The organism is Parabacteroides sp. KHUB-03, assembly GCF_056640975.1.
This window is the reverse complement of sequence record NZ_CM153257.1, coordinates 1,996,885-2,054,555: the sequence shown is the minus strand read 5'-3', so window position 1 is coordinate 2,054,555 and position 57,671 is coordinate 1,996,885. Positions and strand designations below refer to the sequence as shown.

Genomic DNA, 57,671 nt, shown 5'->3' with positions numbered 1-57,671 from the left:
AAAAATATTACTGATGTAGGCGAAGTAACGTTTGATGGCACTTCAATCGTGTTTAAAGGCTATGTAAAATCGCCGGATCAGGATTATGTGGCAAAGGCTGAAATGTATATAGACGGCAAGCTGGTAGAGACAGCTAACCTGCCAGCGTCATACATAATCCGTCGTAATGAATTGTTCTGGAAGTATCAGCTGCCAAAAGGAAAACATACTGTTTCTTTCAAATGGTTGAATCCGATAGCGGGTACCTCTGTTATGTTTGGTGAGGCATTGGTCTATTCGGATGCACCTTTGCAGGTAGCCCACCGGTAACAGATTGCCATATGGGTAAACGGAAAAGACCTTTGCTTAAAAGAAAAAGTTCCTCATGCAGAAATGGCTGCTATTCTTGAAAATTATATGATGCATCAACCCGTAATAAAATAAGAAAGATATGTTTATAGTACAAAATTATTCGTTGGCAATTGTGTTTTGCGTGATTACCATGCTTTGTTGGGGATCATGGGGAAACACTCAGAAACTGGCTTCTAAAACGTGGCGGTATGAGTTTTTTTATTGGGATTACGTGATAGGGGTACTGCTCTTTTCAATAATCTCTGCTTTTACTTTAGGAAGTTTCGGGACTGAAGGAAGTAGTTTCCTTACAAATCTGGCGCAGGCTGATATGTCGAGTTTGGGTAGTGCTTTTTTAGGAGGTATTATTTTTAATGCGGCTAATATTTTACTTTCTGCGGCAATTGCAATTTGCGGTATGTCGGTTGCTTTTCCGGTAGGTATCGGACTGGCTTTGATATTGGGTGTTTTGGTAAATTATTTTGGAGCAGCAAAAGGCGAACCGTTATATATATTTGTTGGCGTGGCTTTTATTACGGTTGCAATACTGTTGAACGGACTGGCTTACAAAAAAGCGTTGGTGGGTACTCGTAACGTTTCGGCAAAGGGAATTTTTATTTCTATTGCAGCCGGTGTGATTATGGCATTCTTTTACCGTTTTGTAGCAGCGTCTATGGATTTGGAAAATTTTGCTTCTCCCGCAGCTGGTAAACTGACCCCATATACGGCCGTATTCATATTTTCATTAGGAGTTTTTATTAGTAATTTTTTATTTAATACGTTGGCAATGAAACATCCTGTAGAAGGAGAGCCTATTTCTATATCCGGCTACTTTAAAGGAAATATGAGCACTCACTTAGTGGGTGTATTGGGCGGTGTGATCTGGTGCATAGGACAGTCTTTTAGTATGATTGCTTCTGAAAAAGCCGGCGCCGCAATTTCGTATGGACTAGGCCAGGGAGCAACATTGGTCTCAGCCTTATGGGGAATCTTGATATGGAAAGAGTTTAAGGGAGCTCCGCAAATCTCAAACCAGTTGAATATAGGTATGTTTATCTTGTTTATTATAGGACTGGGTTTCTTGATATACGCAGGAGCATAGCAAAAATAGATTTGGGTATATTTTTATAAGACAAGAACCGGATTAATGGTTCTTGTCTTTTTTTTATATTTATGTCATGAAAAAGCCGTACATTTGCCTTTGTTTCTTGTTTATTGGATATGTACATATACTAAAAAAAGAAATCAATGAAAGAAGAAGGTGATGTTTTTAAAAAGTTTCGGGATTCTTTTGAAAAGATGGACGGACATTTCCATATACTTGAGCAGCGTGTGCCTGTAGAACTTCAAATGGAGTACTTTAAGCATTCGGAAGAAAAAAGAAAGGAGAACCAACCTCCTCGTCCATTGTCAGATCAGGAATGCCTGGATGTTTTCGGCCTTTTGGCTAGTGGCAAAGAGACTGAGAAAGATGAAAAAAGAGAACTCCTTACTTTGCTTGCAACATCTAAGAATGTAAAAGCATACAGTTTGCTGAAAGAATACGTACAAACTCCTGACCCGGAAGTTACCGATTGGGCTTTTATGGCACTGATGGAATGTCGTATTTCTTTGGAATCGGAGCTCTCGGATGAAAAACAGATTTATATATCTACCGGATTAGGAGGAAAAGGTGAGAAACTGCGTTTTTATGTTCTGATTTTGTCGACGGATAAGAAACCTTTTGCAGATTATCAGAAACAAATTATTGAACGCGAATTTGCTTATTTCCTACCTAAAGTCGATTGTGAAATAGAACGTCTTACAATTGGAGAAAAATTTGTGGAACTGGTCTTTTTAATACCTGTTCGTGCTGATATTAAAGGAACACTCGATATAGTGATAAATGAGTGCAACCAATATGGTAACTTTCTTTCCGATATTTTTACGATAACGAATGTAAAGGAACTTACTCATGCTGAAATAGAAGAGATTATAAATAAGAATGGAAACAGTAAAACAAGCGATTAAATATGGTATCGTAGGTATAAGCAATACTCTCATAACAATGGTAGTTATTTGGGTTATGATGAAACTTTTCGGGTGTCGTGAAGGCCTGTCCAATATTACAGGATATATTGCCGGTATTTTGAATAGTTTTGTCTGGAATAAACAATGGACATTTAAGTCCAGTTCTTCAGGATGGGGGAAGAGTGCATATCGTTTTGCTGTAGCATTTGTTATTTGTTATTTGTTGCAATACGGATTGGTTATGTTGCTGAATAAACATTTAACCATCGATCATTATTATAACCACTTGATAGGAATGGCATTTTATACAGTGATTAATTTTATAATGAATAAGTTTTACACCTTTAAATCGTAGAAAGAAGGATGAAAAGACTGGCAGTTATTGTTCCTTGCTACAATGAAGAGGCCGTTATTGCGGAATCTTATCGGCGTACAAAAGAGGTATTGGCTTCTTTGCCAAACCCTACCGAGATTATTTACATCAATGATGGAAGTCGTGATAAGACACGTGAAATGCTGGATAATATTGCGGCCAACGATCCTGAAGTAAAAGTAATCCATTTCTCGCGCAACTTTGGACACCAACCGGCTGTTACTGCCGGCATCAATAACTGTGAGGCGGATTTGGCTATAATTATTGACGCTGATATGCAAGATCCTCCGGAATTGATTCCTGATATTTTAGCACTACAGGAGAAGGAAAATGCGAATGTGGTATATTGTGTTCGTAAATCACGGGAAGGAGAAAGTGTTTTCAAACTGTTTACAGCTAAAGCGTTCTATCGGATCATGAACTATATGAGTGAAGTCCATTTTCCTTTGGACACGGGAGACTTCCGTTTGGTAGACCGTAAGGTTATGAATGAATTTGACCGGTTTAAAGAACGGGGGAAATATATACGCGGTCTAATTAGTTGGGTTGGATTTCACCAGGTACCTTTTTATTATGAACGTGAAGCTCGTATTGCCGGAGAAACGAAGTACCCGTTAAGTAAAATGGTGAAGTTTGCTTCTACAGCTATGTTATATTTTTCTAAGAAACCGCTACGGTTGGCTACCAGTTTGGGGTTTATTTCAGTACTGGTGGGTATTGTATTGGCAAGTTGGTTTACTTTGGGGAAAATATATGGATTTAGTAATGCCGAGACAGGATGGACTTCTATCATGACTTCTGTAATCTTTTTTGGAGGAGTTCAACTGTTGACTGTTGGTGTTCTGGGGCAATATGTCGGTATTCTATTTGATGAGATCAAAGCACGCCCGGAGTATATTATAGATGAGACAAAGAATTTTAAATAAAAAATAGAGTAATAAGAAAGGTCATGATTATACATGACCTTTCTTATTACTCTATTTTTTATGAGTTGTTGATTTATTTGAGGTGTTCGTACGTTTACTGCTGCTACGGTTTCCGCCGTCTTTACGTGAACGTCCACGTTGGGGAGTTGCATGTTTCTTAGGTTCGTACAAAGGTGTTTCCCCAAATTTAGGGTCTATAGGAATTTTATAAACTGTTTTTTGAAGAAAATCTTCAATTCGTTTAAATGAAGCTTGTTCGTCGGTTGAAACAAATGTGATGGCAAGCCCTTCTCCGCTTGTTCCTCTGGCTGTACGTCCGATGCGGTGTACATAGTCTTCCGGGTCATGAGGAATATCAAAATTTATAACGAGACGAATATCATTGATGTCTATTCCTCTTGAAACTACATCTGTTGCTACTAAAATGTCAATACGGCCATTCTTAAATTCTTTCATTACTTCTTCCCGCTGCGATTGCTCTAAATCGGAGTGCATCGGAGCTACATTGAAGTTCATCCGTTTTAAAGTATTGGCAAGTTCTTTCACTTTCATTTTTGAAGAAGAAAAGATAATAACCCGCTGTGGGCGACCTTGGGAAAACAGGTCTTCTAAGATGCTTATTTTTTGTGTCTCATAGCATATATAAGCCGTTTGCATGATTGACTCTGGCGGACGGGAAATCGCAATTTCTACTTCTACCGGATTTTTTAATATGTTTTGGGCTAAAGTGCGTATTTTGGGAGGCATAGTAGCCGAAAACATAATAGACTGACATGTAGGAGGGAGTAGCTTATATACTTGCATAATATCTTCGTAAAATCCCATATCCAACATACGGTCGGCTTCATCAAGAACGAAAAATGAAACTTGGGATAAATCTACTGAACCTAATTTAATATGTGATAATAGGCGTCCCGGGGTTGCAATTACAATATCAGCACCCATTTCCAATCCTCTTTTTTGTTGTTCCCAGGCAATACCATCAGTTCCACCATATACTGCTACTGCAGACACAGGGATGAAATATGAAAAACCTTCTATTTGTTGGTCTATTTGTTGGGCTAACTCACGGGTTGGAGCCATTATTATAGCATTTATTGCATTTGCAGGATGTTCTCCTTTGCTCAGTTCATTAATTACAGGTAATACATAGGCCGCTGTTTTTCCTGTTCCGGTTTGGGCACAAGCGATAATATCTTTTCCTTCTAATATAACTGGGATAGTAAGCTCTTGTACAGGGGTTGTTTCTATGAAATTCATTGCATCAAGCCCATCTAAGATCTCTTCTTCTAGTTGTAATTCATCAAATCTCATCTTACATCATTAAATTCTCGGTAAAGATATATAATATTTGGCAATATATGATCTTTACCTAATTACTTCTTTTTTTGCATCTTTGATTTGAATGATATTGGTTGATTTTCTTTGTCTTTTAGTTGCTTATATTGAAAAATGAAATACCTTTATAGCCACAATTGTGGCTTTATTTAAAATGGCAAGTATGAATAGTGGTGAAGATATTAATAATCTTCAGTTAAAATTAGAAGAAAAAGCAAAAGATAGCCTTGAACTTCATGAACTGATTAATACTATTTTAGATCATCTTCCGCTGGGTGTTTTTGTTAAAGATGCAGAGGATCAGTTCCGGTATCTTTACTGGAATCGTTTTATGGAAGAAATTACTGGTATTAAAACATCAGCCATAGAGGGACATAATGATTTTGAAGTGCATTATGGTGCGGTATTGTCAAAAGAAGAACGTTTGAAAACGGATCTTGAGATTCTGAAAACCGGTAAAACACTCGAATTTCAGGGACGGATACAAACAACATCCGGTACATATAAAGATATTGAAATTACAAAATTTCCAATATTCCTGAAAAATGGAAAACCTTTGCTACTTGCCTTATGGCGTGATGTTACTTCCAAGCGAGAAGTAGAAAATGCACTAAAAAGGACTCGTACGTTAACCAAGATGGCATTACGTACAAGTGATATCCGCACTTGTTCTATTTTTGTAAATCCTAATAGTAAATTAAATTATGAAGATTCCATAGTAAGCCTGAATAACTGGGATACGAATGATGAAGAAATGGTAAACGTGCCATGGAAAGTGTTTGCGTCCAGAATACACCCGGATGATTATAATTTATATATTGAGAATTTCCTAAGGCTTTGCCGTGGTGAGGTTAAAGAAACGAAACAAGAAGTCCGGGTAAAATATCCCGGATCGGAAGATTATACATGGCGTGATACTTCTGCTTATATTTATGAATGTGATGAAAATGGAGATCCTACTGTTTTATTAGGCTGTTCCACAAATATTCAGAGCCGTAAAGATCAGGAATTAGGTATGGAAAAAGCTCTTCAAAAGGCGGAAGATGCAGATAAAATGAAGTCTAAATATCTGGCAGATATGAGCCATGAGATTCGTACTCCGTTAAATGCAATTACAGGTTTTGCCGAATTGATGGCGTTTGCCGATTCCGATGAAGAGCGCTTATCTTATTATGAAATTATAAAGACCAACAATCAGCTTTTGATGCAGCTTATCAATGATATTCTTGATTTGTCGAAGATCGAAGCCGATGCTATTAAAATAAACTACACTCCGGTAGATATAAATGAACTGATGGACACTATTTATGCATCGGCAAAATTGCGTGTAGTCGGAAATGTGACAATGAAATTAGAAAAAGACAAGCCTGCCTGTAAATTTGTAGCCGATCAGATCCGTTTATTGCAGTTGGTAAATAATCTGGTAAACAATGCTATAAAGAATACGAAAGAAGGCTGTATTACTATCGGATATAAAAGCTTGCCGGATGAACTGTATGAGTTTTATGTACAAGACACCGGTGTTGGTATTGCAAAAGAGAAAATGGAATCCCTTTTTAATCGTTTTGTTAAATTGAACGATTATGTGGAAGGTATAGGTTTGGGGTTAGCTATTTGCAAAAGTCTGGTTACAAAAATGGGAGGTTCTATTTCTGTGGAATCCAAGTTGGGAGAAGGTTCCCGTTTTTCATTTATATTGCCTTGCCATAGCAAAGATCTCAAATATCATCGTTTCCCGTAATAACGTTTGTATATCTTGTCATATAAACCATTTGCGCGTATTTGGTTGAACCAGCTGTTTAAACTATCCAGTAATACCGGTGAGTCCTTACGTACTGCCCATGATTGGAGTTGTGTAAAACTAATATCCGTATCAATATCTATTTCAGGAAGTTGTTCCTTGGACAGACGAGCCATTTGTTGATCACATACTGCATAATCTATGTCTCCTTTAGCTACCATAATAGCTAATTGTTCGGACGAATAGAGCTCATCTTCTTCTACATAAATAGTATCGCCGATTTCTATTTCCAGATTACGGAGACGTAAAAGGGCAGGAGAGTCTTTGGGTATATATAAAGTCTTTTTAGCTAAATCCAATTGATTGCGAATGGGCTGTTTACCTTCGTTAGCTTCGGCTGTACGCTGAACTAATACTTGTTTGTTTAATACGATTGGCTCTGTAAAGAGATACTCTTCTTTGATTTTACTTGTAATCGGGATGTTGCGGGCAATGATGTCGCATTTATTATCAGATAATTTTTTAAAACTTTCGGCGAGGCTCATTTCCAAATGAGTTTGTACTTCTAACCCGGATAACTCGGCAATCGCTTTACCCAATTCATATTGAAACCCTTCTATCGTATCTCCTGATATGAAATAGCCGGACTGGTTGTATTCGGTTACCATTCTTAATACTCCTTCTTTTTTGATCTGCTCATAGTCACGAGGAGGTATTTCATGTGTTTTATGTTGCCATAACATGATCATGGTTGAAACAGCAATAACCAATAAGATAAAATAAAGAATCAGCAATTTCTTATTTCTCATACCATCTAATTATTGATAATTATACGTATGTATTAATTATTGAACATAACAGCTACACCCATCTTGAGTACCATCGGATCAAGAGGATAGTGCGATAGAGAGAAGTAGTTCGGGTCTACAAACTTGGAGCTTAAGTTATATGCCATCACAAAGAAACGGGCTTGTTTCAGGTGGAAATTGGCATAGGCGTTTATTAATGGATAATTACCCACTTTAACTTGTTCATTAGGTCTTTGCAATTGGAATTGTTGCGTAGCCGGTTCATAGTATGGTGCATAATAAGCTGTATTGTAATACATATTTGCACCTAATTGTATGGTTAAAACTTTTGCCAGTTTAAATGCAACATACATGTTTGTATATAAACTAAGCTGAGGTAAAGGTAATACTTCTTTATCACTGCTTAACTGGTAAGCAACTTCATTTTCCCATCCAAAGGCACGATATTTCAGGTCTTGTTTTAAACGGGCAGAGATAACTTGAATGTTCCCGTTCTTTTGTTCTGGGTATCCTTTATGATTGAAGAATATATAATTCTGTATACTTTCCACTCCGGCGGATAGTTTTGTTTTTGTTGATTCCAGATTGATCTCTCCACCGGCGTATACTTGTTGTATTTTTTTGAAGTCGTTATCCCACCAAAAAAACGAAGAATGGAAATGACGCACATAAAAAGCCGGGTTCACATTCTTTATGTACGCATCAGCTTTGATAACAGCATCTTTTTTGAATAAAGTAAAACGGGTTTGCAGATTTCCTGTTACACGTAATTCTCCTACATCACTACCGAATAACCCTAATTCTCCACGTGCATTGAACGTTAGCAACCGACCCTGGCTTTTTGATAATTCAGCACCGATGAAGGATGAAAATTCATCATAAATTTGTTGCGTTTTTGGAGTCACGAGAATTTGAGTACCGGATATCCCGTCTTCTGTGTCATAAGCTGCAGGTAATTTAAAACGACGTTTCTCAAAGTTTATGTAAGCTGTTAATCCGAATTTTACCCAATCCTGGAATCCTTCCCGCAATGATAGCCCCAATGTGTTGCTTAAACTCCAATAGGATGTACGGTCTTCTACCACTTGCTTGTTTTCTGAATTTTCCGTATCTATAAAATGATCAACATAACAGGTGTCGATACCTTGATCTCCGGAGCCAAAATGTCTGCGGTTGTCTTTATATTCAAAAGTGTGAATGATGCTGGATACAGGTACAAATACTTTTTTTGCGTTGCCTTCTTCATCCGTTTCATCCAATTCGCGTTCAAACCCTAAATTGTATCTTTGGGTAAAGAAATATTGCTTACCACGTACGCGATTCCAAGTATCGGAAAAACGTACGGGAAAAGCTTTCGTGTCGGTTGCACGTTTACTGTCGAAACCTTCTACCGGATTGTCCGGGTTTGTGATGTACCGATCGTTTGTGAGCCCTCCGTTTTCTTTATTAATAAAGTTGAAGTTGCTCAGATAGGCATATAAGTCGTATTTGTCGGAGAGATAGCTCCCGAATAGCCGGTAACTCAAAAGTTTGTTCCCATTTGATTCGTAATGGCCACGGCTGTAAATATAGTCCAAGTCGCCTCCTATATTTATCTTTTTCCCAAAATTCAGGGTAAGAGTTCCTTTTAACCGTTCATCCTTATTCTGGCTGGAACCGGCCGTAGTGTACATAATATCCGTATATGGGATTTTTGTGTCGTAAAAATAGGCGTTTTCGGGTGTCGTGATATAGTAATCATACGGATCGGCAAAAATGAAATCACGGGCTTCTTTCCGTTCAAAAAACATTCTTGTTTGGGCGGCCGAACCAATGTTTGCCTGATAGCCTACAGCTAATGACTTACTTTCAACCAGGGTAGAATTTGCATAATTAAGTCGTCCCGTATCTAAAGGGGCAATGTAAGGCTCTCCTAATAAAGGTGTAAGATGATAAGCAATGATACGTTTGGATTTTAATGCGGCACTGTCTACTGCCAGCAGACTGTCGGGTATATCTTTTTTTGCCGATGAAAGATTTGCTAGCGAGAAACTGCCTCGTCCACCTCCTTCCCGGCGATCCTGTGCTGACATAGTTACGGTTTCACACAGGAAGAGTAATATGAATAAATAATACTTCATGGGCTGCAAAGATAATAATATACCTCTTTTGAATTCAAAAGACGGGACTTTTTAAATGTTAAGACAAGACTTTTACACTTAAAAGACGGGACTTTCGATGCCAAAAGAGGTATCCTTGTTTTTGCAGAGTTTGCAAATTATATTTTCTTGATAATTTCCATTCCTTTTTTTATGGCTGTTTCGTTCATCGGTATTAGCTTATGATGCCGTTCGGGCAAAGATTTCTTTAACCCAAGCAGTACATTTTCTAATTTTACCATTGGAACGATTTTAAGCAGACCTCCAAGGATAAGCATATTAAATGCTTTTTCATTCTTCATTTCCGTGGCAACATCCATAGCATCTACGCGATAGACAGAGATGTCCGTACGTTTTACGGAAGTATGGATCCCGTAACCGTCATAAATAAGAATACCGCCCGGCTTTACTTTACTTTCAAATTTATCCATTGATGGTTGATTCAATATGATAGCAATATCATATTCGTTCAGAACAGGAGAACTTATACGGTCATCACTTAAAATTACTGTCACGTTGGCCGTACCGCCACGTTGTTCGGGACCGTAAGAGGGCATCCAACTTACCTCTTTTCCTTCCATCAACCCGGAGTAAGCCAATATTTTACCCATTGATAAAACTCCTTGGCCTCCGAAACCTGCTATAATTATTTCTTGTTTCATCTTACTATTATTCAACATTTTTTAAGTCACCTAACGGATAGAAGGGGAACATGTTCTCTTCCATCCATTTGTTTGCTTTTTCCGGTGTCATTTTCCATCCGGACGAACAGGTAGAAACAAATTCAACAACCGAGGTTCCTTTGCCGGACATTGAATTTTCAAATGCTTTACGCAACATTTTCTTTGCTTTCTTTACAGCTGCCGGAGTTTGTACGCTCTGACGGGTTACCAGGCAAGTTCCTTCCAATTCTGCAAGTAAATTACTTATTTTAAGAGGATAGCCGTTTAAGGCAATATTACGTCCGTACGGACAGGTCGATGTAGGCATGCCTTCCAACGTGGTGGGAGCCATTTGTCCTCCGGTCATACCGTAAATAGCATTGTTTACGAAAACGATCACGATATTTTCTCCGCGATTGGCTGCATGGATAGTTTCTGCTGTACCAATAGCAGCCAGGTCACCGTCTCCCTGATAAGTAAATACCATTTTTTCGGGATTTAGCCTTTTTACGGCAGTGGCAATTGCCGGTGCACGTCCATGAGCAGCTTCAAGCCAATCTATATCGAGATAATTATAAGCAAATACGGCACATCCTACGGGGGAGACACCTATTGTTTTTTCTTCCATATCCATGTCGGCAATTACTTCGGCAATAAGCTTATGTATAACACCGTGGCTGCAACCGGGGCAGTAGTGCATGGAATTTTCATTCATTAATCTGGGTTTTTCATATACCAGATTTTCCGGTTTAATTATTTCGTTGAGTTCCATATGAATAATTTTTCAATTTGTTAATATGCCAATGGATTTGCTCTAAAGACCAGCATATTATTAATTAATAAACCTTACTACGTATTGTGCTAATCTCAGTACAATAGCAGCTCCGCCACAATACAAGAATACACTGCGGTCGTTAACTGCAAAATAACATATTACGGCAGCAATAGCCAATAGCATAAAAAGCAATGTCAGTATTTCGTCTATTTTACTTCCACGTTTCATAAATTGATAATTTTTAATTCTCAATTATCAACGTCTTTAATGCATCCAATACTTCATCCGGAGTAAATACGATACCTCCTAAACGTCCGAAATGCTCGACTTTTACTTTACCGTTTACAGCCAGGCGAACATCTTCTACCATTTGTCCGGCATTTAACTCAACAGAAAGCATGCCTTTTACCTGACCGGCATATTTTGCAATTATTTTTGCAGGGAACGGCCACAAAGTGATAGGACGTAATAAACCCAGTTTAATGCCTTCTGCACGGGCATTCTCTACTACTTTCTGGCAAATACGTGCTGAAGAACCGAAAGCGATCAGCAAATACTCTGCATCGTCACAAAAGAACTCTTCATAACGAACTTCGTTTTCTTCGATTTTTTTATATTTAGCCTGAAAGCGGATATTATTCTCTTCCATTTTTGCCGGATCCAGCTCAAGGGAAGTGATAACATTAGACTTGCGATTGGCCGTTTTTCCCTGTACAGCCCAAGGACATTCTGCAATAATTTCTTCTTCGGTTCTGCGTTTATGGAATGGAGGCATAACCACTTTTTCCATCATCTGGCCAATGATACCGTCTGCTAAGATGATAGCAGGATTAGAATATTTGAACGCAAGATCAAAGCCTAAACCAACAAAGTCTGCCATTTCCTGTACGGAAGAAGGAGCTAGAGTTATTAACCGGTAGTCGCCGTGTCCGCCGCCTTTTACAGTTTGGAAATAGTCGGCCTGACTGGGCTGGATTGTTCCCAGTCCCGGACCTCCACGCATTACGTTTACAATCAGACAGGGAAGTTCTGCTCCTGCTATATAAGATATACCTTCTTGCTTCAGACTTATCCCCGGACTGGAAGACGAGGTCATTACCTTTTTTCCTGTTCCGGCTCCACCATACACCATATTGATAGCAGCCACTTCACTTTCTGCTTGCAAAACTACCATTCCTGTAGTTTCCCACGGCATTTCAGCCATAAGGGTTTCCAAAATCTCGGACTGAGGAGTGATCGGGTAACCGAAATATCCATCTACACCATAGCGGATTGCAGCGTGCGCGATAGCTTCATTACCCTTCATTAATTTTATATCTTCTGCCATATCTTTATTTTCAACTTTCAATTATCGATTTTCTTTTTGTAGATGGTTAAACAACCGTCCGGACAAACCCAACCACAACTAGCACATCCTATGCATGCATCCGGATTTTTCATGTACACATAATGGTACCCCTTGTTGTTAACTTCCCTGGGATGTAGTTCCAGTACATCTGATGGGCAGGCTACAACGCAAAGGTTGCAGCCTTTGCAGCGTTCCGTGTTTACAACAACAGCTCCTTTTATCTTCGCCATAATTATTCTGTTTAAAATCTATTGTTTCATTCAAGTCGCCAAAGTTAGCAAAAACTTTGAAAAGTGTTTCCTTTTCGCTGTAATTAGTAACCAAATCCTGTCAGAAGAGTGGAAAAATGTACTATATTTGCAACGACTTATCATAGGGGTGCCTTAATATACAGGCTGAGATTATACCCATTGAACCTGATCCGGGTAATGCCGCCGAAGGGAAGAAGGTAGAATGATTGAATAAAAGAAAGCGTTTACCTCTATGTGCTTTCTGATGTTTTTAACTCTAAATTATAATTGGTAATGGAACAGATTGTTTCAACAGGAATTATTGATTCCTATTTTGCAAAGTTAAAGAGTAATTTATCAGTAGACGTAGCTATCGTAGGTGGAGGCCCATCCGGTATTGTTGCTGCTTATTATTTGGCAAAAGCCGGAAAGAAGGTAGCGCTTTTTGACCGTAAATTAGCTCCCGGAGGAGGTATGTGGGGTGGTGCTATGATGTTTAACGATATTGTAGTACAGGAAGAAGCTATGCCTATTGTTAAAGAATTGGGCGTGTCTTATCATGCTGCGGGTAATGGTACTTATATTATGGATTCTGTTCATACCACTTCTGCACTGATTTATCAGGCGACTAAAGCAGGGGCCACAATTTTTAATTGTTATTCGGTAGAAGACGTCGTATTCCATAACGATGCCGTAGCAGGCGTGGTGGTAAACTGGGCTCCGGTAATCCGTGAAGGAATGCATGTCGATCCATTGACTATTATGGCAAAAGCTGTTTTGGAAGGTACGGGACACGATTGTGAAGTTGCCCGCACAGTTGCCCGTAAGAATGATATTAAATTGAATACACCTACCGGAGGCGTGATAGGAGAACGTTCTTTGAATGTGGAATTAGGCGAGTCTACTACTGTAGAAAACACGAAAGAGATTTATCCCGGATTGTTTGTCTCAGGTATGGCTGCTAATGGTGTAAGTGGCAGTTTCCGTATGGGGCCTATTTTCGGGGGTATGTTGATGAGTGGTAAAAAAGCCGCCGAACTGATTTGCGACAAGCTGGGTAAATAACCGGAGGTAATTTTATTTAATGATATATTGGCTTTAGCTGCATTTATATAATGTTTGGCTAAAGCCAATTTTATATTTATATTTGTCTCGTCCGGTTAAAAAACCGGCGTCCAGATTAGGAATATGTTTAAAACCACTATTATGAAGAGTCGACTAATGAATCTTTTTCCGGCTATTTTATGCCTTCTTTTTTATTCGGTTACCACAAATGCGATAACCGGTAAGTCTTCGGATATTGTTATTGAAAACAGTCAGATGCGTCTGGTCATCAGTTCGGATGGCAAGGCACGTAGTTTGATACATAAATCCAGCGGCCAGGAATGTCTGGATACTCAGTCGGAACTCCCGGTTTGTGCTATAACTCAATATAGGCCTTATGATAATGAGAACTTTCTTATGTTTCCGGCCAAGCCCCGCACTTTTCCTTCAAACAAAGTAGAACGGATTGGGGATACCTTGCGGGTTGAATTTGAAGATACATATGATATTGCTTATATACCGATGCATATTACGGATGACTATATCCATTTTACTCTCGACAAGATTGATTACCGTATTGAAGATTTTGGAGTAAAACGCAAAACAGAGATCGATGAATTTACTCTTATGCAATTGCCTGTCCGTAAACGTGAAAATTTCGGTGAATGGCTAAATGTTGTATGGGATGGAGATGTGGCAGTGAACCTTCTTGCAACTTCTCCGTGTACCCGTATTGATGCTTTTCAGCAAAAAAATGCAATTAACTTATATGCAGGCCTTGACTATCAGGTGAAATTGTTTGGAGCCGGTGCTGCATTGATAACCACGTCAAAAGACCGGTTGTTGCCATGTATTGACCGGTTGGAGCGCGATTACAATATGCCGTTGGGTGTTGAAAGCCGGCTTCGCCAGGAATATCCTTATTCTTATTATGAATTGCGAAATGTGACGACTGAAAATATAGATGAACATATCTCTTTCGCGAAAAAAGGCGGTTTTAAAACCATTGTTATTTATTATGTAGACTTTGCGAAATCTTGCGGCCACTATCCCTGGCGCAAGGAATATCCGAACGGAATGAAAGACCTGAAAGAAATAACAGACAAGATATATAAAGCCGGAATGATCCCGGGTTTGCATTTGCATTACTCAAAGGTTGGACGGGATGATCCTTATTTAATGGGGGATAATCCGGATACGCGCTTTAACCATGTGCGTAATTTTACTTTGGCGCGTCCGGTCGATTCTACTTCTACAGTTCTTTATATAGAGGAAAATCCGGAAGGAATACAAATGGAAAAGAACCGTACATTGCTTCAGATAGGAAAGGAGTTGATATTGTATACAGGCTTTACTACCACTCCTCCATATCAGTTAACCGGTTGTACGCGCGGTGTAGGCGGCTCTGTTCCCCGTGTTTATGATAAAGGCGAAAGATTCGGGCTGTTGGATGTAGACGACTGGCCTTTATTTGTCCGTGTAGATCAGAACACCGGCTTACAAAAAGAAATAGCTGAAAGGTTAGGGCAGATATATGAAGGTGCCGGTTTCCGCTTTGTCTATTTTGATGGCGCCGAAGATGTTCCTATGCCTTATTGGTATAATGTATCCCGCTCCCAATTGGCTGTTTATAATGAATTAAGTCCAAAACCATTATATGCCGAAGGCGCTTTGAAGTCGCATTACGGATGGCATATTTTGAGCCGTGGAAATGCTTTCGATATTTTTCCGCCGGAACGTATTCGTCCTGCAATGAAGAAATATACAACGCGTGCGGCACGTCAGATAGCAAAAGATTTTACATCGGTCAATTTTGGTTGGGTAAATTATCTTGCTCCTTCGGAGAAAACAATCGGCATGCAGCCTGATATGTATGAATATATATGTAGCCATGCGGTTGCATGGAATAGTCCTATTTCGTTGGTAGGTAACCTGAATGATCTGCGGAAACATCCTCGTACGGATGATAACCTCCAAGTTATTCGCTGGTGGGAGGAGGCCAAGTTGAAGGGAGTTTTTACCGAAGCGCAGAAAGAAATGCTGAAAAATCTTGATCAGGAATATATCTTATTAAAAGATAAGGGCGGGCGGTATGACTTATATCCTTATAAACAAATAACTACAGATGCGGAGCTTCCTATCCGGGCATTTGTTTTTGAGAAACATGGTAAAACATGTATTGTGTATTGGCATATGTCGGGAAGTGGAGAAGTGGTGTTGGATATAGACAAACGTAAAATCCGCTTGTCGGATGTTGTAGGTAAACGAATCCCGATACGTGAAAAAGATGGTAAGGTTGTTATACCTGCTGCCGGACGTTTATTCCTGGATATTGACTTGCCTGTAGAAGAAGCTATTTCTTTATTCAGAAAGTCACTGGGATTGCTTTGATTAAAGCTTCACTTTTGTTTATTATAAATCGCCCCGATCATTTTATAAAATCATCCCGATCATTCGCAAAAAAGATCGGGATGATTTAAATAGCTGTTCGTTTTTATAAAGAATTGACGATTTTTCTCTGTTCTTTGAAAAAAAGGATACGTTGCATTTCTCCGCTTTCCGAAATCAAAGTGGAAAACTTTTTTAAAGATTGCAGCCACTCTTTCTGTAAATCGCAGAAATCTTTGTCCATTGAGGTAATAGAGTTGATTGCATATACACGAATGAGGCTCAATTGGATGTTATTAGCTTCGAAATAGCTGTAAGTTGCTTCAAAACTTATGTTGGATATATATATATGTACATCTTTTCCCGTATTGAATTTACCTTTAGTTGCAACTTCTTCCAGTTTATCCAGTAAATCCAATAATTCTTGTTTCAGGCATGAAAGCTCTTCTTCTGAAATGAGGTGTATGCTTACAAAATATTTTATATTGTTCACAAGCGAAAAAAACATCATGTTATCCCATATATAATTTGTAGTATGAATCCGTTGTGTTTCATAGATAAAATCATTCTGGGCATTAATCAACTCGTCGGACAATTTCAGTTCCGAAATTTTTTTGATACAATTTACTTTTTCGTGCTGATACATCCACATGAAAAGCCGGAAGCGTGATAAATTGTCATATTTCAGATAAAAAGTCTGAGGTATGATATTGGATGCCGTACTTAGTTCTGCTGCGGGATTATCTCTGAAAGCCTTGAATATTTTTACATAATGGTTGATAATTGTGTAATAGCTTTTTATCGGGTTTGCATGGTGTATCATATTCAGATTGAACATAGCGTTGTTTTGTGCGCTACTACTGGCTATGTGGTCTAAAGATACACCCAGTTTTCGTGAAATAATGATTGCTTCATTGAATGTGAAAGGTACTTCTCCACGCATACGCCGGTAGACAGCTTCTTTCCCGATGTACAGAATATCCATTAAAGTGTTGGCTAAATTTATTCCATCGGGTATTTTTTCTTTCATTGCTTCAATTAACCCGTTGTTTAATACATCGATTGTCATTTGTAAGACTCCTATGTTAATTTGTTGACTATTATATTTGTAATAAACAAAACTACAATCCGTTTGTTTCGAAAAACGCAAACTTTATCTTTTTTACCGGATAAAGTTTCGTTTTACAAGCCAACCTGTTTGGATACTTGTCAAACTAGAAACTTATTTCTTCTGTGATACATTTTATTAGCTACAAATACCTGAATGAACGGACATAACTTTGTAATGTTGAATAAGAATGTATAATTTAATATGAAAGAGAAGGTGGGCGATTTATAATGAGGAATTTACGAATATAGTTGTATCTCTTTCAAATAAAAAAAATACTTTATATCTTTGTTGCGATGTTGAAAAAGACAAAGAAATATATTATTCGATATGTGATGCTTCTGGCAGGTATCGTGCTGTTGATGTCAGTAATAGTTCCGCATCATCATCATGAAGACGGATTTCCTTGCTATAAATCGTTAGCAGAATCGCATCATGCCAATACGACACACGGATGTTGTTGTGACGGACACAACCTTGCCTTTTTCTCATCATTACAATTGCACGTAACAGATATGGATGCCAATATGCATCTTTTCCCCCTGTTAGTGTTGTTTGATTATGTAAATCCTCCCGAACCGCTTTTATGCGATTGCCCTTTTCATAAAGAAGGTGCCGTCTATATAGAATCGCTGCACGATACGTGGATCGTATCGGCGTCCGGACTGCGTGCCCCTCCTGTGTGCTAAAATAAACTTTTTCGGATGAAATTTAAATTTCTTTCGAAAGAAATTTTGTTTTCTCCCGGAAGGATTGTTTTTTCCTTCCATAATAATAAGCACAAAAAATAAATCACATTTATGAAAAAGATATCAATCTTATGGGTGCTTTGCGCCTACATTTTTGCCGGATGTGCAGGAAATGCTTCACAATCCGGACATGAGGGACATGATCATTCACATGAACAAGAAGCCCATGACCATGAACACGAAGAAGCAACCAGTGAACATATTCCCGGTGAGGTGATCTTTAATCAGGCATTGGCGGAAGCTGTTGGTTTGGAAACAATAGATTTGCAGCTTGCCCCGTTTACCAATGTTGTTAAGACAAGCGGACGCGTAATGGCGGCTCAGGGAGACGAATCGGTTGTGGTTGCTACTGTGCCCGGTGTCGTTACGTTGGGCAGTCTTCCTTTTGTGGACGGAACATCTGTACGTAAAGGCCAGGCTATCCTGAGCCTTGCTTCCAGTGGCATTTCTGATGGTAATATAGCTGCCAAAGCTAAGTATGCTTACGAGACGGCGAAGAAAGAATATGAGCGTATGGAGCAATTGGTTGGCGATAAGATTGTTTCGGCCAAAGATTTTGAACAGGCCCGTTTGAATTATGAGAACGCAAAGGTGGCCTATGAAGCTGTGGCCGGCAAACAAACGGCAAACGGAGTATCTGTGGTTTCTCCTATCAATGGTTATCTAAAAAATATACAGGTGAAGGAGGGCGATTATGTTTCCGTAGGTCAGCCTATTGCTACGATTTCACAAAACAACCGTTTGGTGTTGCGTGCCGAAGTTTCGGAAAAGTATTACAACGAGCTGCCGGCTATTACGTCGGCCAATTTCCGTACTCCGTATGATAATGCCACATACAAATTATCCGAACTCCACGGACGTTTGCTTTCCTATGGTAAATCGTCTGATTCAAATTCTTTTTATGTTCCTGTAACATTTGAATTTGATAATAAAGGAGCCGTTATTCCCGGTTCTTTTGTGGAAATTTATCTGCTATCGTCTCCTATGGAAAATGTATTGAGTGTACCAGTGTCTGCATTAATAGAAGAACAGGGAGTTTATTCTGTATATGTTCGTTTGGATGAAGAAGGTTATCTGAAGAAAGCGGTTACCCTTGGGGCAGACAATGGCTCGGAAGTGCAAATCCTTTCCGGTTTGCAACCAGGAGATAAGGTGGTAACCAAAGGTGCATATCAAATTAAGCTGGCTTCGGCTTCCAATGCTATTCCGGCACATTCTCATAGTCATTAAATCCGATAGTCATGCTGAATAAAATTATATATTACTCGCTGCATAATCGGCTGGTTGTTTTGGTTTGTGCCGTGTTACTGATGGTTGCCGGAACCTACACTGCGTTTAATACGGATGTGGATGTGTTCCCGGATTTGAACGCTCCGACTGTTGTTATTATGACGGAAGCAAACGGAATGGCGCCCGAAGAGGTAGAACGTTTGGTTACATTTCCAGTAGAAACTGCAGTAAACGGGGCAATGGACGTACGTCGCGTACGTTCGTCTTCTACGACAGGATTTTCTATTGTATGGGTGGAATTTGATTGGGGGACAGACATATACCGTGCCCGTCAGATTGTATCTGAAAAGCTTGCTGTTGTAGGTGAAAGTCTTCCTGAGAATGTGGGTAAACCTACACTAGGTCCGCAATCTTCAATTTTGGGAGAGATGATGATTATAGGACTCACTGTAGACAGTACGAAGAAAGAAGTTGTGCCTACTACCGAGATGGGTTTGCGTACAATTGCCGACTGGACGATCCGTCCTCGTTTGCTATCTACAGGAGGTGTTGCTCAGGTTGCTGTTATAGGCGGTGATATTAAAGAATACCAAATCTTATTGAATCCCGATAAAATGAGGTTTTACGGCGTTGGTCTGGATGAAGTACTGACTGTTTGCCGCAATATGAACCGGAATGCTAATGGCGGCGTGTTGTATGAGTTTGATAATGAATATATCATCCGTGGTGTTCTTTCTACTGCTAAAGCAGATGAAATTGCCAAAGGTGTGGTTAAGACAGTGGATAGTTATCCGGTTACTTTACAGGATATTGCTACTGTTAAAGTAGGTGGTAAGAGCCCGAAGTTAGGTTTGGCTTCGGAACGTACAAAGCCAGCTGTGCTGGTCACTGTTACCAAGCAACCTAATACAAGTACAATAGACCTGACAAATAAATTGGATGGCATTATTGCAGACTTACAAAAAAGCTTGCCTGCTGACGTGCATATCTCAACGGATATTTTCCGCCAGAGCCATTTCATCGACAATTCTATCAATAATGTGAAGAATAGCTTGTTTGAGGGAAGTTTCTTTGTTATCATCGTGTTGTTTATCTTTTTGATGAATGTACGTACAACAGTTATTTCACTGGTAGCACTTCCGCTTTCATTATTGGTTACTATTATGGTACTCCATTACTTAGGGCTGACGATTAATACCATGAGTTTGGGTGGTATGGCAATCGCTATCGGTTCTTTGGTGGATGACGCGATTGTGGATGTAGAGAACGTATATAAACGGATACGTGAGAATCGTTTATTACCTGAAGGAGAGAGACGTTCTATCCTGGAGGTTGTTTTTGACGCATCTCGTGAGGTACGTATGCCGATATTGAACTCCACGCTGATTATTGTAGTCAGCTTTGTGCCTTTGTTCTTTTTGCATGGAATGGAAGGCCGCATGTTGATTCCTCTGGGCATTGCTTTTATTGTATCGCTGTTTGCCAGTACAGTAGTTGCACTGACGTTAACTCCGGTTTTGTGTAGTTATCTGCTGAATAGTTCTAAAGGAAATAGTGCTGCAGCTTTGAAAGAATCCTGGGTGGCGCTAAAACTGAAAGTTGTTTACGGCCGTGCATTGAAAGGTGCATTAACTCATTGGAAAATAGTAGTAGGATCTACGTTGGCGCTTTTTGTGGTGGCACTGATTGTGTTCTTTGGTTTGGGGCGTAGCTTCTTGCCTCCGTTTAATGAAGGTTCGTTTACCATTAATGTGAGCACGTTGCCAGGTGTTTCTTTGGATGAATCGGACCGTATGGGACGGCGTGCGGAGGAATTATTGATGCAGGTTCCTGAGATACAGACTGTAGCACGCAAAACCGGTCGTGCCGAGCTGGATGAACATGCTTTAGGTGTGAACGTTTCCGAAATAGAGGCGCCTTTTGTATTGAAAGACCGTAGCCGTGATGAGGTAATGAACGATGTTCGTAAGAAACTTTCCACTATTAGCGGAGCTAATGTAGAGATAGGGCAACCTATTTCACACCGTATTGATGCGATGCTTTCGGGGACGGAAGCTAATATTGCAATCAAGCTGTTTGGTACGGATCTGAACCAGATGTTTGCAATCGGTACTCAGATTAAAAATGCCGTTCAAGGTATAAACGGGCTTGTGGACTTGAAAGTGGAACAACAAATAGAACGTCCGCAGTTAACTATCACTCCAAAACGTGAGTTGTTAGCCAAGTTTGGTATTCCTCTTCCCGAGTTTGAAGAGTATGTTAATGTGATGCTGGGTGGAGAAGTTGTCAGCCAGGTTTATGATGACGGTAAGACATTTGATTTGACCGTGAAGACTTCAGATGCCAGTCGCGCAACAATGGAAGACATCAGGAACTTGATGATTGATGCGGATGGTAAAAAAGTGCCGTTGAGTTATGTCGCTGATATTCGTTCGGTAACCGGGCCTAATACAATTAACCGCGAGAATGTGCAGCGTAAGATTGTAATTAGTGCTAACGTTTCCGGTCGCGATTTGCGCGGTGTGGTAAATGATATACAGCAAAAAGTTGAGCAGAGCATCAAGTTACCGGAAGGTTACCATATTGAATATGGCGGACAGTTTGAAAGTGAAGAAGCGGCTAGCCGTACATTGTTATTTACATCGTTTATATCACTCTTGGTTATCTTTCTGCTATTGTATAATGAATTTAAGGATGCAAAAGAAAGTGGTGTTATTTTGTTGAATTTGCCTTTGGCTTTGATAGGTGGGGTTTTCATCCTGTGGTTTACTTCAGGTGAAATCAGTATTCCGGCTATTATCGGTTTCATTTCGCTGTTTGGTATTGCAACACGGAACGGAATGTTATTGATAAGTCATTATACGCAGTTACGTTCCGAAGGCTATGCCTTGAAAGATGCTGTTATACAAGGATCGTTGGACCGTTTGAACCCGATCCTGATGACTGCGTTAAGTTCGGCGCTGGCTTTGATCCCATTGGCGTTGAATGGCGATTTACCGGGTAATGAAATCCAAAGTCCGATGGCCAGGGTGATTCTGGGAGGTTTGTTGACTTCTACTTTCCTGAACGGATTTATTATACCGATTGTTTATTTATTGATGAATAAGAATAAGGAGTAAATTATGAAACGATATATTATTATAGCTTCATTGGCTTTTGTGGCTTTTTCAGGTTCGGCGCAGACTTCTATAGATCATGTTCTCCGCAGTATTGAAGAGAATAATAAAGATTTGAAAGCAAACAGCCAACTTACGACAGCAATGAAGCTGGAAGCGAAATTGGATAATAACCTGCCTGACCCTTCGGTATCATATGTACATCAATACGGTAATAGGGAAGGTATGGGAATCCAAGGAGAGTTGGTTGCATCACAGTCTTTCGATTTTCCTTTGGTTTATGCCCAGAGGAATAAGCTGGCGAAAACGAAATCGGTTGGAATGGATAGACAACATGCCGGGTTTCGCCAACAAATCTTATTGCAGGCAAAAACGGTTTGCCTGGATTTGATTTTGCTTAACCAACAAAAAAAATTATTGGAAACGCGTTTGCAGAATGCCAAACAGTTATCCGAGTTGTATCAGACGCGTCTTACAACAGGTGATGCCAATATTCTGGAGACGAATAAGATTGATCTGGAACTCTTGAATGCGCAAAATGAAGCTCGTCTGAATGAATCTGCGCGTATAGCAAAGCTGCAGGAATTGACAACATTAAATGGTGGCGTTCCCATTTCTTTTACTGATACGGAATATGCTTCGGTTTCAGACATTCTTTCTTTTGAAGATTTGAAGCTGGAAGCGATGGAGGCTGATCCGCAACTGCTTTCTTTGCAGAGTGCACAGGCAACGGCCTTACGGCAGATTAGCGTAAATAAAGCAAAAGGCTTGCCGGGTTTTGAGTTGGGTTATCGTTTGAATATGGCTACCGGCGGAGAACGCTTTAATGGCTTTTTGGTAGGAGTATCCATTCCGTTGTTTTCTAATCGGAACAATGTGAAGCAGGCAAAAGCGCAGAGCTTGTATGCCGACTTGCAATTGGAGAGTACTACTTCTTCGGTGGAGAGCGAATTGTATCAATTATATAACCAATCGGTTGCGTTGAAGACTTCAATGGATGAATACGATCAGGTGCTCAAAAGTCAGAATAACTTGGCATTGCTGAATAAGGCCATTCAATCCGGACAGATTTCCATGATTGAGTATTTTGTGGATGTAACCACTTATTACCAGAGTATGCAAAACTATATGCAGTTGCAGAACGAATACCAAAAAGTAATGGCTCAGTTGTATAAATATAAATTATAAAATATTTTTCCACCCTGCATGCAGTATTTCAGGAATCATTACATTTACTATATAAAAGCACTATATAAAGAGAGATGAGTGAGTCTGAAGTGACGGACAGATGCAGGGTGGGAGATAATCAGGCCCGCAAAGAGCTATATGAGCTTTATGCGGAAAAGATGTTGTGCCTTTGTTACCGATATGCCGGCGACATTGATGTGGCGCACGATCTCCTCCATGATGGCTTTCTTAAAGTCTTTTCTTCCATTTCTTCTTTTACATATAAAGGCGAGGGCAGTTTACGTGCCTGGCTAAGTAGGGTGTTTGCAAATACGGCTTTGGAATATTTGCGCAGAAAGGATTTATTGCGCCAGGGTATATCTTTGGATGAAGTGTATGACTTGCCAAATGAACCGGAACCTGATGCATGCAATCTTTCAATGGATATTCTTATGCGCTTTGTTACGGATTTGCCTTATGGTTACCGTACAGTATTTAACCTGTTTGTTTTTGAGCATTGGTCGCATAAAGAGATTGCGGCACAATTGCATATAAATGAGAAGTCGTCTGCTTCACAATTAAACAGGGCACGTAAAATATTGGCTACCCGGATTCGGGAAGAACTAAAGAGAATAGAGTAACGATGGATAAGGAACACGACATATTGCATATATACCGTGAACGGCAAGATGAATTTCATCTTCCGTTACGGGATGGCGGATGGAATAGGCTGGAGAAAGAGCCAGTTCCTCAACCTGTTGTAGTTCGTCGTCTGAACTATCGCCGGTGGGCGGTAGCTGCAGCGATATTAGTTTGTGTTCTTCTTTCTATACCTATGTTTTTACCAAAAGAAGCTGCGGTACTTGTCTCAGATAGTCAACCAGTGAAGGTTGTAGAGCAGAAGAACGGTCCGGTTATGGAAAAACCTTCAGCTTTACCGCAGCATTCTAATGATCCTGTTCGAAAACATTTGATACGTCAGATAACGTCTGTATCTGTAGTTTCCGAGTCTCCTGCAATTGCAGAAGCAGAGCATGTTCTCTCTAAACCTGAATTGGAAAAAGAAAGTGAGGCTGTTTCTAAAGAAGTACCTGTAAAGACTCAGAAGTCAAAGAGTTCTGATGTTGGACCTGAACCGGAACACAAAAAAGCATTATCAAAAGAAGTTGTAGACCAAAATAAAAAGAACCGGAAAAAGAAATCCGAAGGATGGTCATTTGGTGTGGGTGGTGGTAGCGGCAAGACGGTCAGCGGAATGAATATGTTTAGTAATGATGATATGTGTAATTCTCCGGGCGATATGCAACCTCCTTTTGAGAATCCTGATGATCCTGACGAAAAACCTGATAATCCTGAAGTTGAGTCGTCAGCAACTCTATTGTCAACCAGAGCTGAACAAAGACTGCCTCAAATGAGAAACGCATCTTATGAATATGTGCACCGTATGCCTTTGTCTGTAGGTTTTTCTGTGAAAAAAAACATTACAGGTCGTTTCGGATTAGAGAGCGGATTGACCTATACTTTCCTTTATTCCGATATTAAGCAGTCCGGTACGAAAGGATATATAGGAGACCAACGTATCCATTATCTTGGTATTCCGCTGAAGGCGAACGGGACGGTTTACCGGAAAGGTATTTTCTCTATGTATCTCTCAGGTGGCTTCCTGGCCGAATATTGTGTGTCGGCTAAACGCCGCATTATCCATGAAATAACAAAACCGGAGATGAATAGATGGCAATTCTCTGTCAATGCAGCGATTGGAGCAGAAGTTAAACTGATTCATCCTTTATCCTTATACCTGGAACCTGGAGTTGGCTACTATTTTGATACAGGCGATGATATGCCGACTATCCGGAACGAACGTCCCTGGATGTTCGGCTTGCAATTGGGGTTACGACTTTCTTATTAAACAGTATTAATCTTAAATAATAGAAATATGAAAAAAGTGATGCTTTTAGCAGCAACAGCCATTTTTATGTCCGCTTGTAACAATGAAGATACCTGGTCGCCTCTTCCACCGCCAATACCTCCCAAACCGGCACCGGAGATGGTAAGTGTTGATCTGAATGTCTGGTTGGCAGAGAATACAGAGGCCGACCCGGCTGTACAGTTTGTCTCCAAATGGAATGAAGGACACCGTATTCTGGGATATTCCATGAAAACGAAGGAGGCTTTTGATGCTTCTTCCAAATCGGCTGCAGCAGAGACAAGAACTTCGGTTATAGACCCACGAAGGTTATTCTATCTGACAGATGGAATAGGAACGGACCTTGGTGTTGTTAAAGGCCTGGTGGCAAAAGGAGATGATTCTCTGGTTATTTTCCGAACGTCAATGGACATGTTACGGTTCAACTATGTGAAGCGGCAGTATAGGACAGACTCTGTTCCCGAAGTATTCCGTTATGACGATCTGATGGTAGGAACAGCTAAAATAGATACTGTAAACGGGACGGTGATAACGATGAAACATGCCACTTCCATTCTGGATATCAAACTGGTTAATAAGACAGGTTTGGATTTGCAGATTCGCAAAGTAACGGTTCGTCCTGCCGATGTGAATTGTTGGCCGTTCCATACATCTATGGATGAATGTATTTATATTTATTATGGCAGTATTGACGCAGGAAGTGCCAATACGCTGGTGGCCGAATATTCGAAAGGATATGTGGCAAAAGAGGCGACTTTTACAGTACGCCATTCATTGTTCCTTATTAACGATTCTATTTTGGATGGTAAGGCTTTAATCTATTCTGTCATGACGGATTCTGGAATGTATAGTTATACGAAAGTCGGAAAGAAATATGAAGGAGGAATGCGCCATGTGGAAGAAATAGTAATGGAAGGGCAATAGCCTGTAAATAGATGTGCTATTCAATAAATGTCCGGAATTGTAAAATATTTTTACGCCAGTGTCCAATAATAAGACAATAAAAAAAGTGAATATATATTTATTTTGTTGTATGATAGTGTGTTATATGTTTTGGCATACTATTTGCTATAAACAATGAAGTTTAAAACATAATTGATGGTTTCTCTAAAGAGAAACAGTCCTCTCTCTGGTACGTGAGTATAAGAGAGAGGTTTTTATATTATGCTTTTGTTCCTTTCATTGATAATTTTTCGAGAAAATAAACCAATGCAAATCCAAGTATCATCAAACCTATAGCTTCCCATACTAATTGATTGGGCATAATATTAGCTTCTATCAATGGTTTGATTTCACCGTGGCTGTCGGTATAAGTTTCTATTATTTCTTTCCATGGCCATACTTTATTAAGCGAACCTAGCATAAATCCTGCTAATACGGAAATTGTAATATCGTGGAATTTACGTAGAGCAAAAGACAATACTCTTGAAAAAGAAGTGATACCTATGATTGCTCCACAGATGAATGTAAGCATTATCGGAATATTGAATGTCTTTACAGCTTCCATTATATAGAAATATTTTCCCATCAATACAAGAATAAAACTTCCGGAAATACCTGGTAATATCATGGCACAGATGGCTATTGCTCCACTAAGGAAGATGAAAGGCAGGCTGTTGGATGTTTCAGCAGGTGTCGCAACAGTTATATAATAAGCAATAATAGCTCCGATGATGAAACTCAGGATGGTTTTCCAATTCCACTGTTTGATATCTTTAGCAACAAACCAGGTTGAGGCTAACACCAAGCCAAAGAAGAATGCCCAAACTAAAATAGGATGGTAAATCAATAAATAGGTGATAAGCTTGGCTAATGAGAATATACTGATGCCGATACCTGCAACAATAGACAACAGGAAGTTTGCATTGATCGCTTTCCAGAAAGCGGCAATTTTTCCTGTAAATAATAATTTTAAAGAAGTTCCATTGATACTTTTGATAGAATTGATCAGTTCCTCGTAAATACCAACAATAAAGGCTATTGTACCTCCTGAGACACCGGGTACTACATCTGCTGCGCCCATTCCCATGCCTTTAAGAACCAAGAGACCGTAGTCTTTTAGATTTCTGTCCATTTTTAATTAATTTGTTAGTTACTGTTGTCTTTGTTTTTTAAAAATTCTTTTGCAAGGTCTTCCGGCGGAATGTGGCGGCTGATAAACGGATTGTTCAAATCTATTTTATCAAGGTTTATACCTGATTTTTTCAGGAAATTCATCATTTCCACAGGAGATGTTTGTTCATAATATTCCTGAAATCTCTTGATATCTCCCAATGATAAATAAGCCATAGCCATGTGGATATTCATATGAGGTATATCCGGGTTCCGTTGTAAGATCTTTTTGTAATAGAGTAATGCTTTTTCTATATCACCTTTCAGGTATAAATATTGACCTGCCCGTAAAAGGCTGTCACATCCTTCTTTAGTACCTTCTTCTTCTGCAGAGTCAATAGCTTTGAACAAATAGTCGGTTATTTGTAGTGCTTGTTCTTCATGATCATTTTCCAGATAGGTAAGAGCCAAAAGGGACAGTATCCGTACATTATCAGGAAAAAGTTTGATTGTTTTATTCAACATGGATGTAGCTTCTTTCTCCCTTTCGGTTTCCAGACAGCAACGGATAAAGTTTACGTAGACAGAAGGATCCTTTTCTGTATCGGTTTGCTTTAGAATTTCTTTTAATAATTTATAGCCTTCATCAAACCTTTCCAATTTAACATAGCACTCAGCCATAAGAGGTTTTACCCTGTAAAAAGATTCGCTGTCTATTACTTCCTTGTATGCTTCCAGTGCTTTTTCGTAATTCTCGTTCATATAGAGGCAGTATCCTCTTAATACTTTTAATTCAGGATCCGAATCATCACAGGTAAGAGCAAAGTCAAATGCTTCGATAGCCTTGTCATAATCAGGAATCATGGAATATAAACGTCCCAATGTGAACCAGTAATCATTGGAATATGGATTCTTATCTATTAATTCGTTGCATATATCAATTGCTTCCTGTATTTTTCCTTCGGCTTCCAATAAAAAACATAATTCATTTTTAAGAAGTTGGTTATCTGGAAAGATTGTTAAACCAAGCTCCAGAAGTTCACGGGCTTCTTTCTGGAAATCCAGATCGTTCAATATTGGTATAATGCATTCGAAGATGGCTTCAGAATATTCGCAGTCATTTGAAATAAGATCTTTAGCGAATTTAATAGCTTTCTCCGATTGATCTGTATAGCAATAACATTCGATTCGTAGAATATCCAGGTCTTCATTATTCGTTTCACCAATGTTTTCGATGAGTGCTAAGGCTTCTTCGTAATTATCGTTATATGCATATCGCCTACATTCTCTGATTTTCAGGGTTGTATTGTTTGGATGAAGTTTTAGGCCAAGCTCTAGTATTTCATCATAGTAGGCGTAATCGTCAGACTCTTCAAAGCTTTCAAGCAAATCATCAATCTCGTCGGCATCAAAATAAGGTTCTTTGCCTGAATCACGAGTATCCAGATAACGTTGCAATAAGCGTGAGATATCGTCTTTTTTCATGTCTTAATATTTAGTTAAATGCCAATATGCCAATAAAGTTATTATTGGTACATTGGCATATTGAAGAATTGACTCATCATTTTTATTTAGTTTTGATTTTCGACCATGTATCTTTCAGAGATACAGTGCGGTTGAAGATCAGATTTTGAGGTGTAGAATCTTTATCTACATTAAAATAACCGATACGTTGGAATTGTAGATAATCCAAAGGCTTAGCATTTGCCAGGTATTTCTCTACATAACAATTTGTCAATATTTTTAAAGAGTCCGGATTGATCATTTCCTTCATTGCGTCTAAGACAGAGCAATCCTTTGCTTCTCGTATAGCAATTAGTTCGTCACGCGGATTTTCTACTTTCCACAGACGGTCGTATAAGCGCACTTCGGCAGGTAGGCAATGTGCACAGCTTACCCAGTGTAATGTACCCTTTACCTTACGGTTGCTGTCAGGCATGCCGCTTTTGGTGTTCGGATCATATTCGCAATATACCTCTACGATTTCGCCGTTATCATTCTTCTTACAACCTGTGCATTTTACGATGTATGCATTTTTTAAACGAACTTCCTGCCCAGGTGTCATTCGGAAGTAGTTTTTCGGTGCATCTTCCATAAAGTCATCACGTTCCATCCATAGTTCGCGGCTGAATTCAATGTGATGGCTTCCTGCCGACTGATCTTCCGGATTATTGATTGCTTCCATCTCTTCCACTTGTCCTTCCGGATAATTGGTGATGATTAGTTTTACCGGATTGATAACAGCGGATACACGGGTTGAACGTGCATTCAGATCATCGCGAACGGCACTTTCAAGCAGGGCGAAGTCATTCAGGGCATCATATGTAGTGTAACCTATTTTGTCTACAAATTTACGTATCGATTCCGGAGAATAACCACGTCGACGGAATGCGCAGATAGTAGGCATACGCGGGTCATCCCAACCGTTCACTAATCCTTCTTTTACCAGAATCAGCAGATTACGTTTGCTCATTAACGTGTAATTCAGGTTCAGTTTGTTAAACTCTGTCTGATGCGGGCGATTGTCGTCCAAATCTTTACCTTCTTTCAACCAATCAATGAATAAGTCGTATAACGGACGGTGAGGTACAAACTCCAATGTACATAATGAGTGTGTAACCCCTTCAAAATAATCGCTTTGTCCGTGTGCAAAGTCATACATCGGATAAGCTTTCCATTTATCACCCGTACGATGGTGCGGAGTCTTGATGATACGGTAAATAATCGGATCACGAAAATGCATATTGGGGTTTGCCATGTCTATTTTGGCACGCAATACCATTGAACCTTCCTCCAGCTCGCCGCTGTTCATTTTCAAAAATAGTTGCATATTTTCTTCTATCGGGCGGTCACGATACGGACTATTGGTTCCCGGTTGTGTGGGAGTTCCTTTTTGTTGGGCGATCAGTTCGGCACTTTGTTCATCAACATAGGCCTTTCCTTCTTTGATCAATTGTATGGCGAAATCCCACAATTGTTGGAAGTAATCGGAGGCATAATATATTTCGTTCCAATGGAACCCCAGCCATTTGATGTCTTCCATAATGCAGTCAACATATTCCATATCTTCCTTCACAGGATTGGTATCGTCGAAGCGGAGGTTGCACACGCCGTTATGGCGTTCTGCAATACCAAAGTCCAGACAAATAGCTTTGGCATGTCCGATATGAAGATAGCCGTTCGGCTCCGGCGGGAAACGAGTCTGTACGCGTCCTCCGTTTTTACCTTCAGCCAAATCTTTTTCAACCATTGCTTCAATGAAGTTCAAGCTTTTTTTACCTTCTTCTTCGTTTGTACTGATGTCGCTCATATTATTATGTATTTTTCCAATAAGGGAACAAAGGTAATGAATTCTTTGCTGCTTACATAATGATGCCTCCTTTTTCCTATATTTGCTGCTTAATTAATAATAGATATTGGTTACATTATTTTCCTATGCCGGTTATTTCTTTGGCGGATTGGAGATTGTGCAAGAAAATCTCGAATTGCTTATTGTTATTATTATTTTTGTTTCTGTTTCTGTTTTACCTGGTATAATTGAAATACTCCGGAATAAACTGAAAGCTAAAAGAGACTGATAAGCAATGCAATATTCAGTATTGTTACCATTGCGCCCAGCAGTAGTAAAATAACCATAGTGGAACGGCTGTTTGCATAAACTCCCATAACTTTTTTGTTGGAAGTCAGATAGACTTGTGTAAAAACAGTTATCGGTAACTGAACACTCAGGAACATTTGTGATATAATCAATCCTTTAAACGGGTCTCCGATCACAAATATGATAAGTAGAGCAGGAAGGAAGGATAGCAATACACCCAACTTGGAGTGCAGATCGCTATGATTGTATGGTTCTCCATAGAATCCTGCAAAAATAGAGGCTCCGGCAATACCTGAAGTAATGGTCGAAGAGACACCTGCTAATAACAGAGCTGCTGCAAAAATAACGCCAGCATTGCTACCAACTAGCGGTACTAGTAATTGTTGTGCCTGATCCAGTTCGTTTACAGCAACTTTTTGCTTGAAGAAAGTTGCTGCGGCCAGTATAATCATAGCAGAGTTGATAGCCCAGCCAATTACCATAGATAATAAAGTGTCGTAAAATTCATACTTCAACTGTTTTTTGATGACAGTTTCGTCTTCCAAGTTCCATTCACGGCTTTGTATCACTTCCGAGTGCAGAAAAAGATTATGGGGCATTACAACAGCACCTAATACGCTCATGATAATAAGTAACGAATTGTCGGGGAAAGATGGTTTTATCCAGCCTTGAATTGCTTCGCCCCATTGTACATCCACCAAGGCAAGTTCGTAAAGGAATGATAGCCCGATGATGGAAACAAACATGATAATCCATCTTTCAATTTTGCTGTATGTATTGCTTAATAACATGGCTATACATGCAACCGTTACGATTATAGAGCCGATTTTTATTGGAATACTGAACAACATGCGCAAAGCGATTGCGCCCCCCAGTATTTCTGCTAATGATGTAGAAATACTGGCCAGCATAGCTGAACCTAGAATCGGGCGGCTCAGAATACGTGGCAGGTATTTGTTGGTTGCTTCCGAAAGGCAAAGCCCGGTGACAATTCCTAAATGGGCTACGTTATGTTGTATAATGATCAGCATAATGGAAGAAAAGGTTACGACCCAAAGCAATGCGTAACCAAATTCGGAACCTGCTGCCAGATTGGTTGCCCAGTTTCCCGGGTCAATGAAACCAACGGTAACCAGAAGTCCGGGACCAATATATTTTAATAGATCTAATGCGCCTGAGCTGGGATGATGATTTTTCTTTAGTTTGTCAAGTATATTCATGTTTTTCAAATGTAGTTGTTTTTGATTTCTAACACTGCAAAGGTAAAATTTGTTGTTAAATTTTATATAACATAAGGCTATTGAATATCTTTAAGTGTTTATTGATTCTTTTTATCGGCAACAGTTTGCTATTTTTCTTAGAGTAAAATTAGAGAGACAAAAAACACATCCGGGAGAAAATTAAATTTCATCAGCGGAAATATGTTAAGGAAACATCAATATAAATGTCGTCTTTTTTGTGGAAGGAGAACTTTTCAGGGTTATGCTTCCTCCCGATAAACGCATAATCTGACGGGAAATGGAAAGTCCTATACCGCTTCCGCCTTCTTTGGTAGTAAAGAACGGTATGAAAATATGTTCGGCCTCTTCCGGAGGAATAGCAGGGCCATTGTTGCTTACTTCAATAAATACTGCTTCATCTTTATTACAGTAAGCTGTTAATTCGATTAAACCGTTTTCTTGTTCATGGCCAATTGCTTGCATGGCGTTTTTAAGTAGGTTCAAAACAACTTGCGAAATGAGGTTTTCATCGGCATAAACAATTAAATCGGTTGGTTGGACATCTATCCGAATGCTTATATTCGGATAATTGTTGTGGTACCGGGCAAGCTGCACCATCCGGTCTGCAAACTTCGATATATAGAATAATGAGGGTTGCGGAGTTGGGATATGAGTAAATTTACGGTATGACTCAACAAATGAAATTAAACTTTTTCCTGTTGTACTGATAACTTCCAGACCATTCCGGATTTCTTTATTGGCATCTCCATGGATGGAAAGTAAAGTGTCGCTTAATGAAGTCATAGGGGTTACCGAGTTCATAATTTCGTGTGTCAATACGCGTGTCAGTCGTATCCACGAGTCAATTTCTTTTTCGTCCAGTTCGCTGTTAATGTCATTAAGCGCAATAATACGGACATGTTTTTCCTGCAATGTCATTTCAGATACGCGCAAGGAAAGATGTACGGTTCCTCTTTCGTTATTAAAAGATATTTGGTGTTTCTCTCCGGGGAGCACGGACGATATGGTTTGCTCTAATTCTTCATCAATACGTCCTAACTGTCTGACATGAGTAAAAACAGTTAGCCCGAGCAAACGCAGAGCTTCGTTGTTTGTTTGAAATATAACACCTTTGTCGTCTATAACTAAAATCCCCGTATTGACGGAGTTCATGATAAGTTCGTAATACTTTTCTTTTTGGAGCGCTTCGGCTTTGGCATGAAACAGAATTTGAGTGATGCGGTTTAATGATTCGCTAACCATTTTATCATTTGATGAACGGCCGCTGGTTGCATATTTGAAAGCATAGTCGCTATTGTCTATAGCATCAAACATAAATGCTATTTTTTGCGCATTACGTTTATACAACGTGCGCATCATCTGTATACTATATAGCCATGCTATGCAGATAAGTATGCAAAATTCCCAGTATTGTTGCAGACAACAATACGTGAATGCTCCTGTAGTGATAAGCAGTAACAGAAGCCGGAATGTAAGACTATAGTATATACCTTTTAGCATCGCTGGTAATCGGGTGTTGAAAATTATGACAAGCTATATTTCAATTTCCAATCAAATTTCGTATCTCTTTATTTTATTATATAATGTTTGTCTTGAGATTCCCAATTGGTTGGCTACTAAAGACAGGTTCCCTCCAAATTTGTCCATAGCATTTTTTATCATGTTATATTCCATTTCCTCTAATGTGGTGATCTCTTTTGTCTGCGTCTCTTTTTTGCGGGGAAAATCAAAGTCGTTGCTATCTAAAGTGTCACCTTCACAGATAATAACCGCTTTTTCAATGGTGTGCTCCAATTCGCGGATATTTCCGAACCAAGGTTGTTGTTTTAGTTTTTCTTGTGCATCGTTGCTCAGATGCAAAGTAGGTTTACTATAGAGATTTCCATATTTGGAAAGAAATATTTCAGTTAATGGTATAATATCTTCCAAACGTTCCCGCAGGGGAGGAATTTCAACATGAATCGTGTTGATACGATAAAGCAAGTCTTCACGGAATTCTTCTTTTTGTACCATTTCCTGTAAATCCTTGTTGGTAGCGCAGATCAGACGTATATTAACAGGTATGGGTGTATTGCTTCCTACGCGGATAATACTTCTTCTTTGCAGGGCTGTCAGAAGTTTAGCTTGTAGGTGAAAGGATAGGTTGCCTATTTCGTCAAGGAACAAAGTGCTGTTATTGGCAACTTCAAACTTGCCCGAACGATCGGTACGGGCATCCGTAAAAGCACCTTTTACATGGCCAAACAGTTCACTTTCAAATAATGTTTCTGTAATGGCTCCCATATCTACAGGTACCATAGCTTCGTTCTTTCTATTGGAAAGCAGATGTATTTCCCTCGCCAGCATCTCTTTGCCTGTACCGTTTTCTCCGGTAATTAGAATATTGGCATCTGTTTTTGCAACTTTATCTATCAGTATGCGCAGTTGCTGCATGGCGTTGCTTTCGCCCCAAAACATACCGCTTTCCTTTGATATGAGCTGCTTGTCATTTGTTTTTTTCTGATTAGACGAACGTAAGTTGTATGCAGTTTGTAATGTTTCTATTAATTTGGCGTTATCCCACGGTTTTACGATAAAATCGGTTGCACCGTCTTTAATGCCTCGTACAGCCAGATCTATATCTGCGTAAGCCGTAAAAAGTACAACTTGTACGGATGGATATTCTTTTTTTATTTCCGAGAGCCAAAAAAGCCCTTCGTTACCGTTATTAATACCGGAACTAAAATTCATATCCAGTAATACAACGTCTATGGGTTCATCGTGTAATGTCGATTTAATCTTATTGGGCGTAGAGATTGTGATTACTTTTTCAAAGCAAGTACCCAGCAGCATTTGTACGGCTGTAAGAATTCCTTTGTTATCATCTACAACGAGTATGGTTCCTTGTTTTGCCATTTATTATATTAAGTGTAATGAGTACGGCAAAGATAATGTATACTATCAGAATTACTCCAATTCTGCTAAACAAAAAACAAACTCATAATTATGACTTTTCAAAATCATAACTGTGAATCAAAAAAATCATCGGGATCTTTTTATAAAATCATCCAGATGTTTTGAATGGATGACCGGGAATATTTATTGTCTTGTCCAATAATTTTACAATACTGTCCAATTTTTTGACACTGTACTGATTTTGTTGTTTATGTAATGGTTTGATAAATAGTTTGTTATTTGTTTTGGCATGCTCTTTGCTTCTTTACTGGTAGAAAATAATAAAGAAATGAAACAGATATTACTTACAACAATTCTTTCGTTTGGTTTGGTTACTACAACAGTGGCACAGGAGAAATTCTGGTCGCTAAATGATTGTATGCGGTATGCCGTTGAAAATAGTCCGGCCGTAAAAAAACAAACATTCACTTATGATACGTATAAGGCAGAACGTAACGCATCGGTAGCTTCTTTCTTTCCAACGGCTTCAGCCAACGTAGGCGCCCAGTATAATTTTGGCCGTTCTATTGACCCGGAAACAAATACATATAATAATACGTCTACCTTTAATAACTCGTACGGCTTGAGTACCCAAATTCCGATTTTTACCGGCGGCCAGTTAATAAATCAATGGTTGTTAGGAAAGTCGAATGTGAAAATGGGTAAGAATGATATTCAGAAGAAAAAAGATGATCTGGCATTGGAAACGATGCAGGCGTATGCAGATGTTGTATATTATAAAGGTACAATCAAGATAGCTGCCGAGAAATTGGAGGAGAGCCGGCGTACACTTTATAAAACAAAACGTCAGGAAGAGCTTGGACTGAAAGGTAAAGCCGATGTTGCCCAATTTGAAGCTCAGGTAGCTACGGACGATTATACGTTAACACATCAGCAGAATCTTTATAATACGGCATTGTTGACATTAAAGGAAAAGATGAATTATCCTTCCGATCTGGAACTGGAAGTAGATACGCTTTTGCCGGATGTTTCATTTGTTACCGTCAATGAGAATGTAAATGAAATATATGGTTATGCGGAGGAGAATAATCCTACATCCCAACAAGCTGATTTTCAGTTGCAGGCTGCTAAATATCAATATCGTATGTCTAAAGGTGCTATGTTGCCTCAAATCTATTTTAATGCGGGTATTTCTACAAACTATTTTGAAAATCTGAAATCGGAGGCATCTCCGGCCAGCTTTAACAGTCAGTTTAAGAATAACCGTGGCGAATATTTAGGATTTACTATTAGTTTTCCGTTGTTCAACGGTTTGAGTAAAGTAACGAACCTCCGTCGTTATCGTAATAATTTGCGTATCGCAGAAGAAACGAAAACGGAAGTACTTCGTCAGTTGCAGAATGCTGTTGAACAGTCGGTTTTAGATCGTGAAGGCTATGCAAAAGAGGCTATTCAGATGGATAAACAAGTTAGTTCGAATGATTTGGCATATCGCATAACACTTCGCAAGTATGAAGAAGGTTTGATGAGTTCCCTGGATGTACAAACAAGTTCGAACAACCTGCTTACTTCAAAGGCTAATCTGCTACAGAAAAAGCTGATGTATTTGATGAAGAGTAAATTGGTTGATTACTATAAAGGAAAACCGCTTGTGGAAGCTGAAAATTGAGAATAGAAAATAATAAATTAAGAAAAGAAAAATCAAAATACAATGGATATACAATTAGAAAAGAAAAAAGGCGTTCAAAAGAAGCACATTCCGTACATTGCAGGTGGAGCTTTATTTGTAGTATTGCTGGGATGGATTATTTTTGGTGATCATGCTTCTACATTAAAAGTGGACGCACGAGGCGTTAGTATTGGTGATGTGACCCGTGATCAGTTTAACGATTTCTTTCGTGTTGATGGCCAGGTACAACCGATAACTGTTGTGCAACTTAGCCCCGAAGAAGGAGGTATTGTACAGGAAAAGGTGGTTGAAGAAGGTGCTCATGTGAAGAAAGGAGACATTATTGTACGTCTTAGCAATTCTAATCTGGATTTACAGATATTGAATGCCGAAGCCGAATTGGCGGAAAAGCAGAACTTTTTGCGTAATACACAGGTGACAATGGAACAAGATAAGCTGACCAATCAGACTGAAAAATTGCAGTATGATATGGATATGACGCGTTCTTTGCGTGCTTATCGCCAGCAAGAACAATTATATAAGGAAAACCTGATTGCAAAGGAAGATTATCTGAAAGCAAAGGAAGACTATGAATTATCATCCAAGAAACATGCTTTGATAACGGAACGTTTACGCCAGGATTCCCTTTCCCGTACTATTCAGATGGAAGAAATGGAAGCTAGTTTGGCAAATATGCGTAAAAATATCTTGTTGATACGCGAACGTAAAGAAAACCTGAATGTTCGTTCGCAAATTGCCGGCGAGTTAGGATTGCTGGATGTTGTCTTGGGACAGAATATTACTCCGGGTCAGAAGATCGGACAGATTAATGATTTGTCTGACTATAAAATTGAAGCTATGATTGACGAACACTATATAGACCGTGTAAAACCGGGGTTGAATGCAACCTTTGAACGTCAAGGTTCTAACTTTGCTCTTTCCGTACGTAAAGTCTATCCCGAGGTACGTGATGGTAAATTCCGCACTGATTTGGTTTTTACGGGAGAACGTCCGGATAATATCCGTAGCGGACAGACCTACTATATCAATCTTGAATTGGGCCAACCTACCGAAAGTATTATCATACCAAAAGGCACGTTCTTCCAGAGTACAGGAGGAAGCTGGATATTTGTTCTTGATAAAGACGGAAAGAAGGCATATAGACGCAGTATAAAGATTGGTCGCCAGAACCCGCAGTATTATGAAGTACTTGAAGGACTTGAGGCAGGGGAAAAAGTTATTATCTCAAGTTATGAAAGCTATAAGGATAACGAAGTGTTAGTACTTGAATAATTACTGGCAACAAGAAACAAAAATGTATGAAAAATATAATCATTGCCTTTCGTTCTCTTTTCAAGAAAGGAAGGCATAATATAATGAAGATTGTCTCTTTAGGGGTAGGACTGGCTGTTGGATTGGTATTGATAGCGAAAGTCTACTTTGAACAATCGTATGATAGTTTCTATCCTGATGCCGACCGTATTTTCCAGATATGGGAGTGTGTAGAAAGAGATGGAGAATTAAAAGATTGGGGACGTACTAGCGGAGGAACTGCCGGCCTGATGAAAGAGAGTATTCCGGAGATAGAGATGGCTACGCGTATTAATCCGTATGGAACATGGACGTTTACTATGACGGATACACAGCTTAAATATAAAGGCAAAACTGTTTTTGGTGATAGTTGCCTGTTTGAAATGTTACCTCGTCCTATCCTGTTAGGTAATGCGAAAGAAGTTCTTTCTACTCCGATGCAGGTGATGATATCCAGCCGCATGGCAAAAAAAATCGGTGGAAATGTAGTTGGAAAAACTTTCGTTGCCGACGATGCCCCGGGGCGCGTGCTTACTATTGGCGGTGTATTTGAGGAGATACCTGAAAATGCATCCGACCGTTACGATGTTATTATTTCCATGCCTTCTTCACCTCAGTTTATGCGTGCGGAATCGCATACGAATCTGTTTGGAAACGACCGTTATATCAGTTACATCAAACTTTATACCAAAGCATCTGTCCCTACTGTACTTGAAGGAATGCTTAAGATTGTTTACAAGCACTTTTCGCCGGAAGAACAGGCTAAGCAAGGGTATAAGTTTTCATATACTTTGCATGCAATATCCGATATACATAAGGACGATGCGCAGGTGAAACGAATGGCATGGCTGCTTTCGTTGTTGGCATTTGCTTTGCTGTTTACTGCGATGATGAATTATATATTGATAGTTATATCCGGTATTGTGTCCCGTTCCAAAGAAGTGGCTGTTCATAAATGTTATGGAGCTGCCGGTAAAAATATTAATGGTATGATGCTGGGAGAAGCTTTTGTACACATGATTCTTTCGTTGGTGTTGGCTGCTATTCTGATCTTTGCGTTCCGTGGAACGGTAGAGGAGTTGTTAGGAGCGTCACTCGAAGCTTTACTACTTTCAAAAGGTAGTTTGATCCTGTTGCTTGTTTGTGGGCTTATCTTTTTAGGCAGTGGTTTGATGCCCGGTTATTTGTATGCCCGTATTCCTGTGGCTTCTGCTTTCCGTAATTTTAGAGAGAATAAACGTGTATGGAAATTGGCTCTGTTGTTTGTGCAATTCATTGCTGCCGGTTTCTTGTTTACGATGTTGATCTTTATCGGCCGTCAGTATAATTATATGGTAAATGACAATCCGGGTTATGAGTATGAAAATCTGGCTTATAGTGAATTGGCTGGTGTGGATTCTACTGCTCGTCGTAAAGCGGTAGACGAATTGATGCGTTTACCGGAAGTCGCAGCGGTTACAACTTGCTATCAGTTACCTTTTGCTGTATCTTCCGGCAACAATATAACGCTACCTGGTTCGGACAGAGAATATTTCAATATAGCAGATCAATATAGTGTGGGTAACGGTTATCTGAAGATTATGGGAATTCCGGTCATACAGGGACGTTCTTTTACAGAAAATATAACTAATTCGAACGAGGTTATGGTGGATCGCCGGTTTGTTGAGAAGATGAAACTATTGGCAGGCTGGACAGACGATGTGATAGGGAAAGCTATTTTAGTGACAGAACATGGGGGAGATGAATTAACAGGGCAAAGATCTCCGTTCACAATCTGCGGTGTTTACGAAAATTTCCGTTTAGGTTCGATAGCCAGCCAGGATGAGCGCCCTACGGTTATGTTCTATTCTAAAACGCCCTCTTATAATTTGTTGGTAAAATTCCACAATCTGGATGCAAGAGGAATGGAGCACGTGCAGAAGGAGATTTCTGCCCTTTTTCCAAACAACGATATTACACTGAATGCTTTCCGTACGGAGATAAAAGATATGTACAACGAATCCCGTCAGTTTCGTGACTCCGTGCTGATAGGCGGTTGTATCACTCTGCTTATTGCCCTGATAGGTCTGATAGGTTACACGAACGACGAGGTGAACCGCCGCCGTAAGGAGATTGCCGTCCGCCGGGTAAGTGGAGCTGAGGTGATGGAAATTATAAAACTGTTCCTCCGTGATATAATACGTATTGCACTTCCTGCGGTCATATTAGGCGGTTGCTTTGCCTTCTTTGCAGTGCAGAAATGGATGGAGCAATTCACAGAGAAGGTGCCGCTCGCATGGTATATCTTTATTGGTTGTGGAGCGGCAGTGTTGCTGGTTATTCTGTCAGTGGTTTGTCTGAATGTACACCATACGGCAAATGATAATCCGGTAAATAGTCTGAAGAACGAATAGGGATACACAGTGATAGATTTTTATGATGAATAAATAATATGGAATACAATGAATAATCTACTTAATTTAAAAGCCTTCGCTAAATTTATGAGCCATAATAAGGCCTATACTGCTATCGATATATTCGGGTTGAGCGTATCGTTGATGTTCGTGTTGCTGATTGCGGTTTATACCGTGCAGGAGATATCTACCGACAGCCGCCACACAAAGGCCAACCGGATTTATCTGGTGGGTAATGAAAACTGGATAGAATCCGGTGCAGCTATGTCGTATAAGATAAAAGACCGTTATCCGGAGGTAGAGAAGGTTTGTCCGGTGATGTGTTCTGCAGCCGGCGAAAAGACAAAAGTAGTGAGCGAAGATAAGAAACTGAATGCCGATCTGATGTTTGCCGATTCTACCTTCTTCGACTTCTTTGATTTTCCGTTGCTGAAGGGAGACCGTAATCAGGTGCTCTCAGCCCGCAACTATGCTGTAGTCTCTTCTTCTTTTGCTCGCAAAATGTTCGGAGCGGACGATCCGGTTGGTAAGCCGTTGTTGGTAGGCGATACCATTTCGGCCATTATTAGCGGAGTTATAGGTGACATGCGTCATTCATCTCTCCCTGAGGCCGACGTTATTCTGCGTTGGGAGCAGATGGCGTGCTTTAATTCGAGTCTGGCACCCGATGCATTGAATAATGCCGGAGCTACCGTTGCTTTTGTAATGGTGCGTCAAGGCAGTAATTTCCCGTCCCGGGCTGCAGAGATGGCGGAGTGGATGAAGACGTTCTACTGGCCTTACGAGATAAATATTGCAAAAGAGGCGAAGATCGTTTCACTGAAAAACTTCTACTTCTCTGGTTTGGGAAGCAATAACCTGCATACCGGCGATAAAAAGTTTGTATTAGTGTTGATGTCTATCGGCATCCTGATCCTGATTTTTGCCGTAATCAACTATATTAACCTGACTGTGGCGCAAGCCGGTTTCCGTGCCAAGGAGATGGCAACACGCCGTCTGCTGGGTTCTTCACGCGGCGAACTCTTTCTCCGCCTGATGCAGGAGGCTACGTTGCTCACGTTCATATCTATGATTATCGCTATCCTGCTGGCGCTGGCAGCTGTTCCGTTTGTGAACGACTTGTTGCGGACAAAACTTGATCTCAGTGTACTGTTTACACTGCCCTGGCTACTGTCGCTGGTGGGTGTGCTATTAGTTGTGGGCGGACTTTCTGGTTTGCTGCCTTCGCTTATCATTTCGGCTTCGAAGCCTATCGAAGTGGTGCGCGGTACGTTCCGTGCAAAGACGAAGATGGTATTCAGCAAGTTTTTTATCGTCTTCCAGAATGTGATAACAATCGCTATGATTGCTGCTTCTATCCTGATGGTGGAACAGATATTGCATTTGATCCACGCTCCGCTGGGATATAAGATGAACAACCAGATTGCAGTCGTAACCAATGCAGTGAAGGGGGAACAATATTCGGCGCTTGTGAATGAGTTTCGTCGTCTGCCGTTCGTCAAAGCCGTAGGGAAAACACGGGGGATACCGTTGCTGGGTGCTAATAACAATACGGCCACCCTGCAGGGAAAAGTTCTTTCCTGGCGGCAGTTCGTGATGGATAAAGAATGTATGGATATCCTGGGGTTGAAGATACTGCGCGACAATCATCTGGCCGGCGGCGACGGTTGGTATGTGAGCCAGTTTGCCTTTAAGGAGATGAACCTACCCGAAGATACTCCTTCGGTTACCTTCGATAACAAAGGTTGGTCGTTCCCCATTGCCGGGACGATACAGGATTTCCAGTTCGGCGATGTCACCCGTGATAAGGTTCCTATCATGTTCCGCTTCCTGAAGGATGACGAACAGCCTTGGGCGATCCTGGTAGAAACACAAGGCGATATTTTTACAGCTAATAAAGAGTTGCAACGTGTTTATGAAAAGGTAATAGGGCTTGAAGCCGAGACATGCATACTTGATGAAGAACTGCAAAAGGCTTTCGATTCTCAGATTCGTCTGGCGAAGATCGTGATTGTCTTCTCTGTGATTGCGGTTCTGATCTCGTTACTCGGCCTGGTTGCTATGTCTACCTACTTTATCCAGCAGCGTTCCAAAGAAGTTGCCGTGCGTAAGGTGTTTGGCTCGACTAATAAAGAGATATTGATAAAATTGGTACGTACTTTTATGATCTATGTAGGTGTTGCTTTTGTAGTAGCAGTCCCGATCATCTATCATTTTGGTAATGATTGGCTGTCCAATTATTCATATCGCATAGCGTTAAATCCGCTTATCTTTATTGCTGCCGGTCTGTTCTGTTTTGTCATCTCGTTTGCTGCAGTATTCGTGCAGAGCTGGCGGGCTGCCAATACCGATCCGGTGGAGAGTTTCCGTAAGGTACAGCAGTAGAAATTATACAAAATATAAATAAGAGAAAACAGAAATGAGAACAATTATAAGGAACTTTATCAGCGTGTTGCGCCGCTTCAAGATGGCGACAATACTTAACATACTAGGGTTGTCGGTTGCTTTTGGTGCCTTTATGGTAATTCAGATGCAGGTGGATTATGACCGTACTTTCGATACGTTTCATAAAGATTCCGAGGTAATTTACCGGGTAGACCTTCAATGGGAAGGCGATCCGGTGCAGGCCATTTTCTCCCGTCCGATGGCGGATGCCTTTGCCCGCTTTTCCCCTCATATCAAGGCCGGAGCTTTGACATATCCTTTTTGCCAGGAGACACTTTTTACTGTGGATAAGGATGGAGATAAAGAGAGTTATTTTGAGAAGAGCCTGACGGTTTACCCTTCTTTCACCGATGTGTTCCGGTTTGATATGACAGAAGGAAGCGATAAAGCGCTGAATGAACCGAATAAGATTCTGTTACCCGAAAGCCTGGCACGTAAAATGTTCGGCAGCGAATCGGCAGTAGGCAAAGTACTCGAACCGAGGGAGACACATTCGATGATGGCCGGCTTGTTTGAGGAGAAGAGTGGACGACTCGTTGTGGGAGGTGTGTATAAAGACTTCCCCAAGAACAGTATTGTAGAGAACGTGATCTATAAGCCGATGGATGAAAAAGAAAATGCACACCACTGGGGTAATTCCAGCTATTACTTTTACATCCGTCTGGATTCGCCCGAATCGGCAAAGGAGCTGGTAAACGACTTTCTGGCTTACTATAAGAAGAACGATTTGGGGAAGAATATCACTTGGTTTAAAGGCGGGGTTAATTTCCGCCTTGTACAACTTCCGGACATCCATTTCACGACGGACGTTACGTACGATTCTACCCCTAAGGCAGACCGTCAGACGCTGTGGGTACTGGTCGCAATTGCCATCGTGATACTTATTATTGCCGGTATCAACTTTACGAATTTCAGTATGGCGCTTACGCCGATGCGCATCAAAAGTATAAACACTCAGAAAGTATTGGGAAGTCCGGATAGTACGCTTCGCTTTTCTTTGCAGATGGAGGCTGTTTGTATCAGTATGATTGCCTTTTTGCTGGCTTTATGGATGGTGTCTATGCTGGGGAAAACCCCGTTGGCTTTGTTGGTGAATGCGGAATTGTCGTTGGCAGCTCATCCTTTGCTGGTGGCTGTCACAGCCGGTGTTTCCATTGTCTTGGGTCTGGTAGCAGGCTATTATCCATCCAACTATGTCACTTCTTTTCCTCCTGCACTGGTGCTAAAAGGGACTTTTGGTCTTTCGTCTCAAGGACGCATGTTGCGGAATGTACTGATAGGCATCCAGTTTTTTGCCTCGTTTGCGCTGATCATCGGGGCTATGTTTATGTATCTGCAGAACCGTTATATGTCTACCTCTTCGTTGGGATACGAGAAAGACCAACTGATTGTTTCCAATATTACTCAGTTGGTGAAGGATAAGAAAGAGGCGTTTGCCAACCAGCTGAAGTCGTATTCGGGTATTGAGGATGTAACTTTCGCTTCGGTACTTATTTCGAACCAAGACCGGTTTATGGGATGGGGACGTGAACTGAACGGGAATAATATCCAGTTTCAATGCTTGCCGGTAGATGTTGCTTTCATGGATCTGATGGGAATAAAAGTAAACGAAGGGCGTGGCTTCCGAAAGAGTGATGAACTGGCAAGCACGGGTTGCTACGTTTTCAACGAACGGGCCAGGAATATGTATAATATCCGGTTGGGCGATAAGATATATGGAGACGAAGTGATCGGCTTTATGCCGGACGTCAAGTTTGCCACCTTCCGTACGGAAGTGACTCCGATGGCATTCTACTTCTGGGGCAACAAGCCGGAGATGGAAGAAAACCTTTCGTATGCCTATATTAAGGTAAAGGCCGGAACCGATCTGCATGCGGCTATGCAGGAGGTGAAAGGCGCCTTGAAGAATATCGATCCGGATTATCCTTTCTATGTCCGCTTCTTCGACGAAGTGCTGAATAATGCGTATGCCAAAGAGAGAAGCTTGAGCCTGCTCATCACACTATTTAGCCTGATAGCTGTATTCATTTCGATTGTAGGCGTATTTGGATTGGTGGTGTTCGAGAGCCAATACCGCCGCAAGGAGATAGGCCTGCGTAAGGTGATGGGGTCTACTACATCTCAAATACTGGTTATGTTCAATAAAACGTATTTTCGCATTTTGCTGGTTTGTTTCGTGTTGGCGGCTCCGGTTGCCTACTTTGCGATAATTCGCTGGCTCGAGAACTTTGCTTACAAAACGCCGGTCTATGCCTGGGTGTTTCTACTAGCTTTCCTGCTGGTGTCAATGATAACCATTTTGACGGTTACGTTCCAGAACTGGCGTGCAGCGAATGAAAATCCGGTGGATAGTATTAAAACAGAATAATTAAAACATAAATAAAACAAATACGATTATGATCAAGATTGAAGGTTTAAGTAAGTTCTTCCGTACGGAAGAAGTAGAAACAATAGCATTGAACAAGGTTTCGTTGGAAGTAAAGGATGGCGAGTTTGTCGCTATCATGGGCCCTTCCGGTTGCGGTAAGTCAACCTTGTTGAATATTCTCGGCCTTCTGGATAACCCTTCTGAGGGTAATTATTATCTGGGCGATCTGGAAGTAGGCCATCTCAAAGAGAAGGAACGCACGCAGGTTCGTAAAGGTAACATAGGATTTGTGTTCCAGAGTTTCAACCTGATAGATGAATTGAATGTTTTCGAGAATGTAGAGCTTCCATTGACTTACTTAAAAATAAAGGCTTCCGAACGTAAGCAGATGGTAACGGATATCTTGAAGCGAATGAATATCAGTCACCGTGCTGCCCATTTTCCCCAGCAGTTGTCCGGAGGTCAGCAGCAGCGTGTGGCTATCGCCCGTGCAGTGGTTTCCAACCCGAAGATCATCCTTGCGGATGAGCCTACCGGTAATCTGGATTCAAAGAATGGGGCGGAGGTAATGCAACTCCTCACCGAACTGAATAAGGAAGGAACCACCATTGTAATGGTGACCCACTCCAAGCATGATGCGAGCTTTGCCCACCGTGTTATCAATTTGTTTGACGGTAGTATTGTATCTTCGGTTAGTGAGTTTATCTAAGTTTAGTTACCGTCCGCTGAAGCGGACGGCCTAAAGTATGTTCTCTTTGTAGGCTTTAGCCTAAGTTCGGTTGCCGTCTACTTTAGTGGACGGATTAAGGGATGTACATTCCTGTTGGCTTTAGCCAAATTTCTTTCCGGAAATCTCCTTTTAGCTTTCTTCTCCAATTGGGCTAAAGCCCTTGAAAGGGGAGAATCTACTGCCTCCGTCGGTTAAAACCGACGGCAATTGAAACCGGGCTAAAGCCATATTTTATCTGCCAATCAGATATCCCGGACACAGCGAACATAGTAGTAGCTGGGGCTCGTATTGTTGTAATTGAAACTGCCGTCGAAATTAAGGATGTACATTCACCGTTGGCTTTAGCCTGGTTTTAGTTACCGTCCGCTGAAGCGGACGGCTTAAAGAAGGTTCTCTTTGTTGGCTTTAGCCTAAGTTCGGTTGCCGTCTACTTTAGTGGACGGATTAAAGGATGTACATTCCTGTTGGCTTTAGCCAAATTTCTTTCCGGAAATCTCCTTTTAGCTTTCTTCTCCAATTGGGCTAAAGCCCTTGAAAGGGGATGGCTCTACTATCCGTCGGTTGAAACCGATGGCAATTGAAACCGGGCTAAAGCCATTTCTATCCATTAATCAGATATCCCGGACACAGCGAACAGAGAAGCTGCCGTTCGTGCTGCCCCAATTGAAATTGCCATCACTGAAGCGCAGTAGGCAGCGGCCAATGACAATACCACCGTAGACCGAACTACTCCAGTAGTACTTGCTGCCGAACGCAGCGAAGCCGGATATGGACTCTAGTTTAGACTTATTCTGATACATGGCGAACAACTCGATCTGAGTAGGAAGACGCCAACCGCTACCCAAAGCTGTACACTGAACTTTGGCATTATCATTATCATATTGATAAGTACCTGAAGACTGAGTCTTAGACACTTCGATGGAATACTCCTTAGTGACGGTAGCAGTAGAAGATACACCCTTATAATCGGAACCGGTTGTGCCTGTAACTGTACCACCATCATAATTGAATGGAGGATAAGCTGTAAGGTCAGACTGTTTCGCCTTATAAGCATCGGCTACGGACTGGTCGATGGTGACCTTATTTGGTGGTACTAATGTACCCCGCACACAGCGGATATAGCCGGCGCTGCCGCTCGTGCCGTACCAACCGTAATTGCCACCGCTGAAGTCCAGTACGCAGCGTCTGTCGGCATCGCCATTGCAGACCGAACTACTCCAGTAGACACTGCTGATGAACGCAGCGCAGCCGCCGCTTTGCAATGTAGCTCTATTATCATACATACCTTTTAACTCTATAATTGTAGGAACACGCCAACCTGTACCTAATCCTTTACAATAGTCAATAGCGGCAGCGTAATTAGAAACAGAACTGCCACGTTCAGTCTTCTCGACTTCGAAAGAATAAGGCGTATTTACAGTAGCGGTAGAAGAAACGCCCATATAATCGGAACCCGTACCGGAAGAAGCGCCACTATCGTAATTGAAAGGTGGATAATTAGTTAAATCACTTCCTATCCAAGTTTTATATGTATTGGCCAACGGTTGATTAACCGATACCCACACAGAAGCCACGCTGTGCCATATCCGGGGATCGTCATTCTTGTAATATAGGTTGCCACTACTATTCGTTACATAGTTTCTAATGAATTCAAGTGAATTGTTTACGTTTACTGTCAGCGTGTAGTTTGTGTGTCGGCGTAGCGAGAAGTCGCTTACATCGCTGCTTTTGCCCATAAAGACGTCGAAGTGGCATGTGTAGGCATCGTCTGTTGCGAGGGTTTTGCTTCCCGTCAGCGTTACCCTCGCAGCATCGGGTGCTTTCAGCCTGTTTCTTTCGGTGGCGTTAGTGGCCGAGTAGCCGGATTGTACATTCTCTCCTACATACCAGGTTGCGGTGTTTGTGTTTAGGGAGGTGGAGTTCTCCACTCCTGCGGTGTTAGTGTTGTTTCCTGTTCCGTCGTAGTTGTTTTTTGTTCCGAAGCACTTTTTTCCTGCGTTTACGAGTTGGATTCCTGTGCGCGGTATGTTTCCTCCGCCTTGTGAGGTATAGGGTATGGAGAAGGTCTGATTCACTACTGTTACTTTCGCCAGCGTGCGGTAGAGCTGTACGGATGTCGTTGCGTTTACTCCACCGGCAAATAAATTCACCGTTGCCGTTCCGGCGTAGGGTACGTCTGCATCCGAACTGATCGTGTTCGTCATCACCAGCGCTTGAAAGGCGGCATAGTTTCCTGTGAAGTTCGCAAAGCTTCCTGTTCCTCCCGTGCTGGCGTAGTTGTTTGTTGCCGCATTGTCGTTTGCTACAATCACCAGCCGGCAACTTGTTGCTGCCGGGTCTGCCACGTTTGTAAAGGTTACTACTTTGTCTGTGTTTGCCGTCATGGTTCCGATGTTGGCTCTGCCGTTGAACGTCCCGTCACTCTTAAAAAGGAGGGCGTAGACGTTCTTCAGCGTTGTTGGCGCTTTGGTGGAAGGCATATCCGCAGAACAACTGTCAGTATCACTCGATACCAGTTCGTAGTAGAAGCCAGCTTGCGCGGCTTCGCTTTCCGGGGCTGCTTCTCGGATCAGCGCTCTCGTCTCCGGTATGGCTTCTACGCCGGTTTTGAGTGTAAGTGTCAGGGTGTGTCCTGTGGTGGGGTCTTTTTCCAGTCCGTCATCGTCATCGTTGCATGCGGTCAATGCAGGCAGCATTGCCAGCATTATCAGGAACCCGGCCGCGAGGGCCGGGTTCCGAGGGTTGTTGTTCTTTTTCATATAAAATGTGTGTAAAGGGGGTTATACAATCGGCGTGTCTGGCTTCTTGTTTTTGCCGGCTTTTGCCGCAATCAGGTCCGAGTACTTTTTGTAGATCTGGTTTACGGCGTCTATAAAGGCTGCGGTTTCTGGTGTCGGTTCCATTTCTTGCATGGCGTTTACGCGGCGTACTATCGCATCCAGCGCTTCGTCTGTTGCTTTGCGTGCTTCGGAGGTTTCTACTTTTACACGTGCCGTGTATTCGTCCGTGCGTGTCCGGTCCAGGTCTTTGTAGTCTTGGTTTTGTTGGCTCAGCAGGCTTACGAAGTTTTCCAGTTTCAGCAGTTCGATGTCCGCTTTCGCAGCATCTCCTCCCAGGTCGTTCAGCAGTCCGTCTATCCCGGCTGTTTCTTCGCTGAAGGCTTTTTCGTTGAGTGCGTGATAGGCTCCTAAGATGGCATCCAGCCGTTTGGCTGCCAGTTGCAGTTGTTCGGTGGGGCAGATGCAGTAGGCTTCCACTATGTTTACCATGAACCGGAAGGTGAGGTCTCTGTCTGCGTCCAGTTTTTCCAGTTGTTCTGTGCTTGCGCTTTTTGTGATGCGGTTCACACAGTCTTGTTCCCGTGCAATGGCGTCGGCGTAGGTTTTTCGCATTTCGCTGATCTTGGAGTCTGCCACGCTTAGAGGTGTAAGGCGTTGGTTTATTTCCTCGTTCATACCCAGGTGTGCCGCGTTGCTCAGTCGTGAGCGTGAAACGGTTCCGATCGCTTTTGTTTGTTCCATAACTTTGAATTTAAAGAGTTAATATTAGGTTGAAAATTGAGAAATCCGTTCTGTAGAGGCTCTGTAGGTGTACGGAGGTATCACCGGAGCTCCGGCAAGGGGTTTGTAGGGGTACAAAATGGCTGCCGGCGCGTCTGTAATGGTTTTGCAGGCCTACAAAATGGCTGCAGCTACTCCGGTAATGGTTTTGTAGGGGTACGGAGGCTTCGCCGGTGCGTCGGTGATACTTTTGTAGGTGTACGGAGGTTTTCCGTGTGGTACGGACACACGTTTTGGGCAGGCTGCAAGGGCAGCCTGCTATGTTTTGATTGTTTTTTACGTGAAAAAGGCGGGTGGAGGAAAGGTTACGTTTTTTTTGCAAAATTTCCTTCTTCATGAAGAAGGACTGCGGAACATACATGTTCCGCAGATATATGTCTTATACAAGGAATGTATTTCATCTTGTTTATGAGATGTTGCGGGGGCAAAGATAGGTAATTCTTGCGCGGTAAGGAAAAATATCTGCGTAAATCTGCGCTTGTTTGCCGTGCTACCCGGGAACTTTTAAAAAAGATTCTGCGTATAGTTTATGTTTTCCAATGCCAGTTTATATCCTTCGATAATATCATGCATTACGTCTGCAACCGGCTGCAGTTCCCAGAATTGGGAAGCAACCTGGCCTATTTCCAGTTCGCCTTCTTTCAGATCGCCTTCAAAGATACCTTTCTTGGCACGTCCTTTGCCTAATAATTCCCGTAATTCGTCGGCAGAGGCTCCGCGGGCTTCGGCTTCTTCTACTGCTGTGGCGAAGTCTCCTTTTGCCAGACGGGTAGGAGCAAGCTTTTTAAGTAATAACCTGGTATCACCTTCCTGAAGATTCAGACATAGTTTTTTAAAGTCTTCATGGGCCGAACTTTCCCAGGTGAGCGCAAAACGTGTCCCTATTTGTACGCCTTCGGCTCCCAGGGCAATGGCTGCCAGCATAGATTGACCGCTTCCGATGCCACCTGCTGCAATCAATGGCAATGAAGTGGCTTTGCGAACGGATGGGATAAGGCACATGGTGGTGGTTTCTTCGCGCCCGTTATGCCCTCCGGCTTCAAAACCTTCGGCTACAACAGCGTCTACGCCGGCTTCCTCGCATTTGGTTGCAAATTTGGAACTGCTTACTACATGAGTAACAATGATTCCGTGTTTTTTAAGAAACCCTGTCCATGTTTTAGGATTACCGGCTGAGGTGAAGACTGTTTTTACCCCTTCTTCTACAATTATATCCATGATTGTTTCTATCTCCGGGTACATCAACGGCACGTTTACGCCAAAAGGTTTGTCCGTAGCCGCCTTGCATTTGCGGATATGTTCGCGGAGCACCTCGGGGTGCATGGAGCCTGCCCCTAATAAACCCAGTCCGCCTGCGTTACTTACGGCAGAGGCCAGTTTCCATCCGCTGCACCATACCATGCCTGCCTGGATAATGGGATATTGAATCCCGAAAAGTGTTGTAATTCTATTCATATTCTGTTACATATTCTATGTCAGGTTGTTTTATATATTACCGGTTTGTTGTTTAAGCATTATGCGAAAATAAGTGATACTGATGAAACAACAAAATGAATGGCCGAAGTGTTACAATATTAACTAAACAATAAATACATAGAGATATGCCGGAAAAAATATTAAAAACTTTATGGGACGAGAGTGATGAGCTGTTTGATGAAACAGGATCAACCAGGTCGGTGTTGTCAGACGATTATACTTCGGGAGATGTTAAGGATTTGACAGACGATATAGAGAACAAGATTGATGAAGAAGACGACATCATAAAAACCGAGTTGGGAGAATAACATTCTTTATCCGTCCCCGGAATACACAGAAAGGCTATATCATAATCGGGAATTTTCCGAATTTTGGTATAGCCCTTTTTATGCCTGTTTACCTAATCTTCCTTATATTTGCAGGGAGTATCCCGGATGCATAAATGATGCAATGGACATGTATAAGAATTTCCGCGGGAAAGAATCGGGGATTGAAATAATATAACATAAATTCTATTAATGATGAAACAATTAATTATGGCTACCGGATTGGCGCTCGTATTGGGAGCATGTTCTGGCAAAAAGGCTGAAGTTGCGGAAACCGGCAATCCGTTTCTGACAGAGTTTACCACTCCATTTGGTGTTCCTCCTTTTGAGCAGATAAAACTAGAGCATTACAAACCTGCTTTTCTGCAAGGAATGGAAGAGCAGACAAAAGAGATTGAAGCAATTGCAAATAATCCGGAGAAACCTACATTCGAAAATACGGTTGTGGCATTAGACCAAAGCGGTAAGCTGCTCCGGAAGGTAAGTGCTGTTTTCTTTGGCCAGAACAGCGTTAATACAAACGACGAAATGCAGGCTTTGAATAAGGAACTGTCTCCATTACTGTCGAAACATGATGATGATATAAACCTGAACCCCGCCTTATTTGCACGGGTAAAAGCTGTTTATGATAATCAGGCAAATTTGAATCTGGATAAGGAACAGACAAAACTATTGGACGAAATCTATAAAGACTTTGTTCGTGGAGGTGCTAACCTGGATGCGGATAAGCAAGCTAAACTACGGGAGTTGAATAGTGAAATATCCATGCTTCAACTTACATTTGGCCAGAATGTGCTGAAGGAGACCAACGCGTTTCAACTGGTAATTGATAATAAAGATGATTTGTCCGGGCTACCGGAAACATTAATTGCCAATGCTGCATCTGCTGCAAAAGCTGCCGGGATGGAAGGCAAATGGTTATTTACGCTGCATAATCCAAGCGTGATGCCTTTCCTTCAATATGCTGATAACCGTGCTTTACGCGAGAAAATATTTAACGGTTATATTAGCCGCGGCAATAACAATAATGCCAATGATAACAAAGAAGTCGTACGCAAGTTGATTACTGCCCGCCTGGAAAAAGCCAGGTTGATGGGATATGAAGACTATGCTGCATTCGTACTCGAAGAACGTATGGCAAAGAATGCAGGTAACGTATATAAACTTTTGAATGAAATCTGGACTCCGGCCTTATCCAAAGCCAAAGAAGAACTGGCAGACATTAATGCCGAGATAAAGAAAGAAGGCGGCAACTTTGAAGCCCAAGGCTGGGACTGGCGTTATTACTTTGAGAAAGCCAAGAAGGCGAAGTTTGACTTAGATGAAAACCAGATCCGTCCGTATTTGAAATTGGATAATGTGCGTGATGGCGCATTCTATGTTGCCAATAAATTGTACGGCATCACTTTTACACCGATAAAGAATATCCCATTACCTCATCCCGAGGCGCAGGCATTTGAATGTAAAGATAAGGATGGAACCTATCTGGGCGTGCTCTATTTTGACTTTTTCCCGCGCGAAAGCAAACGTCCCGGAGCCTGGTGCGGAACCTATCGTTCGCAGACATATCAGGATGGAACCCGTCTTGGTCCGGTGGTTACTATAGTGTGCAACTTTAGTCAGCCTGCTGCCGGACAACCGGCTTTGTTGAGCGCTGATGAAGCAGAAACATTGTTCCACGAATTTGGTCACGGGCTGCATAATTTATTTAAGGATGTACATTATTACGGTGTGTCCGGTGTACCTCGCGATTTTGTAGAACTTCCTTCCCAGGTTATGGAACATTGGACATTTGAACCTGAAGTATTGAAGGTTTATGCCAAACATTATCAGACCGGAGAAGTAATACCGGCCGAACTGATAGATAAACTGGATAAGAGCGGTAAATATGGCCAGGGCTTTGCTACAACCGAATATCTGGCCGCTTCTTTGCTTGATATGGATTATCATGTAATGAAAGAAATCCCGGCAGGTTTGGATGTGATGAAGTTTGAGAGTGAAACGTTGGGAAAGCGTGGCATCTTAAAGCAGATTCCATCCCGTTACCGCACTACTTACTTCAACCATACTATGGGAGGCGGTTATACTGCAGGATATTACAGTTATATCTGGGCAGAGGTGCTGGATGCGGACGCTTTCGAAGCCTATAAGGAAACAGGCGATATATTTAATCCGGAGGTGGCAGATAAATTCAGGAAATATATTCTGACTCCCGGAGGAATAGACGATGCGATGGTAATGTATGTGAACTTCCGCGGAAAAGAACCCGGGACAGGACCATTGTTGAAGAACAGGGGCTTGAAATGATTCATAAAAAGAGTATACGTGCTGTTTGTTTAAAGGACGTATACTCTTTTCTAAAAATATATATGTGATGCAATGCCATAAAAGGTTGGCATCGGAATAGAAAAAGGTTAGCATCCTGATTGCAACGTTCGGCAACAAAACAAATTCTTCCCTTCCTTTAGTTTGTATATTTCCGGGGATATCCGGCGAAGATGGCAAGTAAAGCTCCGGCTCCCAGTAAATAAGGATAATACAGATATTGCATAATTTCGATAGGCGAGGTGTTGCCAAGCCCGGAAGCCATTAATAGTTGTGCTCCATAAGGTATGATACCTTGTACGAAGCATGAAAAGATATCTAACGTGCTGGCACTTCGACGCGGATCGACATTAAACTTATCCGCAATATCTTTTGCAATAGGACCAGCCATTATCAATGCTATCGTATTATTGGCCGTGCATAGGTTGGCAAAACCGACTAAGCCGGCAATACTGATTTCGGCTCCTTTGGAGGAGTGGATATGTGATGTTAATTTTTGGATGATCCAGTCTATTCCGCCATTGTAACGAATCATTTCGAGCATACCTCCTGCCAGCAGAGTGACAATAATTAATTCCCCCATATTGGTAATCCCCGATCCCATAGCTGCATTCCATCCCCACACGTCGAAACTTCCGGTAATCAACCCTACAATCCCGGATAGAATAATCCCGATAAAAAGAACAAGCATCACATGCATACCACATATAGCCGTGATTAGAACCACCAGATAAGGCACTACTTTTCCCCATTCGATGGAAGAAGGTATATAAGCCTCACGCACTTCACTACCCATAAAAATATATATGAGCCCTGTAATGATTGCGATAGGAAGGGCGATCCGTATATTTACCTTGAACTTATCCGACATTTTGCATCCTTGCGTGCGGGTGGCTACAATAGTGGTATCGGAAATGAAAGACAGGTTGTCGCCAAACATTGCCCCGCTAACAACAACACCCAACATTAAAGCGTCAGGCATTCCGGTCTTGCCGGCTATACCTACGGCTACGGGAGCTAAAGCTACAATGGTTCCAACGGATGTACCTACGGAAATGGATATGAAGCAAGCTGCAATAAAAATGCCTGCCGCCAGCAGATTGCCAGGCAAGATAGACATTGCCAGGTTGACGGTTGCATCTACTGCACCCATGGCTTTGGCAGTTTGGGCAAAAGCTCCTGCCAATATGAATATTAATACCATCAGCATGATATTACTGTTGGCTGCTCCCCGGCAAAATTGTTCTATCCTGTTATTTAATTTTCCACCTTTTGAAATAGCAATAGCAACAATAGACGATATAACAAAAGCTACGGTTATAGGCATTTTGTAAAAATCTCCGGCCAGAATCGATACTACCAGATAGGATAGTAAGAATACGGCTAGAGGTAATAAAGCCCATGCGTTTGGTGTATGGCTGAGTGTTTTCTTTTCGAACTTTGAATACTGCATCAGAATGAGAACCGGAGAGCTATACGGACACCGCCTTTTTTAATATTAGGCTGGTCCAGGTAAGTCAACCGGCGATAATAGTCTATTCGTAAAATTTTGAAAATATTTTCCAGACCGACACTGGCCTCCATATAAGGAGTGTTGCCCAGAGGGCTTGTACCATCGGGTAATGTGAATAATCCGGGAGTCAGTGCCGGATTGTTTTTATCGGTCAAACCTCCATAAACCCCGCTGAAGGAGACTACTTCACGCAGTTTCAACCACTTTACCCCAGGTATACGGTTCAGTATCCATCCTTTCAGATAGTAGGTGAAATAGAATGATACATATTGGTCTGTCACAAATTCCAGGGCGCGCATCATATTGAATGCTTCGGGTTGAATTGTGATAGACTGGTTTGTATTTGGCATAATCAATAAGGGGAAAGGCACTTTATCCCACACTTTACCTGCTTTTACCTGGGCATCGATATGACCGAAAGAAGATAACCAAATACGTTTCTCCGCACTGATTTCCGTATGATTATAATTGTAATCTCCGCCTAATACGCCTTTTATACCTAATTGATGTGACAATTTGAATACCGGGGCATCTTTTGATAGATTGAAGACAGATCCTTTACCCGAACGTCCGTTGTAAGCACGTTCTCCCGGAGCAAAACGTAATTGGGCTCCAATTTCTGAGGTCGTAATACTTTTTATACGTGTCTTTGTACCATCCGCATTTTCAAGATCATAATGCAATGTTCCTGCAGCTTCATTATTCTCGTTTCGGGCCCAGGTTTTAAATGTAAGGCCGTTTAACCATTCCTTTTCGTATTGGAACATCGACTTGCGGATGTATTGCATCTTCGTAACAGGTTCTCCCACTTTCCAGGCAACGAACATATTGTCTTTGCTGGTAAACAGGAAATCCTGACCGGGTGTATATACATCATATTCCTGTATGAATGAAAGATTATTTACAGGGCTTTCTCCTTCGTGATATGCCTTTTTATTAAAACTATGCGTCAGTTTGACATTGTATTTCAACTTTCGGTCATTAACCCCGTAGGCCAGATAGCCACTTGCAAACCAGTACGGATTTAGGTTTGCCGTAGTCATGCCCCCGACACGCATGCGGAAACCTTCCAGGTGGTTGGCACTAAAGGTGGTGTTCATCGGACCGAAATCAAACTTACTTTTACTCTTATCGCCGGTAGTTGGTATGTAACCGGATATAAGAATTTCAGCAGTCTTGATGATGACATTAAATGCCGGTACTTTACGTAGCTGGGCTAACAGATCATCTAATGCATTTTCTTTTTCTTTTAATGGAATATGCCGGTTATTTATCCAGAATGTGTCTGTCTGAGCTGTCGCTTCCGGCAAAACATGGAGAGGGCCTAAAAGCCCGAATACCGAATCTGCATTCTGTATGTTGAAATTATATTTGTCGAAATTTCGTAGCTGGTGGGCATATAATTGCTGGGTTCCTTTTACGATATAGAAGTTGACGTACGTATTTTCATTGCTTAATACCCAGGTACTGTCCGGCATACGTTTAAATTCTTGTTCGATGCGAAGTTTATCTACCCAGTTCAGGTTAATCTTTGCAGGTGTGTTTAAAACAAACTTTTTTACTGCATAATTGCCATCCAGAGTAATATATAGCCGACCTGTGAAACCGTAACTCTGACTGTTTACCGGAACAAAAGCCAGGTCTACGCATTTATCGCCTGACACATCCAGTGTGTCCATAATATAATACTTATAATAGGATGTGGCAAGGGTGGAGGACAGGGGACTTACGAACCGGTTTAAGAGGATATTAATGTTGTTGTCAAAAATATTTACTCCTTTGAATATCTCTTCAAGGTTGGAAGTTATACCTCCTCCGTCATCTAATGTCTTATCGATACCTTGCTGACGCTTTGCTTTTGTTATCGTTTTTTCTGTTTTCGGACTCTTACGGTAGTAGATATCGGATAGGGTTTCACGGACAGAAATTGTTAAGATAGGTTTGCCATTGAACTCGGATGTATCCAGGTAGTTCTTTATAAATTTGAATTTCTTGAGGAATTTGTTTTTATCCAGATTCGGATTGAAGTTGTCTAAAGACATACTGAGTTTTTCGTATGCTTCGGTTTGATATTCGTCTTTTGCCTCAATACGGTTGTCATTCTTATGTTCTATTACTTTTTTTATAAGTTCAACTGCCGGATTGTCTTTTCGGCTATATTTTTCTTTTTGGGGCTTTATTTCGATTTCTGCGATTTGGAAAGAGGTAGGGCGAAGCATGATATCCAGATTATCATTCTTTTTACCAACATTCAGACGTACAGTTTTATTATCATATCCTAATGATGAAATAATAAGGTTTTTGAGTCCTTTGTCATTCTGTAAAGTGAATTTTCCATTATCATCGGTCATCGCGCCAAT

43 protein-coding genes and 1 riboswitch (2 of these 44 only partly in view) are annotated in these 57,671 nt (G+C 41.2%); of the genes, 23 read left to right on the top strand and 20 right to left on the bottom strand.

What is annotated here, in order from left to right:
• From ACYIB7_RS08865 to ACYIB7_RS08845, 5 genes are all read left to right on the top strand, one after another.
• Positions 1 to 309: the 3' end of an ADP-ribosylglycohydrolase family protein gene (locus ACYIB7_RS08865; protein WP_480338467.1), read on the top strand. It extends 1,212 nt beyond the left edge of the window; the window shows 309 of its 1,521 coding nt (coding positions 1,213-1,521); its start codon lies beyond the left edge, outside the window; the stop codon is at positions 307 to 309.
• 121 nt (positions 310 to 430) lie between these two features.
• A complete protein-coding gene (locus ACYIB7_RS08860; RefSeq protein WP_480336808.1) occupies positions 431 to 1,432 on the top strand; it encodes a GRP family sugar transporter in 1,002 nt (333 codons plus the stop codon).
• Between the two features lie 146 nt (positions 1,433 to 1,578).
• Positions 1,579 to 2,340, top strand: a complete 762-nt coding sequence (locus tag ACYIB7_RS08855) for a hypothetical protein (protein WP_103982038.1) — start codon at positions 1,579 to 1,581, stop codon at positions 2,338 to 2,340.
• Positions 2,315 to 2,695 (top strand): GtrA family protein, encoded by a 381-nt coding sequence (locus ACYIB7_RS08850; protein WP_099465390.1) that lies wholly within the window; start codon positions 2,315 to 2,317, stop codon positions 2,693 to 2,695. Before ACYIB7_RS08855 ends, ACYIB7_RS08850 begins: the two co-directional genes overlap by 26 nt.
• A gap of 8 nt (positions 2,696 to 2,703) precedes the next feature.
• Positions 2,704 to 3,639 carry a glycosyltransferase family 2 protein gene (locus ACYIB7_RS08845; RefSeq protein WP_480336807.1) on the top strand — a complete coding sequence of 312 codons (936 nt, stop codon included), beginning with the start codon at positions 2,704 to 2,706 and terminating at the stop codon, positions 3,637 to 3,639.
• 51 nt (positions 3,640 to 3,690) lie between these two features.
• On the opposite strand, the gene ACYIB7_RS08840 is transcribed toward ACYIB7_RS08845, so the two are convergent.
• On the bottom strand, positions 3,691 to 4,953 hold the full coding sequence (locus ACYIB7_RS08840; protein WP_099465388.1) for a DEAD/DEAH box helicase: 1,263 nt from the start codon (positions 4,951 to 4,953) through the stop codon (positions 3,691 to 3,693).
• A gap of 187 nt (positions 4,954 to 5,140) precedes the next feature.
• Here ACYIB7_RS08840 and ACYIB7_RS08835 point away from each other — a divergent pair, with 187 nt between their 5' ends.
• Positions 5,141 to 6,718 carry a PAS domain-containing sensor histidine kinase gene (locus ACYIB7_RS08835; RefSeq protein WP_480338466.1) on the top strand — a complete coding sequence of 526 codons (1,578 nt, stop codon included), beginning with the start codon at positions 5,141 to 5,143 and terminating at the stop codon, positions 6,716 to 6,718.
• Here the strand turns inward: ACYIB7_RS08835 and ACYIB7_RS08830 are convergent.
• From ACYIB7_RS08830 to ACYIB7_RS08800, 7 genes are all read right to left on the bottom strand, one after another.
• Positions 6,703 to 7,527, bottom strand: coding sequence for a transporter substrate-binding domain-containing protein (locus ACYIB7_RS08830; protein WP_103982035.1), 825 nt, complete (start codon positions 7,525 to 7,527; stop codon positions 6,703 to 6,705). The two genes, ACYIB7_RS08835 and ACYIB7_RS08830, sit on opposite strands and share 16 nt — an antisense overlap.
• Before the next feature lie 32 nt (positions 7,528 to 7,559).
• Entirely contained in the window at positions 7,560 to 9,647 is a 2,088-nt protein-coding gene (locus ACYIB7_RS08825) for a putative porin (RefSeq protein WP_480336805.1), read from the bottom strand.
• A 137-nt stretch (positions 9,648 to 9,784) separates the two neighbouring features.
• Entirely contained in the window at positions 9,785 to 10,327 is a 543-nt protein-coding gene (locus ACYIB7_RS08820; RefSeq protein ID WP_099465518.1) for a 2-oxoacid:acceptor oxidoreductase family protein, read from the bottom strand.
• A gap of 7 nt (positions 10,328 to 10,334) precedes the next feature.
• Positions 10,335 to 11,099: a thiamine pyrophosphate-dependent enzyme gene (locus ACYIB7_RS08815; protein WP_099465385.1), complete on the bottom strand. Its 765-nt coding sequence runs from the start codon at positions 11,097 to 11,099 to the stop codon at positions 10,335 to 10,337.
• A 60-nt stretch (positions 11,100 to 11,159) separates the two neighbouring features.
• Positions 11,160 to 11,330 carry a hypothetical protein gene (locus tag ACYIB7_RS08810; RefSeq protein WP_200817923.1) on the bottom strand — a complete coding sequence of 57 codons (171 nt, stop codon included), beginning with the start codon at positions 11,328 to 11,330 and terminating at the stop codon, positions 11,160 to 11,162.
• Positions 11,331 to 11,343: 13 nt separating this feature from the next.
• The gene (locus ACYIB7_RS08805; protein WP_103982304.1) at positions 11,344 to 12,429 is read right to left on the bottom strand and encodes a 3-methyl-2-oxobutanoate dehydrogenase subunit VorB; all 1,086 of its coding nucleotides are present in this window, start codon (positions 12,427 to 12,429) and stop codon (positions 11,344 to 11,346) included.
• A 17-nt stretch (positions 12,430 to 12,446) separates the two neighbouring features.
• A complete protein-coding gene (locus ACYIB7_RS08800; protein ID WP_099465384.1) occupies positions 12,447 to 12,680 on the bottom strand; it encodes a 4Fe-4S dicluster domain-containing protein in 234 nt (77 codons plus the stop codon).
• 134 nt (positions 12,681 to 12,814) lie between these two features.
• A riboswitch (TPP riboswitch) is annotated at positions 12,815 to 12,912 on the top strand.
• Positions 12,913 to 12,974: 62 nt separating this feature from the next.
• Between ACYIB7_RS08800 and ACYIB7_RS08795 the strand changes: the two genes are divergently transcribed.
• A complete protein-coding gene (locus ACYIB7_RS08795) occupies positions 12,975 to 13,745 on the top strand; it encodes a sulfide-dependent adenosine diphosphate thiazole synthase (protein WP_103982033.1) in 771 nt (256 codons plus the stop codon).
• A gap of 141 nt (positions 13,746 to 13,886) precedes the next feature.
• Positions 13,887 to 16,115 carry a hypothetical protein gene (locus ACYIB7_RS08790; RefSeq protein WP_480336803.1) on the top strand — a complete coding sequence of 743 codons (2,229 nt, stop codon included), beginning with the start codon at positions 13,887 to 13,889 and terminating at the stop codon, positions 16,113 to 16,115.
• Positions 16,116 to 16,218: 103 nt separating this feature from the next.
• Here ACYIB7_RS08790 and ACYIB7_RS08785 read toward each other — a convergent pair whose 3' ends face one another.
• Positions 16,219 to 17,181 carry a hypothetical protein gene (locus ACYIB7_RS08785; RefSeq protein WP_480336802.1) on the bottom strand — a complete coding sequence of 321 codons (963 nt, stop codon included), beginning with the start codon at positions 17,179 to 17,181 and terminating at the stop codon, positions 16,219 to 16,221.
• A 335-nt stretch (positions 17,182 to 17,516) separates the two neighbouring features.
• Here ACYIB7_RS08785 and ACYIB7_RS08780 point away from each other — a divergent pair, with 335 nt between their 5' ends.
• From ACYIB7_RS08780 to ACYIB7_RS08750, 7 genes are all read left to right on the top strand, one after another.
• Positions 17,517 to 17,909: a DUF6769 family protein gene (locus ACYIB7_RS08780; protein ID WP_103982031.1), complete on the top strand. Its 393-nt coding sequence runs from the start codon at positions 17,517 to 17,519 to the stop codon at positions 17,907 to 17,909.
• Positions 17,910 to 18,020: 111 nt separating this feature from the next.
• The gene (locus tag ACYIB7_RS08775) at positions 18,021 to 19,199 is read left to right on the top strand and encodes an efflux RND transporter periplasmic adaptor subunit (protein ID WP_103982030.1); all 1,179 of its coding nucleotides are present in this window, start codon (positions 18,021 to 18,023) and stop codon (positions 19,197 to 19,199) included.
• 11 nt (positions 19,200 to 19,210) lie between these two features.
• Positions 19,211 to 22,318 carry an efflux RND transporter permease subunit gene (locus ACYIB7_RS08770; RefSeq protein WP_480336800.1) on the top strand — a complete coding sequence of 1,036 codons (3,108 nt, stop codon included), beginning with the start codon at positions 19,211 to 19,213 and terminating at the stop codon, positions 22,316 to 22,318.
• Positions 22,319 to 22,321: 3 nt separating this feature from the next.
• Positions 22,322 to 23,503 (top strand): TolC family protein, encoded by a 1,182-nt coding sequence (locus ACYIB7_RS08765; protein WP_103982028.1) that lies wholly within the window; start codon positions 22,322 to 22,324, stop codon positions 23,501 to 23,503.
• 74 nt (positions 23,504 to 23,577) lie between these two features.
• Positions 23,578 to 24,123 (top strand): RNA polymerase sigma factor, encoded by a 546-nt coding sequence (locus tag ACYIB7_RS08760; RefSeq protein WP_103982027.1) that lies wholly within the window; start codon positions 23,578 to 23,580, stop codon positions 24,121 to 24,123.
• Between the two features lie 2 nt (positions 24,124 to 24,125).
• Complete coding sequence (locus ACYIB7_RS08755; RefSeq protein ID WP_480336798.1) at positions 24,126 to 25,391, top strand: porin family protein; 1,266 nt, start codon at positions 24,126 to 24,128, stop codon at positions 25,389 to 25,391.
• A gap of 27 nt (positions 25,392 to 25,418) precedes the next feature.
• On the top strand, positions 25,419 to 26,333 hold the full coding sequence (locus tag ACYIB7_RS08750) for a hypothetical protein (RefSeq protein ID WP_480336796.1): 915 nt from the start codon (positions 25,419 to 25,421) through the stop codon (positions 26,331 to 26,333).
• A gap of 238 nt (positions 26,334 to 26,571) precedes the next feature.
• Here the strand turns inward: ACYIB7_RS08750 and ACYIB7_RS08745 are convergent, their stop codons facing one another.
• The 6 genes from ACYIB7_RS08745 to ACYIB7_RS08720 all read right to left on the bottom strand — a co-directional run bounded on the left by ACYIB7_RS08745 (position 26,572) and on the right by ACYIB7_RS08720 (position 35,195).
• On the bottom strand, positions 26,572 to 27,483 hold the full coding sequence (locus ACYIB7_RS08745) for a DUF368 domain-containing protein (RefSeq protein WP_103982023.1): 912 nt from the start codon (positions 27,481 to 27,483) through the stop codon (positions 26,572 to 26,574).
• A gap of 14 nt (positions 27,484 to 27,497) precedes the next feature.
• Complete coding sequence (locus tag ACYIB7_RS08740; protein WP_103982022.1) at positions 27,498 to 28,946, bottom strand: CDC27 family protein; 1,449 nt, start codon at positions 28,944 to 28,946, stop codon at positions 27,498 to 27,500.
• 82 nt (positions 28,947 to 29,028) lie between these two features.
• On the bottom strand, positions 29,029 to 30,771 hold the full coding sequence (locus ACYIB7_RS08735; protein ID WP_103982021.1) for a glutamine--tRNA ligase/YqeY domain fusion protein: 1,743 nt from the start codon (positions 30,769 to 30,771) through the stop codon (positions 29,029 to 29,031).
• 254 nt (positions 30,772 to 31,025) lie between these two features.
• A complete protein-coding gene (locus ACYIB7_RS08730) occupies positions 31,026 to 32,279 on the bottom strand; it encodes an Nramp family divalent metal transporter (protein WP_103982020.1) in 1,254 nt (417 codons plus the stop codon).
• Between the two features lie 204 nt (positions 32,280 to 32,483).
• Positions 32,484 to 33,800, bottom strand: coding sequence for a sensor histidine kinase (locus ACYIB7_RS08725; protein ID WP_103982019.1), 1,317 nt, complete (start codon positions 33,798 to 33,800; stop codon positions 32,484 to 32,486).
• Between the two features lie 51 nt (positions 33,801 to 33,851).
• Positions 33,852 to 35,195: a sigma-54-dependent transcriptional regulator gene (locus ACYIB7_RS08720; RefSeq protein ID WP_480336794.1), complete on the bottom strand. Its 1,344-nt coding sequence runs from the start codon at positions 35,193 to 35,195 to the stop codon at positions 33,852 to 33,854.
• A gap of 328 nt (positions 35,196 to 35,523) precedes the next feature.
• Between ACYIB7_RS08720 and ACYIB7_RS08715 the strand changes: the two genes are divergently transcribed.
• Genes ACYIB7_RS08715 through ACYIB7_RS08690 form a run of 6 tightly spaced genes read left to right on the top strand, consistent with a single transcriptional unit; the run spans position 35,524 to position 46,090 of the window.
• Positions 35,524 to 36,864, top strand: coding sequence for a TolC family protein (locus tag ACYIB7_RS08715; RefSeq protein ID WP_103982303.1), 1,341 nt, complete (start codon positions 35,524 to 35,526; stop codon positions 36,862 to 36,864).
• Positions 36,865 to 36,906: 42 nt separating this feature from the next.
• Entirely contained in the window at positions 36,907 to 38,157 is a 1,251-nt protein-coding gene (locus tag ACYIB7_RS08710) for an efflux RND transporter periplasmic adaptor subunit (protein WP_099465367.1), read from the top strand.
• Between the two features lie 26 nt (positions 38,158 to 38,183).
• Positions 38,184 to 40,568: an ABC transporter permease gene (locus ACYIB7_RS08705; protein WP_480336792.1), complete on the top strand. Its 2,385-nt coding sequence runs from the start codon at positions 38,184 to 38,186 to the stop codon at positions 40,566 to 40,568.
• Positions 40,569 to 40,616: 48 nt separating this feature from the next.
• On the top strand, positions 40,617 to 42,953 hold the full coding sequence (locus ACYIB7_RS08700) for an ABC transporter permease (RefSeq protein WP_103982016.1): 2,337 nt from the start codon (positions 40,617 to 40,619) through the stop codon (positions 42,951 to 42,953).
• Between the two features lie 34 nt (positions 42,954 to 42,987).
• On the top strand, positions 42,988 to 45,381 hold the full coding sequence (locus tag ACYIB7_RS08695; protein WP_480336790.1) for an ABC transporter permease: 2,394 nt from the start codon (positions 42,988 to 42,990) through the stop codon (positions 45,379 to 45,381).
• A gap of 28 nt (positions 45,382 to 45,409) precedes the next feature.
• Positions 45,410 to 46,090 (top strand): ABC transporter ATP-binding protein, encoded by a 681-nt coding sequence (locus ACYIB7_RS08690; RefSeq protein ID WP_480336789.1) that lies wholly within the window; start codon positions 45,410 to 45,412, stop codon positions 46,088 to 46,090.
• 632 nt (positions 46,091 to 46,722) lie between these two features.
• On the opposite strand, the gene ACYIB7_RS08685 is transcribed toward ACYIB7_RS08690, so the two are convergent.
• The 3 genes from ACYIB7_RS08685 to ACYIB7_RS08675 form a co-directional block, all read right to left on the bottom strand.
• Positions 46,723 to 48,870 carry a DUF1566 domain-containing protein gene (locus ACYIB7_RS08685; RefSeq protein WP_480336787.1) on the bottom strand — a complete coding sequence of 716 codons (2,148 nt, stop codon included), beginning with the start codon at positions 48,868 to 48,870 and terminating at the stop codon, positions 46,723 to 46,725.
• A 21-nt stretch (positions 48,871 to 48,891) separates the two neighbouring features.
• Complete coding sequence (locus tag ACYIB7_RS08680; RefSeq protein ID WP_480336785.1) at positions 48,892 to 49,503, bottom strand: DUF6261 family protein; 612 nt, start codon at positions 49,501 to 49,503, stop codon at positions 48,892 to 48,894.
• A gap of 672 nt (positions 49,504 to 50,175) precedes the next feature.
• Complete coding sequence (locus ACYIB7_RS08675) at positions 50,176 to 51,126, bottom strand: NAD(P)H-dependent flavin oxidoreductase (RefSeq protein WP_103984175.1); 951 nt, start codon at positions 51,124 to 51,126, stop codon at positions 50,176 to 50,178.
• Positions 51,127 to 51,272: 146 nt separating this feature from the next.
• On the opposite strand from ACYIB7_RS08675, the gene ACYIB7_RS08670 reads away from it, so the two are divergent.
• Together ACYIB7_RS08670 and ACYIB7_RS08665 are read left to right on the top strand one after the other, a co-directional pair.
• Positions 51,273 to 51,455, top strand: a complete 183-nt coding sequence (locus ACYIB7_RS08670; RefSeq protein WP_099465359.1) for a hypothetical protein — start codon at positions 51,273 to 51,275, stop codon at positions 51,453 to 51,455.
• Between the two features lie 213 nt (positions 51,456 to 51,668).
• Positions 51,669 to 53,780, top strand: coding sequence for a M3 family metallopeptidase (locus ACYIB7_RS08665; RefSeq protein WP_103984211.1), 2,112 nt, complete (start codon positions 51,669 to 51,671; stop codon positions 53,778 to 53,780).
• 157 nt (positions 53,781 to 53,937) lie between these two features.
• Here the strand turns inward: ACYIB7_RS08665 and ACYIB7_RS08660 are convergent, their stop codons facing one another.
• Complete coding sequence (locus ACYIB7_RS08660) at positions 53,938 to 55,251, bottom strand: Na+/H+ antiporter NhaC family protein (protein ID WP_103984176.1); 1,314 nt, start codon at positions 55,249 to 55,251, stop codon at positions 53,938 to 53,940.
• Positions 55,251 to 57,671 carry the 3' portion of a DUF5686 and carboxypeptidase-like regulatory domain-containing protein gene (locus ACYIB7_RS08655; RefSeq protein ID WP_480338465.1) on the bottom strand. 165 nt of this gene lie beyond the right edge of the window, so the window shows 2,421 of its 2,586 coding nt (coding positions 166-2,586); its start codon lies off the right edge, out of view; the stop codon is at positions 55,251 to 55,253. Before ACYIB7_RS08655 ends, ACYIB7_RS08660 begins: the two co-directional genes overlap by 1 nt.

Bases quoted from the DNA above. Each gene is read 5' to 3' on its own strand.
- ACYIB7_RS08830 (WP_103982035.1), bottom strand. From the start codon at position 7,527: ATGAGAAATAAGAAATTGCTGATTCTTTATTTTATCTTATTGGTTATT.
- ACYIB7_RS08780 (WP_103982031.1), top strand. From the start codon at position 17,517: ATGTTGAAAAAGACAAAGAAATATATTATTCGATATGTGATGCTTCTG.
- ACYIB7_RS08695 (WP_480336790.1), top strand. From the start codon at position 42,988: ATGAGAACAATTATAAGGAACTTTATCAGCGTGTTGCGCCGCTTCAAG.
- ACYIB7_RS08685 (WP_480336787.1), bottom strand. From the start codon at position 48,870: ATGAAAAAGAACAACAACCCTCGGAACCCGGCCCTCGCGGCCGGGTTC.
- ACYIB7_RS08670 (WP_099465359.1), top strand. From the start codon at position 51,273: ATGCCGGAAAAAATATTAAAAACTTTATGGGACGAGAGTGATGAGCTG.
- ACYIB7_RS08690 (WP_480336789.1), top strand. From the start codon at position 45,410: ATGATCAAGATTGAAGGTTTAAGTAAGTTCTTCCGTACGGAAGAAGTA.
- ACYIB7_RS08810 (WP_200817923.1), bottom strand. From the start codon at position 11,330: ATGAAACGTGGAAGTAAAATAGACGAAATACTGACATTGCTTTTTATG.
- ACYIB7_RS08795 (WP_103982033.1), top strand. From the start codon at position 12,975: ATGGAACAGATTGTTTCAACAGGAATTATTGATTCCTATTTTGCAAAG.
- ACYIB7_RS08835 (WP_480338466.1), top strand. From the start codon at position 5,141: ATGAATAGTGGTGAAGATATTAATAATCTTCAGTTAAAATTAGAAGAA.
- ACYIB7_RS08660 (WP_103984176.1), bottom strand. From the start codon at position 55,251: ATGCAGTATTCAAAGTTCGAAAAGAAAACACTCAGCCATACACCAAAC.
- ACYIB7_RS08705 (WP_480336792.1), top strand. From the start codon at position 38,184: ATGAAAAATATAATCATTGCCTTTCGTTCTCTTTTCAAGAAAGGAAGG.
- ACYIB7_RS08800 (WP_099465384.1), bottom strand. From the start codon at position 12,680: ATGGCGAAGATAAAAGGAGCTGTTGTTGTAAACACGGAACGCTGCAAA.
- ACYIB7_RS08710 (WP_099465367.1), top strand. From the start codon at position 36,907: ATGGATATACAATTAGAAAAGAAAAAAGGCGTTCAAAAGAAGCACATT.
- ACYIB7_RS08820 (WP_099465518.1), bottom strand. From the start codon at position 10,327: ATGAAACAAGAAATAATTATAGCAGGTTTCGGAGGCCAAGGAGTTTTA.
- ACYIB7_RS08755 (WP_480336798.1), top strand. From the start codon at position 24,126: ATGGATAAGGAACACGACATATTGCATATATACCGTGAACGGCAAGAT.
- ACYIB7_RS08665 (WP_103984211.1), top strand. From the start codon at position 51,669: ATGAAACAATTAATTATGGCTACCGGATTGGCGCTCGTATTGGGAGCA.
- ACYIB7_RS08770 (WP_480336800.1), top strand. From the start codon at position 19,211: ATGCTGAATAAAATTATATATTACTCGCTGCATAATCGGCTGGTTGTT.
- ACYIB7_RS08750 (WP_480336796.1), top strand. From the start codon at position 25,419: ATGAAAAAAGTGATGCTTTTAGCAGCAACAGCCATTTTTATGTCCGCT.
- ACYIB7_RS08720 (WP_480336794.1), bottom strand. From the start codon at position 35,195: ATGGCAAAACAAGGAACCATACTCGTTGTAGATGATAACAAAGGAATT.
- ACYIB7_RS08850 (WP_099465390.1), top strand. From the start codon at position 2,315: ATGGAAACAGTAAAACAAGCGATTAAATATGGTATCGTAGGTATAAGC.
- ACYIB7_RS08785 (WP_480336802.1), bottom strand. From the start codon at position 17,181: ATGACAATCGATGTATTAAACAACGGGTTAATTGAAGCAATGAAAGAA.
- ACYIB7_RS08765 (WP_103982028.1), top strand. From the start codon at position 22,322: ATGAAACGATATATTATTATAGCTTCATTGGCTTTTGTGGCTTTTTCA.
- ACYIB7_RS08730 (WP_103982020.1), bottom strand. From the start codon at position 32,279: ATGAATATACTTGACAAACTAAAGAAAAATCATCATCCCAGCTCAGGC.
- ACYIB7_RS08675 (WP_103984175.1), bottom strand. From the start codon at position 51,126: ATGAATAGAATTACAACACTTTTCGGGATTCAATATCCCATTATCCAG.
- ACYIB7_RS08790 (WP_480336803.1), top strand. From the start codon at position 13,887: ATGAAGAGTCGACTAATGAATCTTTTTCCGGCTATTTTATGCCTTCTT.
- ACYIB7_RS08840 (WP_099465388.1), bottom strand. From the start codon at position 4,953: ATGAGATTTGATGAATTACAACTAGAAGAAGAGATCTTAGATGGGCTT.
- ACYIB7_RS08760 (WP_103982027.1), top strand. From the start codon at position 23,578: ATGAGTGAGTCTGAAGTGACGGACAGATGCAGGGTGGGAGATAATCAG.
- ACYIB7_RS08680 (WP_480336785.1), bottom strand. From the start codon at position 49,503: ATGCGAAAAACCTACGCCGACGCCATTGCACGGGAACAAGACTGTGTG.
- ACYIB7_RS08740 (WP_103982022.1), bottom strand. From the start codon at position 28,946: ATGAAAAAAGACGATATCTCACGCTTATTGCAACGTTATCTGGATACT.
- ACYIB7_RS08725 (WP_103982019.1), bottom strand. From the start codon at position 33,800: ATGCTAAAAGGTATATACTATAGTCTTACATTCCGGCTTCTGTTACTG.
- ACYIB7_RS08745 (WP_103982023.1), bottom strand. From the start codon at position 27,483: ATGGACAGAAATCTAAAAGACTACGGTCTCTTGGTTCTTAAAGGCATG.
- ACYIB7_RS08845 (WP_480336807.1), top strand. From the start codon at position 2,704: ATGAAAAGACTGGCAGTTATTGTTCCTTGCTACAATGAAGAGGCCGTT.
- ACYIB7_RS08735 (WP_103982021.1), bottom strand. From the start codon at position 30,771: ATGAGCGACATCAGTACAAACGAAGAAGAAGGTAAAAAAAGCTTGAAC.
- ACYIB7_RS08775 (WP_103982030.1), top strand. From the start codon at position 18,021: ATGAAAAAGATATCAATCTTATGGGTGCTTTGCGCCTACATTTTTGCC.
- ACYIB7_RS08825 (WP_480336805.1), bottom strand. From the start codon at position 9,647: ATGAAGTATTATTTATTCATATTACTCTTCCTGTGTGAAACCGTAACT.
- ACYIB7_RS08815 (WP_099465385.1), bottom strand. From the start codon at position 11,099: ATGGAACTCAACGAAATAATTAAACCGGAAAATCTGGTATATGAAAAA.
- ACYIB7_RS08700 (WP_103982016.1), top strand. From the start codon at position 40,617: ATGAATAATCTACTTAATTTAAAAGCCTTCGCTAAATTTATGAGCCAT.
- ACYIB7_RS08715 (WP_103982303.1), top strand. From the start codon at position 35,524: ATGAAACAGATATTACTTACAACAATTCTTTCGTTTGGTTTGGTTACT.
- ACYIB7_RS08855 (WP_103982038.1), top strand. From the start codon at position 1,579: ATGAAAGAAGAAGGTGATGTTTTTAAAAAGTTTCGGGATTCTTTTGAA.
- ACYIB7_RS08805 (WP_103982304.1), bottom strand. From the start codon at position 12,429: ATGGCAGAAGATATAAAATTAATGAAGGGTAATGAAGCTATCGCGCAC.
- ACYIB7_RS08860 (WP_480336808.1), top strand. From the start codon at position 431: ATGTTTATAGTACAAAATTATTCGTTGGCAATTGTGTTTTGCGTGATT.